This is a genomic window from Bacteroidales bacterium (assembly GCA_023228145.1).
In the GTDB taxonomy this organism is placed as follows: domain Bacteria; phylum Bacteroidota; class Bacteroidia; order Bacteroidales; family CAIWKO01; genus CAIWKO01.
This window is the reverse complement of the sequence record JALOBU010000013.1, coordinates 1-57671: the sequence shown is the minus strand read 5'-3', so window position 1 is coordinate 57671 and position 57671 is coordinate 1. Positions and strand designations below refer to the sequence as shown.

The 57671-nt window shown below is 37.9% G+C and carries 46 protein-coding genes, 1 tRNA gene and 1 other RNA gene (1 of these 48 running past the window's edge); 32 read left to right on the top strand and 16 right to left on the bottom strand.

Going from position 1 to position 57671, the window contains the following annotated elements; genetic code table 11:
* From M0R16_08060 to M0R16_08015, 10 genes are all read left to right on the top strand, one after another.
* Window positions 1-1858: the 3' end of a PEP-utilizing enzyme gene (locus M0R16_08060; protein ID MCK9612842.1), read on the top strand. Its footprint begins 2231 nt before the window's first position; the window shows 1858 of its 4089 coding nt (coding positions 2232-4089); the start codon falls outside the window, past its left edge; its stop codon occupies window positions 1856-1858.
* A gap of 113 nt (window positions 1859-1971) precedes the next feature.
* Entirely contained in the window at window positions 1972-3225 is a 1254-nt protein-coding gene (locus M0R16_08055; GenBank protein MCK9612841.1) for a DUF1659 domain-containing protein, read from the top strand.
* A gap of 42 nt (window positions 3226-3267) precedes the next feature.
* Window positions 3268-4533 (top strand): amidohydrolase family protein, encoded by a 1266-nt coding sequence (locus M0R16_08050; protein MCK9612840.1) that lies wholly within the window; start codon window positions 3268-3270, stop codon window positions 4531-4533.
* A gap of 19 nt (window positions 4534-4552) precedes the next feature.
* Complete coding sequence (gene hydA, locus M0R16_08045; protein MCK9612839.1) at window positions 4553-5923, top strand: dihydropyrimidinase; 1371 nt, start codon at window positions 4553-4555, stop codon at window positions 5921-5923.
* A gap of 187 nt (window positions 5924-6110) precedes the next feature.
* The gene (locus M0R16_08040) at window positions 6111-12311 is read left to right on the top strand and encodes an MG2 domain-containing protein (protein MCK9612838.1); all 6201 of its coding nucleotides are present in this window, start codon (window positions 6111-6113) and stop codon (window positions 12309-12311) included.
* 119 nt (window positions 12312-12430) lie between these two features.
* Window positions 12431-13018, top strand: a complete 588-nt coding sequence (locus tag M0R16_08035) for a hypothetical protein (GenBank protein MCK9612837.1) — start codon at window positions 12431-12433, stop codon at window positions 13016-13018.
* 10 nt (window positions 13019-13028) lie between these two features.
* Entirely contained in the window at window positions 13029-13709 is a 681-nt protein-coding gene (locus M0R16_08030) for a hypothetical protein (protein MCK9612836.1), read from the top strand.
* A 40-nt stretch (window positions 13710-13749) separates the two neighbouring features.
* On the top strand, window positions 13750-16542 hold the full coding sequence (locus tag M0R16_08025; protein MCK9612835.1) for a right-handed parallel beta-helix repeat-containing protein: 2793 nt from the start codon (window positions 13750-13752) through the stop codon (window positions 16540-16542).
* A gap of 11 nt (window positions 16543-16553) precedes the next feature.
* The gene (locus M0R16_08020) at window positions 16554-18614 is read left to right on the top strand and encodes a right-handed parallel beta-helix repeat-containing protein (protein ID MCK9612834.1); all 2061 of its coding nucleotides are present in this window, start codon (window positions 16554-16556) and stop codon (window positions 18612-18614) included.
* Between the two features lie 19 nt (window positions 18615-18633).
* Entirely contained in the window at window positions 18634-19173 is a 540-nt protein-coding gene (locus tag M0R16_08015; GenBank protein MCK9612833.1) for a hypothetical protein, read from the top strand.
* Window positions 19174-19229: 56 nt separating this feature from the next.
* Here the strand turns inward: M0R16_08015 and M0R16_08010 are convergent, their stop codons facing one another.
* From M0R16_08010 to M0R16_07980, 7 genes are all read right to left on the bottom strand, one after another.
* The gene (locus M0R16_08010; GenBank protein MCK9612832.1) at window positions 19230-19607 is read right to left on the bottom strand and encodes a 30S ribosomal protein THX; all 378 of its coding nucleotides are present in this window, start codon (window positions 19605-19607) and stop codon (window positions 19230-19232) included.
* Between the two features lie 76 nt (window positions 19608-19683).
* Complete coding sequence (locus M0R16_08005) at window positions 19684-20331, bottom strand: RNA methyltransferase (GenBank protein MCK9612831.1); 648 nt, start codon at window positions 20329-20331, stop codon at window positions 19684-19686.
* Between the two features lie 82 nt (window positions 20332-20413).
* The gene (locus M0R16_08000; GenBank protein ID MCK9612830.1) at window positions 20414-20686 is read right to left on the bottom strand and encodes an HU family DNA-binding protein; all 273 of its coding nucleotides are present in this window, start codon (window positions 20684-20686) and stop codon (window positions 20414-20416) included.
* Window positions 20687-20867: 181 nt separating this feature from the next.
* Complete coding sequence (gene fmt / locus M0R16_07995; protein ID MCK9612829.1) at window positions 20868-21833, bottom strand: methionyl-tRNA formyltransferase; 966 nt, start codon at window positions 21831-21833, stop codon at window positions 20868-20870.
* A 14-nt stretch (window positions 21834-21847) separates the two neighbouring features.
* The gene (ribH, locus tag M0R16_07990; GenBank protein ID MCK9612828.1) at window positions 21848-22387 is read right to left on the bottom strand and encodes a 6,7-dimethyl-8-ribityllumazine synthase; all 540 of its coding nucleotides are present in this window, start codon (window positions 22385-22387) and stop codon (window positions 21848-21850) included.
* Entirely contained in the window at window positions 22359-23051 is a 693-nt protein-coding gene (locus M0R16_07985; protein MCK9612827.1) for a tetratricopeptide repeat protein, read from the bottom strand. The genes ribH and M0R16_07985 overlap by 29 nt, the downstream gene beginning before the upstream one ends.
* Before the next feature lie 78 nt (window positions 23052-23129).
* Window positions 23130-23513, bottom strand: a complete 384-nt coding sequence (locus tag M0R16_07980; protein MCK9612826.1) for a DUF6265 family protein — start codon at window positions 23511-23513, stop codon at window positions 23130-23132.
* Between the two features lie 151 nt (window positions 23514-23664).
* Here M0R16_07980 and M0R16_07975 point away from each other — a divergent pair, with 151 nt between their 5' ends.
* Complete coding sequence (locus M0R16_07975) at window positions 23665-24138, top strand: PaaI family thioesterase (GenBank protein MCK9612825.1); 474 nt, start codon at window positions 23665-23667, stop codon at window positions 24136-24138.
* Window positions 24139-24209: 71 nt separating this feature from the next.
* Entirely contained in the window at window positions 24210-25322 is a 1113-nt protein-coding gene (locus M0R16_07970) for a hypothetical protein (GenBank protein ID MCK9612824.1), read from the top strand.
* Between the two features lie 17 nt (window positions 25323-25339).
* Here the strand turns inward: M0R16_07970 and M0R16_07965 are convergent, their stop codons facing one another.
* On the bottom strand, window positions 25340-26299 hold the full coding sequence (locus M0R16_07965; GenBank protein MCK9612823.1) for a glycosyltransferase family 2 protein: 960 nt from the start codon (window positions 26297-26299) through the stop codon (window positions 25340-25342).
* Between the two features lie 10 nt (window positions 26300-26309).
* Window positions 26310-26891 carry a DUF4199 domain-containing protein gene (locus tag M0R16_07960; GenBank protein ID MCK9612822.1) on the bottom strand — a complete coding sequence of 194 codons (582 nt, stop codon included), beginning with the start codon at window positions 26889-26891 and terminating at the stop codon, window positions 26310-26312.
* A 69-nt stretch (window positions 26892-26960) separates the two neighbouring features.
* On the opposite strand from M0R16_07960, the gene ffs reads away from it, so the two are divergent.
* The 7 genes from ffs (at window position 26961) to M0R16_07925 (ending at window position 35826) form a co-directional block, all read left to right on the top strand.
* Window positions 26961-27059: signal recognition particle sRNA small type (gene ffs, locus M0R16_07955), an RNA gene on the top strand.
* Between the two features lie 13 nt (window positions 27060-27072).
* Window positions 27073-27690: an L-threonylcarbamoyladenylate synthase gene (locus M0R16_07950; GenBank protein MCK9612821.1), complete on the top strand. Its 618-nt coding sequence runs from the start codon at window positions 27073-27075 to the stop codon at window positions 27688-27690.
* 7 nt (window positions 27691-27697) lie between these two features.
* The gene (locus tag M0R16_07945; GenBank protein MCK9612820.1) at window positions 27698-28027 is read left to right on the top strand and encodes a cupin domain-containing protein; all 330 of its coding nucleotides are present in this window, start codon (window positions 27698-27700) and stop codon (window positions 28025-28027) included.
* 155 nt (window positions 28028-28182) lie between these two features.
* On the top strand, window positions 28183-28965 hold the full coding sequence (tpiA, locus tag M0R16_07940) for a triose-phosphate isomerase (GenBank protein MCK9612819.1): 783 nt from the start codon (window positions 28183-28185) through the stop codon (window positions 28963-28965).
* Entirely contained in the window at window positions 28965-29795 is an 831-nt protein-coding gene (prmA, locus tag M0R16_07935; protein MCK9612818.1) for a 50S ribosomal protein L11 methyltransferase, read from the top strand. Before tpiA ends, prmA begins: the two co-directional genes overlap by 1 nt.
* Before the next feature lie 10 nt (window positions 29796-29805).
* Window positions 29806-34329: a hypothetical protein gene (locus tag M0R16_07930; GenBank protein MCK9612817.1), complete on the top strand. Its 4524-nt coding sequence runs from the start codon at window positions 29806-29808 to the stop codon at window positions 34327-34329.
* Window positions 34330-34356: 27 nt separating this feature from the next.
* Window positions 34357-35826 carry an aminotransferase class V-fold PLP-dependent enzyme gene (locus M0R16_07925; protein MCK9612816.1) on the top strand — a complete coding sequence of 490 codons (1470 nt, stop codon included), beginning with the start codon at window positions 34357-34359 and terminating at the stop codon, window positions 35824-35826.
* A 46-nt stretch (window positions 35827-35872) separates the two neighbouring features.
* On the opposite strand, the gene M0R16_07920 is transcribed toward M0R16_07925, so the two are convergent.
* Window positions 35873-37399: a DUF1846 domain-containing protein gene (locus tag M0R16_07920; GenBank protein ID MCK9612815.1), complete on the bottom strand. Its 1527-nt coding sequence runs from the start codon at window positions 37397-37399 to the stop codon at window positions 35873-35875.
* Between the two features lie 252 nt (window positions 37400-37651).
* Between M0R16_07920 and M0R16_07915 the strand changes: the two genes are divergently transcribed.
* From M0R16_07915 to M0R16_07880, 8 genes are all read left to right on the top strand, one after another.
* Complete coding sequence (locus M0R16_07915) at window positions 37652-39271, top strand: CTP synthase (GenBank protein ID MCK9612814.1); 1620 nt, start codon at window positions 37652-37654, stop codon at window positions 39269-39271.
* A gap of 4 nt (window positions 39272-39275) precedes the next feature.
* Window positions 39276-40295: a UDP-N-acetylmuramate dehydrogenase gene (gene murB / locus M0R16_07910; protein ID MCK9612813.1), complete on the top strand. Its 1020-nt coding sequence runs from the start codon at window positions 39276-39278 to the stop codon at window positions 40293-40295.
* Between the two features lie 49 nt (window positions 40296-40344).
* Window positions 40345-42480, top strand: a complete 2136-nt coding sequence (locus tag M0R16_07905) for a cation:proton antiporter (GenBank protein ID MCK9612812.1) — start codon at window positions 40345-40347, stop codon at window positions 42478-42480.
* Window positions 42481-42483: 3 nt separating this feature from the next.
* Entirely contained in the window at window positions 42484-43290 is an 807-nt protein-coding gene (locus tag M0R16_07900; protein ID MCK9612811.1) for an EI24 domain-containing protein, read from the top strand.
* Between the two features lie 127 nt (window positions 43291-43417).
* Window positions 43418-43780: a PUR family DNA/RNA-binding protein gene (locus M0R16_07895; GenBank protein MCK9612810.1), complete on the top strand. Its 363-nt coding sequence runs from the start codon at window positions 43418-43420 to the stop codon at window positions 43778-43780.
* A 149-nt stretch (window positions 43781-43929) separates the two neighbouring features.
* Window positions 43930-44742 (top strand): AAA family ATPase, encoded by an 813-nt coding sequence (locus tag M0R16_07890; GenBank protein ID MCK9612809.1) that lies wholly within the window; start codon window positions 43930-43932, stop codon window positions 44740-44742.
* Window positions 44732-45622 carry a ParB/RepB/Spo0J family partition protein gene (locus M0R16_07885; protein ID MCK9612808.1) on the top strand — a complete coding sequence of 297 codons (891 nt, stop codon included), beginning with the start codon at window positions 44732-44734 and terminating at the stop codon, window positions 45620-45622. Before M0R16_07890 ends, M0R16_07885 begins: the two co-directional genes overlap by 11 nt.
* 8 nt (window positions 45623-45630) lie before the next feature.
* The gene (locus tag M0R16_07880) at window positions 45631-46284 is read left to right on the top strand and encodes a DUF5683 domain-containing protein (protein MCK9612807.1); all 654 of its coding nucleotides are present in this window, start codon (window positions 45631-45633) and stop codon (window positions 46282-46284) included.
* Window positions 46285-46313: 29 nt separating this feature from the next.
* Here the strand turns inward: M0R16_07880 and M0R16_07875 are convergent, their stop codons facing one another.
* The 3 genes from M0R16_07875 to M0R16_07865 are packed head-to-tail and all read right to left on the bottom strand — an operon-like array spanning window position 46314 to window position 48838.
* Window positions 46314-46595, bottom strand: a complete 282-nt coding sequence (locus M0R16_07875) for a pyrimidine/purine nucleoside phosphorylase (GenBank protein ID MCK9612806.1) — start codon at window positions 46593-46595, stop codon at window positions 46314-46316.
* A gap of 54 nt (window positions 46596-46649) precedes the next feature.
* Window positions 46650-47834, bottom strand: a complete 1185-nt coding sequence (locus M0R16_07870; protein MCK9612805.1) for a tetratricopeptide repeat protein — start codon at window positions 47832-47834, stop codon at window positions 46650-46652.
* Window positions 47831-48838, bottom strand: coding sequence for a hypothetical protein (locus M0R16_07865; protein ID MCK9612804.1), 1008 nt, complete (start codon window positions 48836-48838; stop codon window positions 47831-47833). The genes M0R16_07870 and M0R16_07865 overlap by 4 nt, the downstream gene beginning before the upstream one ends.
* Window positions 48839-48992: 154 nt before the next feature.
* Here M0R16_07865 and M0R16_07860 point away from each other — a divergent pair, with 154 nt between their 5' ends.
* Window positions 48993-49433 carry a hypothetical protein gene (locus M0R16_07860; protein MCK9612803.1) on the top strand — a complete coding sequence of 147 codons (441 nt, stop codon included), beginning with the start codon at window positions 48993-48995 and terminating at the stop codon, window positions 49431-49433.
* Window positions 49434-49459: 26 nt separating this feature from the next.
* On the opposite strand, the gene M0R16_07855 is transcribed toward M0R16_07860, so the two are convergent.
* Window positions 49460-51853 (bottom strand): TonB-dependent receptor, encoded by a 2394-nt coding sequence (locus M0R16_07855; protein MCK9612802.1) that lies wholly within the window; start codon window positions 51851-51853, stop codon window positions 49460-49462.
* A gap of 136 nt (window positions 51854-51989) precedes the next feature.
* On the opposite strand from M0R16_07855, the gene M0R16_07850 reads away from it, so the two are divergent.
* Both M0R16_07850 and tatC read left to right on the top strand, forming a co-directional pair.
* The gene (locus M0R16_07850) at window positions 51990-52220 is read left to right on the top strand and encodes a twin-arginine translocase TatA/TatE family subunit (protein ID MCK9612801.1); all 231 of its coding nucleotides are present in this window, start codon (window positions 51990-51992) and stop codon (window positions 52218-52220) included.
* An 11-nt stretch (window positions 52221-52231) separates the two neighbouring features.
* A complete protein-coding gene (gene tatC / locus M0R16_07845) occupies window positions 52232-53059 on the top strand; it encodes a twin-arginine translocase subunit TatC (protein MCK9612800.1) in 828 nt (275 codons plus the stop codon).
* A gap of 4 nt (window positions 53060-53063) precedes the next feature.
* Here the strand turns inward: tatC and M0R16_07840 are convergent, their stop codons facing one another.
* Window positions 53064-54143, bottom strand: coding sequence for an EFR1 family ferrodoxin (locus tag M0R16_07840; GenBank protein ID MCK9612799.1), 1080 nt, complete (start codon window positions 54141-54143; stop codon window positions 53064-53066).
* Window positions 54144-54149: 6 nt separating this feature from the next.
* Complete coding sequence (locus M0R16_07835; protein ID MCK9612798.1) at window positions 54150-54599, bottom strand: CoA-binding protein; 450 nt, start codon at window positions 54597-54599, stop codon at window positions 54150-54152.
* A gap of 101 nt (window positions 54600-54700) precedes the next feature.
* Between M0R16_07835 and M0R16_07830 the strand changes: the two genes are divergently transcribed.
* Together M0R16_07830 and M0R16_07825 are read left to right on the top strand one after the other, a co-directional pair.
* Window positions 54701-54774 (top strand) — tRNA-Arg (locus tag M0R16_07830).
* Between the two features lie 322 nt (window positions 54775-55096).
* Window positions 55097-57466, top strand: a complete 2370-nt coding sequence (locus M0R16_07825) for a penicillin-binding protein (protein MCK9612797.1) — start codon at window positions 55097-55099, stop codon at window positions 57464-57466.
* The last annotated feature ends 205 nt before the right edge of the window (window positions 57467-57671 follow it).

Sequence of the window (57671 nt, the reverse complement as noted above, 5' to 3'; positions counted from 1 at the left end):
CAGTTACAGCCTAAAATCACAAAGTTTTTCACTCAGTCAGTATACCAATATTTTTGGTTTCATGGGAGATAACATACGTGAGATCATCAACAAATATTTTTTCAGGCCTTATGAAGAAGTCCTGAAAATGATAGTGCCACAAATGCGTGCTAACCATAACGATCCTGGCCCTGATGGACAGAATTTCCTTCATGCTCAATCGGAGGCTTTTTATCGGGATATGCTTTCATCCTCTTTTATGTTGCAGAGCCTGGACAATTTTATCGCAGCTGTGCTGACCTCTTTAAGAAATATGGTCGATAATTTCAGCATCGACAAGATCCGCGACATCATGTCATATAACCCCGACATGGTAATTAGTACACTATATGACCAATCTAAAAATATCGATAATCAGGTGTATATCGGATCTAAAGCCTATTATTTAAAGAAGCTATACTCTCTGGGTTATCCTGTTCCGCATGGTTTTGTTATTACCACAGAGGTATTTCGCAGAAAAGAGACTATTCTCCAGAATAAAATAATGAGCCGTGAGATTGATAATATGGTCTTGGCACAAATTAAAAAACTGGAAAAATTGACAAACAGAGAGTTCGGAAACCCTCTTAACCCACTGATGCTCTCCGTGCGATCGGGCACGGCTGTTTCCATGCCTGGGGCCATGAATACTTTTTTAAATGTGGGTATCAATGAGCAAATCATCGAATCACTCAGCAAACAGCCAAATTATGGATGGACATCCTGGGATTGTTATCGAAGGTTTCTTCAAAGCTGGGGAATGGCATCAGGATTATCACGTGATACTTTTGATCAGATCATGATTGATTTTAAAACTTTGTATAAAGTAAACCAAAAGGTTCAGTTCACCCCTGCACAGATGAAGGAGATTTCTTTTGCTTATCGCGAAGTTTTAAAACAAAACCACATACACATTGAGGAAGAAGTCTTTCCACAGGTTCGGCAGGCTATTCTTAATGTCTTTGATTCGTGGAACTCCGACCGCGCCAATGTGTATCGTAAACATTTGCAAATTGCTGATGAATGGGGCACGGCTGTCGTCATTCAAAAAATGGTTCTGGGAAACATCAATTATACTTCAGGTACGGGCGTGGTATTCACACATAATCCGCATTTAAATAAACCAGGAGTGCATTTGTATGGCGACTACTCGCTGGTCAGCCAGGGTGAAGATGTGGTTGGCGGACTGGTTCACGTACTTCCTATTTCGCGTAACCAGGCTCATGGCCCGGCAAAAGAAAAATCCCTTGAAGAAAATTTCCCACAGATTTACAAACGGATTTACGATATTGCTTGTCAGCTTACGGAAAAACATGGATTTGGCCACCAGGAGATCGAGTTTACCTTTGAATCAGAACGGATGGAAGATTTTTACATTCTTCAAACCCGCGACCAGGATGTGCGATCCAAAGACAAAGCGCAACAATTTGCACTTTCGGGAGCTAAAACCAAACTACTCGGACAAGGTATCGGAATTGGAGGCGGCGCCATGAATGGCATTCTGATTTTCGATACCGAGGATATGAAAAATTTGAGAAAGAAATACCCTGATAAAAAACTTATACTTGTCAGGCCGGACACTGTCCCCGACGATATCGGCATCATATTCGGATGCGACGGTTTATTAACAGCAAGGGGTGGAGCTACTTCACATGCTGCAGTGACAGCCGCCCGATTGGGAAAGATATGTATCGTCAATTGTACAGACCTTGTGGTGTACGAACGAGAGAAAAAATGTGTGATTAAAAAACAAGTGTTAAATGTAGGAGATGAGATCGCCATCGATGGAACATTTGGCAATATTTATAAGGGGCATTATCCTTTGATAATGCCGGAATGATAAGAAATAAAATACTTAGATACAGCAATGAGGATTAATTTCGTAATCTTAATAAATAATATAAATCTATAATAACTATTAAAAATATATAACTTCAAAAACATTACAATAACATGAAAACAGAAGTAAAAAGCAAGAATTATCTTGGCATCAACAGTCTTGGCCGTATTGGGAAATTAACACTGTGGAACCAGCTGGTCACGCGTCATTTTGAAGGAATTGTAATTAACCTTGGCCGCAAATCAGGTAAAAAAATTGAGGATATGGTTCAAGCTCTGGGGACAGATTCTACATACGGAGATCTGGGAAATTTTTTGTACGGACAAAAATCACGCAGAGATATTATTACAGTCGTTGACCCGGAACAATTTCTCTTTGATATTGATGGCATGCCTGTAAAAATCCTTACCGAAGAGCGTAACCCGGCATCAATACCCTGGAAGAAAGAACAGGTACAGATCGTTGTTGATTGTACCGGTCAGTTCGTAGACCCAACCGTTCCCGCCGATAATCCCAAAGGCAGCCTGCGTGGCCATCTGGTTGGAGGTGCGGAAAAAGTAATTGTAAGCGCTCCTTTTAAGATTAAAGAAGCCGGAAAAAAAATGCCTGAAGACAGCATCATGATGGTCTATGGGATCAACCACCTGGAATATGACCCACACAAGCACCATGTTATTTCTGCTGCCAGTTGCACTACTACAGGACTGTCACACATGATAAAACCATTGATGGAAGATCGTTTTACATCAAAGATTCTCACTGCATCCATGTCAACGGTGCATGCGGCCACCAAGACACAAAGCGTTCTGGACGCTTTACCCAAGGCAGGAGCCAGCGACCTCCGCAAAACCCGGTCAGTTTTTAACAACATAATCTTATCCACCACAGGTGCAGCAAAAGCACTGGAATCTATTATTCCACAGATACAGGAAATAGGTTTCATGGCTGATTCTGTGCGGATACCGACTTCCACGGTATCGCTGATCACTTTGAATATTACCTTCAATTCAGGCTTGGATGAAAAGGGCAATCCCATTATCAACCAGAAACACATCAACAATATATATAAAAATGCCGCAGAAGGCCCGCAGAAAGGCTTGCTGGTGTTTTCAGAAAAACAAAATGTCTCCACCGACCTCCTCGGATACAAAGCAGCAATTGTCATTGAAGGCCATGAAAGCCATACCCGTACGGGTTTCATCAGGCTTCCTGCCGACACAATGAAAACATTCGGCATCAAAAATCCGGTCGATGTCAACATCCCTGTCACACACGCCAAGATCTTCGGTTGGTACGACAATGAATTCGGAAGTTATGTCAACCTGCTTGAAAAACTGACGACCTATGTCGATCAATACCTTCGTTAGGGATTAACTAATAATAACAAACTTTGAAGCGATAAACAGCCTATGTCAATCCTGCTAACCAACGCAACGTACATCGATTACCAGACACTGGAATTCATTCCATGCAACATCCTTATCGAAAGCAGCCCTAAAGGCCGCCTCGTTTTCACGTCAAAACAGGATAATAACGTTGATATAAAGATCGACTGTACCGGAAAATATGTTACTCATGCTTTCGGTTGCGGGCACCACCATGTGTATTCAGCGCTTGCCACCGGTATGCACCCACCAAAAAAAATTCCGGAAAATTTTCTTGAAACCCTCCAATATATCTGGTGGACACTTGACGTATGCCTTGACAATGAAATGATAGAAGCCAGCGCACTCGCCACAGCAATTGCTTGTGCAAAAAACGGTGTCACCTTTGTAATCGACCATCACTCCTCGCCTGCCGCCATCAAGGGTTCGCAGGAAATTATCGCCAGAGCATTCGACCAAGTTGGCATTTCACATCTTTTGTGTTATGAAATTTCAGACCGCAATGGCGTCCAGGCTATAAGCCAATCATTTGAAGAAACAGAGGATTACCTTTCGAAGCGTCAGGGTCTGGTTGGGCTTCATGCTTCATTTACCTTATCAGACAGTACGCTGAAGCACGCAAAAAAAATAACTGATAAATACCATGCAGGTATACACATACATGTTGCCGAAGATCCGCTGGATCAACAGCAATGCCTTGAAGAACATAATAAAACTGTGGTAGAACGGCTTTACGATTTTGGCCTGCTGAGCCAGCAAAAAACCATACTCAGCCACTGCCTGCATATCAACGATTCTGAAAGAAAACTCATCAACCACTCCGGGGCCTGGATTGCACAAAATACGGATAGCAACTTAAACAATAAGGTTGGTTTTTTTAATTCCAGAGGTATTGAAAAGAATGTGATGCTCGGTACCGACGGCATGCACAGCGATATGCTCAAAAGTGCAAAAACAACTTTTTTTGTCGGGCAGAATTTCGACAAGATCGATTATTCTGAGACATACCAACGGTTCAGAAATGTTCACCGCTATATTAAGGAAAATGATTTCACAGGCGATGATGATAACAACCTGGTGGTGCTGGATTACAATCCGGTTACTGATTTTAACACCCGGAATTTTTATGGGCATTTTATTTTCAATATTGAAGCAAAACATGTGCAGCATGTGATATCCAACGGGCGGCTGATAGTGAAGGACAGAAAGGTGGTAACGGTGGATGAAAATGAAGTAACGAATCATACCAGGGAACTCAGTAAGAAGTTATGGAAAAAAATGACGGAATAAGCATTTACACTTTGTATAAATGAAAATCCTGGTTAAAAATCCAATCATTGTAAATGCTGACAGTACCGACAAGGCTGACATACTGATGAAAGGCGACAAAATTGCCGAAATAGCTCAAAATATTGAAATTCAGGAAAGTGTTCAAATAATTGACGCCACAGGTTTGTATGCTTTTCCCGGTGGCATTGACCCTCATGTCCACCTGGAATTGCCGACACCGGTAGGAAATTCTTCAGATGATTTTTACACAGGAAGTATGGCGGCATTGGCAGGAGGCACAACAACAATTATTGATTTCGTAACTCCTATACGCGGGCAATCTATCATCGAAGCCATAAAACAGCGAAAAAAAGAAGCGGAAAAATCACTTATTGATTACAGCCTACATTGTGGCATCACTTCTTTTAATGAAAATACTGCTGAAGAAATCAATCAATGTATTCATACCGAAGGCATCACTTCCTTTAAAGCTTACCTGGCATATCTCGACACTATCGGGATAAATTATGATGAGCTCAAAAAAATCATGCAGGTAATTGCCGGCAATGATGCAATACTTGCCATACATTGTGAAGACGGGGAAGAAATTTACCACTTGCAGCAAAAATTTTTATCTGAACAAAAAACATCTCCGGCTTACCACTCATTATCAAGGCCCGAAAATGCCGAATCTGATGCCGTGGCAAAAGTGATTAAAATAGCAGAAGAAACTGCATGTAAGACTTATATTGTGCATGTGTCATGTAAAAAAGCTATAGAAATCATTGCTAGATGTAAATCACATTTACACCTATATGCTGAAACCTGCCCTCACTATTTGTTACTGGATGAAACAGGGTATCATAAAAATTTCCCTGATGTTTTGAAATATATTCTTAGCCCCCCGCTCAGAAACAAAAAAAGTCAGGATGCCCTCTGGGAGCATATTGCTGACGGAACCATTGACGTAATTTCCACCGACCATTGTCCTTTCAATACGTTTGGGCAAAAAGATGCCGGAGCTGAAAACTTCACCAAAATTCCCAATGGTGCCGGTAGCATTGAATACCGCCTTCCGCTTTTATTTACTTATGGAGTTCTGAAAAATAAAATTTCGCTTAATCGTTTTGTGGAATTAACTTCTGCAAATGCCGCAAAAATATTTGGCTTATACCCTAAAAAAGGTGTAATAGCAGAAGGCTCCGATGCGGATATTGTGCTCTGGAATCCTGATGCCGAAAACATAATTTCTGTAAAAACTCAGTTTCAGAATTGCGATTCAAATATTTACGAAGGCTTTCCTGTTAAAGGTGTGCCGGAATATGTTATCCGGGGAAGCCATGTAGCTTTTGCACACGGGAAACATAATGTTGAGAACTTAAAAGGAAATTTTTTGAAAGGAATTAGGTAGCGCAACTGTCGGGGTGACTGACAAGAGCGCAAGCCTTGTGCACAGTCACCCCGACAGTTATTATCAATGCCGTTAGCGGTAGTACGGCTTAGAGCCGCGATACCGCTTATAGGGAAAAAATTTTCTCTGCCTTTATGGATTTTTTCCGATATTGCATCTATGAAAGCAAAATTTTAAAAACCAACTTATGAAAACTTTCAAAATCATTGCCCTGGCGCTCATTATTTCTGTGTCAGCCATTGCCGTTAAATCAATACTTCCGGCTTTTATACATCAGAAAACTATTGCCGAAACGATTTCGGTGAATGACGACTACAAAACACTATGGGCTAAAGCCGATTCTTTGGTGAATAAAGGCCTTACTCGCTCAGCTATTGAAGTGGTGGAAGTTATTTATCAGAAAGCCAAAGCGGAAAATCATACGGGCAACTTTGTAAAAGCAGTTACTTACAAGCTCCGGCTTGAGTCATACATAAGTGAGGATGACTATGTGAAAGAAATAAATGACCTGACTGCCGAAGTGGCAGAAGCAAAATTTCCAATAAAACCCGTCATTTATTCAATGATAGCTGAAGTGTACTGGAAATATTACCAGAATAACCGCTATAAATTTCTTAACCGAACGGAAACGGTGGATTTTGTTCCTGAAGACATAAGGACATGGGATTTGAGAAAAATTGTTGAACAATGTATAAAATATTATCAGCTATCGCTTGATGACAGCGAAAACCTAAAAAAAACCTCTATCGAGGTGTATGATGAAATACTTGTAAAACAAGGCAGCGACTCCAAAAATTTCAGACCTACATTATATGATTTCCTTGTGCATCGCGCCATTGATTTTTTTGCCAACGAAGAACCCGGTCTGGTGAGCCCGGTAAATCGTTTTGAAATTGATAAAGCAGAGTATTTTAATCCCTATGATAAATATTCAAATCTGAACATCGGCTCTGATGATAAATATTCATTAATATATTATGCGTCAAAATTATTTCAGGACCTTTTAAATTTTCACAAAAACGACTCCGACCCCAGGGCGCTCATTGATGACGACCTGAAACGTCTGAAATTTATCAGGCAGAAGTCAATACACCCCGACAAGGACACTTTGTTTATGCAGTCGCTTGAGGCGCTTTACAAAAAGTTTGAATCATTTCCATCTTCATCGGAAGTGATTTATGAAATAGCAAACTATTATTATATTGAAGGAAACAAATACAGTTCTACCAACGATGAAGCAGATAGATGGAAGCTGAAGAAAGCGTATGATATTTGTAATACGGCCATCAATAAATTTCCTGATGCTTTTGGAACCGCAAATTGCAAGTACCTTCAGGCGAAAATTAAAGAAAAGTCTCTTTCTTACACAACCGAAGATGTTAACATACCGGGAAAACCATTCAGGGGCCTTCTTAATTACCGTAACCTTAACAAAGTTCATATAAAAATATGCAAAGCAGATTATGAATGGTATGACAGGCTCACCTATCGTTATTATTATGATGAAAAAATTGTAAAACAACTCATCAAACTTAATCCATTAAAACAGTTCAGTATAGATTTAACAAACCCCGGAGATTATCAATCACACGCTACTGAAATAAAAATTCCCGAACTGGAATCAGGGTTTTATGTCGTACTTATTGGTACGGATATTAATTTTACTTATAACACCGAAGCATTATCCTATGCTACTTTCTGGGTGTCGAACCTTGCATATCTTAAACGTTCGTTGTTAAACGGAAATGTTCAGTTCATTGTAACCAACCGTGAGAACGGAACACCGCTAAAAGGCGTAACTGCTCAGGTTTATAACGAGATTTATAATTATACCACACGTGAATACGAATACCACAAGGGAAACAGGTACTATTCAAATGATGACGGTATGTTTGAAGTTGTTCCTGGTAATAACTATTATTATAACTCTTATGTAGAATTGTCATGGAATAGTGACAAACTAAAGTCTTCAACTTTTTATCAGTACAGAGCACATAAAAGTGAGAAAAAGAAATACTACAAGACAGTTTATTTTACTGACCGTATGATATACCGCCCCGGTCAGACAATCTATTTTAAAGGTATTCTGATGGAAACCGATGGAACAACTACAGAAATAAAACCAGGTGTTGAAACAAATGTTATTTTATACGATGTAAATTATCAAAAAATTTCGGAGGTTAAACTCACTAGCAATGAATACGGCACATTCAGCGGTTCGTTTGTGATACCAACCGGACTGCTTAACGGCCAGATGCATATTGCCGATGCATGGGGAAGTATTTATTTTTCTGTTGAAGAATATAAACGCCCGAAGTTTGAAGTGAAGTTTGAACCGGTGAAGGGTACCTATAAACTGGGAGAAAAAGTAACTGTGAAAGGCACTGCAAAAGCTTATGCAGGCGCAAATATTGATAATGCACAGGTGAAATATCGGGTAGTGCGTACAGCCCGTTTCCCTTATTGGTGGTATTATTGGTATGGATATTATCCAAACTCACCACAGATGGAAATAACCAACGGAACTACAACAACAAATGATTCGGGAGAGTTCACCGTTGAATTTACTGCTGTGCCGGATTACACAGTTAGTAAAAAATCAGACCCTACTTTTAATTACCTTATCAGTGCTGATGTAACTGACATTAATGGAGAAACACGTTCATCACAAACAAGCATGAATGCCGGATATAAAGCCCTGTTGGTGAATGTTGATTTGCCTGATGAAATTGAGAAAACGAGCAAAGACCCTTATGTCATTTCCACTACTAACCTGAGCGGCACTTATGAATATGCTAAAGGCAACATAATTATTTATAAGCTGAAACAGCCCGACAAAATATTTCGCAATAGACTGTGGAAAGAACCCGATATAAGGCAAATTTCAAAAAACGATTATTACCAATGGTTTCCTTATGATATGTATGAAAATGAAACCAACACATCAAAATGGGCAAAAGAAACCAAGGTGCTTGAATACAGTTATGATACAGAGCAGGATTCGTTGCTGAAAATCCCTAACCTTCAGGCATGGCCATCCGGGCAATATGTTCTGGAAATAAATTCTGTGGATAAGTTTGGCGAAAAAGTGCAGTCATATTCGTATTTTACTGTCTATTCCAACAATGACAAAACCATACCCCTTAATGATTTTGCATGGTTCTCAACTTTAAAATCCAAAGGCGAGCCTGGTGAAGAAGCCGCTTTTCTTATCGGAACAAAAGAGCAAAATGTGAGCGTGCTTAAAGAAGTTGAAGTGGGAAATGTTATAGTGCAGAAAGAATGGATAAAAATCAACAACGAACTTAAAAAAGTTACTGTCCCTATTAAGGAAGAATACCGTGGCAATTTTGCCGTTCATTTTACATTTATTTGCCAGAGCCGGGTTTTTCAGCACGATGTGAACATAGAGGTTCCCTATACAAACAAAGAACTTGACATTAGTTTTGAAACATTCAGAAACAAGCTTCAACCCGGGCAGACTGAAGAATGGAAAATAAAAATTAAAGGCAAAAACGGAGAAAAGGTCGCTGCAGAAATGCTGGCGGCAATGTATGATGCTTCGCTGGATGCATACAGAGCTAATTATTGGGCTTTGAATATTTACAACTATTATTATATGCAGCGCTCATGGGAAGCTTATCACGGGTTCTCTACTGTTGGCTCAAGAATATATTCTTTAAACTGGAACCCATATGTTTATTTCAAAAACAGGTATTACGATTATCTTAACTGGTATGGATACGATTATAATAACAGGTATAGCTACAATCGTTATTATGATTACACAACCATGGATGGAGATTACTATGAAGCTGACCAGTCTGTTGTTTTAGATGGCATTGTTACTGCAGCCCAAACTGTTACAAGAAACGGGAAAAAAGCTGCAAAACCTCAGGGTGCATTAGGGGGTAGCACAGGCGAGGATTATTTTGAAGAAAGCGAAAAAAATGATGAAGATAATAATATCCCAAAAGACAAATCAAAGGAATCTGGATGGGACAAGGGAGAAGGCCAGGATATTAATTTTGGTGAGATAAAAACACGTACTAACTTCAATGAAACTGCATTCTTTTATCCTCATTTGCTAACCAGTGAAAATGGAGAAATAGTAATTTCTTTTACTGTGCCGGAAGCACTTACCAAATGGAAATTCATGGGGCTGGCACATACTAAAGATTTAAAATTTTCGCAAATTCAGAAAGAAATACTGACACAAAAAGACCTGATGGTGGTCCCCAACCCGCCACGTTTCTTCCGAGAGAATGATAAGATTGTTTTTAATTCAAAAGTTACCAACCTTACCAATGATTCCCTGACAGTTTATGTTTCACTTATGCTGTTTAATGCAGAAACACAGAAGCCGATTAATGTAATTACCGGAAATATTGACCAGGTGAAGTGTGTGGGAGTACCTAAAGGACAAAGCATTGCTGTGGAATGGGAAATTAAAATACCAGAAGGAATACCTGCCATAACTTATAAAATAGTAGCAAAAGCAGGCAATTTCAGCGATGGAGAAGAAATGATTATTCCTGTGCTCACCAACAGGATGCTGGTTACCGAAACCATGCCCCTGCCTATAAGAGGAAACCAGATTAAGGAGTTCAATTTTGAGAAGCTGATAAATGCATACAAGTCAAACACGCTGGTTAATTATAAACTGACGCTTGAATTTACTTCCAATCCTGCCTGGTATGCTGTTCAGGCGTTGCCTTATTTGATTGAATATCCTTACGAATGCACCGAACAGATTTTTAGTCGTTTTTACGCAAACAGCATTGCGACATTTATTGCAAATTCTAACCCCAAAATAAAGGAAGTGTTTGAAAGCTGGAAGAACATCACACCAGATGCCTTATTATCAAACCTTGAAAAAAATCAGGATTTGAAATATGTTATGTTACAGGAAACCCCATGGGTTTTAGAAGCAAAAAATGAATCTCAGGCGAAACGCAACATCGGTGTCCTTTTTGAAATTAAACGTATGCAGAACGAAATTGACCGCGCTTTACGCAAACTGGAGAAACTGCAGGTATCAAACGGTGGATGGACATGGTTCCCCGGCATGCCGGATGACCGCTATATCACTCAGCATATTATTACAGGATTCTGTCATCTCGACAAACTTGGTGTGCGGGATGTTCGTGACCAGCAAAAAGTATGGAACATGGTTAAATGCGGTTCGCGTTATCTTGACGACCGCATCAGAGAAGATTACGAGTGGTTGCTGAAGTATGGCGCTGATATGGATAAAAATCATCTGGGAGGGATACAAATCCAATACCTTTATGCACGCAGCTATTTTATCAAAGAAATTGCTGTGGAAAGCAAAAATCAAAAAGCATTTGATTATTACTTTGGCCAGGCACAAAAATACTGGCTTGAAAATAATCGCTATCTGCAAGGAATGATAGCGCTTGCATTAAATAGAATGAATGATAAAATAACTGCTGCAGGTATTATTAAATCTTTGAAAGAAAATGCAATATTCAGCGAAGAAATGGGAATGTATTGGAAAAATATGGATTATGGCTATTACTGGTACCAGGCTCCAATAGAAACTCAGGCATTACTGATAGAATGTTTTGATGAAGTGGCCAACGACCAGAAATCTGTAGAAGAGATGAAGGTATGGCTTCTCAAACAAAAACAAACTCAGAACTGGAAAACTACTAAAGCCACAGCTGAAGCCTGTTATGCAATGTTATTACGAGGAACTGACTGGCTGGCGAAAGAGCCTGAAGTAAGCATCATGTTGGGAAGCATACTTGTTGACCCTAAAAAAACACCGGAAATAAAGGTTCAGGAAGGTACAGGTTATTTCCGCACTTCCTGGTTTGAAGAAGCTATCAAGCCGGAAATGGGAAAAGTGAAAGTTACAAAATCCGATGATGGCGTAGCATGGGGCGCCCTCTATTGGCAATATTTTGAACAGCTCGATAAAATTACTCCAGCCGAAACACCTCTCAAACTGGAAAAAAAGTTATTTGTTGAACGCAACTCGGAACACGGGCCGGTAATTACGCCAATAACTTCCGATACTAAATTGAAATTGGGTGATAAAATTAAAGTTCGTATTGAATTGCGCGTTGACCGCGACATGGAATATGTCCACATGAAAGATATGAGGGCTTCCGGCTTTGAACCCATTAATGTAATTTCAAAGTATAAGTATCAGGGTGGAATTGGCTATTACGAAAGCACCGGCGATGCAGCAACAAACTTTTTTATCTCTTATCTTAAAAAAGGAACCTATTTGTTTGAATACCCCTTGCGTGTAGCCCAGAAAGGAGATTTTTCAAACGGAATTACCTCGATACAATGTATGTATGCCCCCGAATTTTCGGCACATTCCGAAGGAATACGGGTGAAAGTTACCGGATAGGTAATTAAGAACTAACAGGTTTTAACTATAAATGATTACGAAAAATTTATGATGTAAACCTGTTAGGTGTTTGTTGAAATATTTACTATTTTAGTAGCTTAAAACCAAAACATTATAAAATGTTTGCATTTGGAAATAAACACCCGTATCACGAGGTTGTAATTTCAACACAGATTAAGAGCAGCAGCCCTGTGGCAATAGCTGTTCATGAACAAAGACCATATGTTGTAAATGCCTCAAAACTTTCTACTTTTTGTGGCAGCATGCGTTCGGGCGTGGGCATTCCATATGATATTACCACTAAATCAGGGAAGCCTCTGGCTGAAGATATGCTGGAAATTATTTTAACTGCTTTTTCAAAAGCAGGAGTTAAAGCTATCCCTGTTACCACTCGCTCAGGCCTTTCAAAACAAGCATTTGTTGATGAACTTAAAAAAGCTGAAGCTGCACGTTCAATTTATATCAGCATTCTGGAATGGAAAACCGATACTTATATGAATGCCAGTTTACATTGCTTATTACACCTTGAAATATTTGATAATACTGGAAAAACAATTGCTGAAAGCAGTGTTAAAGCAAGCGGTGAAAATTTCGGCGGCAGTTTCTGGAATCCGAAAAAAGCTGCCAAAAAGGGCTCACTCAAGGCGATGAAACTAAAGCTGGAAGCATTGCTGAATGTCCCTGCTGTTATAAATGCATTTGATTAAATTTCAGTGAGTGTACTTAATCCGTAAGTGTAAATATTGGATAACCCTTGTATTTTTTTTCTGCTTTGTAAAATTAGTAGCTCAGGAAAATGTAATTCCTGTAAAATGCGATAGCGTTTATTATGTTACATTACTTGATTCTCTGAAAAAGTCATTTTCTAATTGCATAAACATTCCTGAAGAATTTGAGTTGTCATTTTATACTGCTATCTCCCATTATCCTGAGCTTAAAGAGATTCATATTGATATGAAACTGAAACAAATGAATTTCAGTATGGCAGCCAGGCCCGCAAAGAAATTATTTGCAGAAAGAAAAAAACGGGGGTACAGAATATATGCAAATATAAAAAAGAATTTTAAGGGAATACTCCCTGTCAAACTCAGCTATAACCAAAAAGTGGGCATATTGGGGCATGAGTTAGCACATATACTTGATTATACTAATAAAAGCTTATGTCGTATGGTAGGAACAGGATTAGGGTATATGTTTATTCCATACCGAAGAAAACTTGAAGCTGCCACTGATTTAGAAGCCATAAAACATGGGTTGGGCTGGCAAATTTATGATTACGAAAATTATATTATGAATCTTTCAGAAGCATCTGAAAAATATAAAAACAAAAAAAGAAAAATTTACCTGAATGAAAAACAGATTAAAGAAATTATAATTAAATATTACCCCGAATACTAATAAAAAATCTCATATCTGTATACTGTAATAATATTGCAACATGAAAAAGTATCACACTCCCTGTAAGTTTTTAATATTAGTTTTCTTTTTTACATTATTTATCCAGGCATATTCCAACAATTATACAGTAGTAAATACATTAAATTCCGGGAACGGTTCACTGCGAGAAGCAATTACCAATGCAAACAGTCATGCCGGTGCCGACACAGTTGCATTCAATATTCCTGCTACCGATGCCGGATATAACAGTGCCACCGGGACATGGACAATCACACTTATTTCCTTGTTACCATATTTGGCAGATATGACCGGAGGGCTTATTTTTATTGACGGAAATACTCAAACTATCAATCAGGGCGATTCAAATATTTATGGTCCCGAAATAATAATACACAGCAATACTTCACTTTATTTTTGTTTTGCTTTGGCATCGCCTAACAGCACCATTCGTTCCCTAATAATTAATGGTTTTGCTAATGCAGTAGTGTTCAGTAACAGCACCTGTATCAACTCGACTTTAAGAGATATGTTTATTGGAACTAATTTTGATGGTTCATTAGCAATACCAAATAGCATTGGAGTTATTATTAATAATGGAGCATCAGCAAATAATATTCTTAACTGTTTAATTTCTGGCAATACTGATTATGGAATTGCAATTTCCGGAGCAAACAGTAATAATATTAAAGGAAACAAAATAGGTTCAGACCTTACAGGTTTAAAAAAATTATCAAACCAATATGGTGTTGTTATTGATACTTCTAAAAATAATGTTATTGGTGGTACAACAACACAGGACTTGAATCTTATATCGGGGAATTTGGTGGCAGGGATTGTTATCAATGGGACAACTTCTTCCGGGAATCAAATTAAAGGGAATTACATAGGCACTGATATCAACGGAACAGATAGCCTGCCTAATGCAAGCGGAATAATACTGGCCGGGGCGAATAATACTACTATCGGAGGAAATACCGCAGGCGCAAGAAATATTATTTCCGGTAATTATCAGGCGGGCATTGTGATGAATGGAAGCGGTACCCGTTTAAATAGCGTGAAAGGAAATTATATCGGCACTAATAAAGACGGGGATAACTTTATAAGCAATCATACCGGGCTTATACTCAAAAGCAACAGTAATAAGAACATTATTGGTGGCACTTCTGTCGGCGAGCGTAATATTATTTCCGGAAATATTGAAATAGGAGTTTATATAGAGGCCTCCGACAGCAATACAGTTCAGGGAAATTATCTGGGCCCTGACGTAAGTGGAAATAATACTTTTATGATGGGAGACAGTGCATTGCAAGGCAACGGAATTGAACTAAACACTGTTTCGAAATATAATACCATTGGGGGTACAACTGCTGCAGAAAGAAATGTTATTTCCGGAAACCGCGTTTATGGGCTCATTTATTACGGTAATAGTTCTTACAACAATACTTCCGGAAACTATATCGGGGTAAATGCCGGGGGAACAGAAAAATTGGCTAATGCAACAGGAATTTGTGTTGACGGTGGTTCTAACCATAACCAGATTAATAATAACGTTCTTTCGGGTAATAAAAGTTACGGTATTTTCTTCGTAACTACTGGAACTTATTATAATGAATTTAAAGGCAATAAAGTTGGAGTGAATGCAACAAATACTGACACCATTCCCAATTATATCGGTGTAATAATTGCAGCCGGAACTAAATACAATATTATCGGCGGGACTGAACCCGGAGAAGCTAATAATATTAGTGGCAATTATTATGATGGGATTGAAATAGTCGATTATGGAACTGATGACAACCAGATTATTGGGAACATTATCGGGGCGTCTGCACCCGGTGGTTTTGGTAATTATAATGGAATAGGCATTGCCACAAATACTCGTAATAATACTATTTCGTATAACACTATAAGCGGCAATAAATATATGGGTATTATTCTTTTCGAAAATGCAAATAATAATGTCATTTCATATAATAAAATTGGTGTTACCGGGATAAATAATGATGCCTGTGGAAATGGAGCTTCAGGAATAGTGATTTCAAAAGGCTCTTCTGATAATATGGTTGGCCCGGAGAACATTATTGCATGCAATGACACCGCAGGAATAATTATTAACGATGATAATTCTCTTTATAACACCATAACTCAAAATGCCATTTATAGAAATGGTGTTTCTCAAATTGATATATTTCCACCGGGACCTAACCCAAACGATCCGGGGGACTGGGACAATGGCCCCAATCTGCTAATGAATTATCCTGATATTTTTTCCACAGGATATGATGCAGGCAATGGCCTGACATTTATTACCGGGATCATGGATTATAACTACCAAAACCCTGCAGGGACGAGAATAGAACTGTTTTGCTCATATACTAATTCAAAGGGTATAGGACAATGTCTGAATTATCTGGGTTATACCTTTGTTGATTCTACAGCCAACTGGTTGTTTTTTGCAGAAGGGATAAACCCGGGTGATTCCATTGTAGCGACAGCGACAGATATTTATGGAAATACTTCAGAAATAAGTACAGATTTTTTTGTGATTGCAGGAATTGATGAAAGCCATCCCTCCTCTGCTTATGCAGAAATTTATCCTAATCCTGCAACAACAGGATTCAACATAAGCATAAAGCTTGATAAAACTGAAACGCTGAAATTGTGCCTGTTTGATATGAAAGGACAAAAACTTAAAGAACAAATATTGGGCATTACAAAACCTAGGGTAAGTAATTATTATATTGACATCAATGATTTTCACAATGGTTTGTATTTCGTTTCCCTTGAATCAGAAAGCGTAAAATTAGTGCGGAAGCTTTCAATCCTTAAGTAAAGAAGATGATTATGAGAAAGTTGTTATTAATATTTTTATTTGCTTGTTGTACAAAGGCATTTGCTGTAGATTTTATTGTTACAAACACTAACGACAACGGCACAGGCTCTTTAAGAAATGCTATAATTCAGGCCAATGCCAGTCCGAGCGGCTCCCATCAGATTTTATTCAACATCCCAACCTCTGATATTAATTTTAATTCCACACAAGGCACATGGACAATACTCCCATTATCCGCCATGCCTTATATTACCAAAGGAAATATTTCTATTGATGGCACATCACAAACAATTAATCAGGGGAACACAAATAGTAATGGACCTGAAATTATTTTGGATGGCAACAGAACCGTTGATTTTGCTTTTCATATTTTCAACGTTTCAAATGTTATTATTAAAGGATTTGTTATCTGCAATTTTACCTATGGCATTCAGATTTCACAAATGACCGCCAATGCTTCACAATATAATGTAATTAAAGGAAATTATATTGGCACTAATTATAATGCATCGGACACAGCAGGAAATTCAATAGGGATAGAAATTATCGGAGGCCCTCAATACAACACTATCGGGGGAACACAAATTGCTGACAGAAATATTGTTTCCGGGAATAACCATATAGGCATTCGGATTGTAAATGCTAATAACAATATCATTATAAACAATTATGTTGGAACTGACCGCACCGGAACTTATGCACTGCGCAATTATGATGGAATCAGTATTGAAGGGACTGCTAAATATAATGTTATTGGCGGCTATACCGTGGCTGAACGCAATCTGGTTTCAGGCAATGTAGCTTATGGAATTCCTGTTTTTGGCGCTGGATGTGATAACAATGTCATTATTGGAAATTATATAGGAAGCGATATAAGCGGAAGTTATAAAATACCCAATACTTATGGAGTCTTGTATGATGATGGGGCAAAATTCAATTTGCTTGGCGGAAAAAAACAGGGCGCTGGAAATTTAATTTCCGGGAATAGTGGTTACGGAGTTTTTATTTATAATAATTCGACAAATAGTGATACAGTAACAGGTAATTTAATTGGCACAACAGCAAATGGAATGGATTCGTTATCTAATACTATTGGAATTGTTATTGATGGAATACCACGTTATCATATTGTGGATAGTAATGTAATTTCCGGAAACCGCCAGAGCGGCATTGTGATTCATGCAACCGGAACGGATTATAATGTGATAACAAGAAATAAAATAGGAACCGCAATAGATGGTATTTCCCCTTTGCCAAATGAATTAGATGGTATCAGAATAGGAGAAGGTCCAAGAAAAAATATTATCGGTATGCCCGGAAAAGGAAATATTATTGCATTTAATAAAGGGAATGGAATTACCATTATGAATGATGGCGACTACTATAATAAGATTTCCGCAAATTCCATACATCACAATGCAGGATTAGGAATTGATCTTTATCCAATGGGAATAACAAATAATGATGCCAGCGATGCTGACATCGGACCAAATATGCTTATGAATTTTCCTGTGATAACATCTGCTGAATATAATGAAGCCTCCGGAAAATTTCTTATCGAAGGATATATTGATACTCAACTATCTCAATATACAACCATTGAATTATTTAAATCAGATGATGATGCCTCGGGTTTTGGAGAAGGTGAAATCTATCTCGCATCAGTTGTACCTGATAATACAGGAAATTTTTCTGTAGAAATAACATCAGGGATATGGGGAGGAACTAAAGTTACAGCTACTGCAACCGATTCATCTGGCAATACATCGGAATTTTCGGCATCAACCCATGTAAGTAAAGTTCCTGTTTTTATTTTTAATGAAGAAAAAATACATGTATTTCCAAACCCCGCAATAAACAATGTATACATAATTTTAACAAATTATATAGGGAATATTCAACTTAATATTCTTAATCTGCAAGGTGAAAAAATTTTTAATGAAAGTTTTCCCATAACATGTAGATATTTTGTTAGAAAAATTGATGTTAGTAATTTTGAAAGTGGAATATATTTTGTAGTTATACTTAATGACGAAGGAAATCATTCATTCATAATAGCTGTTCTGAAATAATACTTTAAAACCAATTTATATGCTTAGGTTCGAGTCAAGAAATTTTATTTTACTATCCTTTTTAATAATAATATTAAATCAATGCCCCGCACAGGAAATCCCCGATACCGTAATAATAAATAATTATAAAACTGCTGTGAAAACGCAGGCAGATTCTATGATTTTTTGGTTACAAACCAATCAATTTGAAAAATATATTCACGTACATCATCCAGGATTAATCAAAGCTCTGGGCGGTGAAAAAAACCTGCAAGCCGAATTAACAAAGAGCTTTGTTACAAGAGGAATGCAAGTTATCTCTTATGTAAATAACATACCTGAAAAATTTATTATCTCTGAATCAAATATACAATGTGTTTTTTCACAAATTCAATTAATGAAATTAAATTTTAAAAAAGTTGAAATCAGCTCGACAATTATAGCAATCTCTTATGATATTGGGAAAACCTGGTATTTTATTAATACAGGAGGAATGAGCAGGGAACTTCTGAAACAAATTTTGCCAGAAATAAATGACGGTCTGATAATCCCACCTCAGAAAACCGTTTCAAGAGAATAAAAAAAAGCATACTGCCTGTAATTGCAGTATGCTTTTCAAAATATGAATTGAAATTATTATTTTTTACTTTTTGTTGCTTTTTGAGCAGCAGGTTTATCAGCTTTAGCTTTTGCCTCCTTCTTTGCAGGAGCTTTTTTAATTTCTTTTTTTCCCTCCTTAGGCTTTGTTTCCTTAGCTTTTGGTTCTTTTACCTTCTCTGTTTTGGGCTCTTTAGTTTCTACAGTTTCTTTTTTTGCTTTAGGAGCTTTTTCTTTTTTTGGTTTTTCTTCAACAATTACAGGCTGTTCTATTACCTCTTCCACAATTTTTATTTTTTGAGGCTCCTTAGCTTCAACTACAGGAACAAATTTCTTTGTTTTTTTTCTTGGTCTTCTTACGCCATGGCTGCCAATCCAGATTTTACCCCTTCTTGATTTTTTATCACCTTTTCCCATATTATATTTTTATTTTTTTGTTTTGATTTGCAAAAGTATAAAAAATGTTAATTCAATGGATAATTTTATGAGTTATTCATTTTTTTTCGAATTCTCGCATAAGAAGTTCCGGATTTTTTAAAGTATTTTTTATCCATTGAATTTTTATGTTGGTTATTTCTTCCTCATTCAAATGCCATTTTATATTAGATTTCCTCAACCTTGAAGTAATACTGTATAGACAAAGTGCTACTGAGACAGAAATATTAAAACTCTCCGTGAAACCAAAAATTGGGATTTTTACAAAAAGGTCTGCATTATCCAGAACATCTTCGCTTAAGCCATCTTTTTCTGTTCCAAAGAACAAGGCTATCTTGTTGTTGAGGGGAAGTTCTTCAATTAGATAATCATTCTTGTGCGGTGAAGTTGCAGCAATGTTATATCCACTTTCTTTTAGTTTAGCAATGCAATCCTTGGTATTGTTAGCAGCCTGATTGTATTTTATTAGTGTCAACCACTTTGATGAACCCAGGGCAACATCAGGATTTACTTCATATTTGTTTTTATTCTCGATAATATGTACATCCTGAATTCCAAAGCAGTCGCAGGAACGTAATACAGCACTGGCATTATGCGGCTGATAAATGTCTTCCAATACAACACACACATGGCGAGTACGTTCACGAATGATTTCATTAAATCTTTCCATACGGGCTTCTGTCAGAAAACTACTGAGATAATTCATAAGTTGTATGTTGTATAATTTGTCAGGCATATAAAAAAAAAGTCCCGGACTACTCCGGGACTTTCTTAAGCATGAAGCAATGTTACTTAACTTTTGCAGCTAATTCATTACCAGCTTTGAATTTTACCACTTTCTTGGCAGCGATTTTAATTTCTTTGCCGGTCTGTGGGTTACGGCCTTTTCTTGCAGCTCTTTTAGTTACTGCAAAAGAACCAAATCCAACTAATGCAACTCTGTCACCTTTTTTTAAAGCTACGGATGTTGCTTTAACGAAAGCGTCTAAAGCTTTTTTTGCATCAGCTTTTGTCATTCTGGCTTCACCAGCCATTGCTTCGATTAATTCTGCTTTGTTCATGTTTGAATTTTTTTAATTAAATGTTTTTAATTTAATTAAGGTTAATAATGCTGCAAAGATACTTGTTTTTTTCGATTTGTCAAGTTTTTTTTTCTGAAAATGCTTATTTTGTTAATAAAACAGGACTTTTGTTGAAAACTTTCCTCTGTAAACAAGACTTTCAGCGTTTAAGCGTTTGATTTTATCTTATTTTCCAACTGTTATTAAGCTTAAAGCCTCTGAGAAGCATATCAGTACACAATATTTTTTTTCCGGAGAGCTGTAATTCCTTTATATCAATGTATCCATCAGCAGCATATACCTTAATGTATTGACTATTGTCAGTTTCCAGATGACCAACCTCGAAATTATGAGTACAAACAGTATATTCAGAATGATAAATTTTGAATACAAATATTTTTCCTTCGGGGGATAATAATTCACTGTAAGCCCCCGGTAAATAGGCCAAACCTCGAATATGATTAAATATTTGTTTGCATGAACTACTCCAATTAATGCGGCAATTTTCTTTATAAATTTTAGGTGCTTTTTTTAATTCATTAACACCAATATTTAGTTTTTGTTGTGTTACTGTTGTATAACTGCCATCGAATATTAGTTTTAGCGTACTCATTACAAGTTCGGCGCCATTCACTTTCATGATATCGTAAAGCTCAGATGCAATCATCCTTTCAGAAATTTCTATTTTTTTCTGAAGAATGATATCTCCGCAATCAATTTTGTTAGTAAGAAAGAATGTGGTAAGCCCGGTTTCGTTCTCTCCGTTGATGATGGCCCAATTAATAGGTGCTGCACCACGATATTGCGGAAGTAATGATGCGTGAAGATTAAATGCACCTGTTTTGGGGATATTCAGTAATTCATCGGGAATTTTGCGGAAAGCAACAACAATAAATATATCCGGGTCAAGTTCTTTGAGAGTATTAATAAATTCTGCATCACCGAGATTTACAGGTTGAAAAACAGTTATGTGGTTTTCTATTGCTATTTTTTTTACAGGAGATTCTTTTATTTGCAATCCTCTGCCTGCCGGTTTGTCGGGAGTTGTAACAACCGCAACTATATTTAATTTTTCAGTGAGCAGTCTCTTAAGGGAAACTGCTGCAATCTCTGGAGTCCCCATAAATATAATTCGGGTTTTATTCATTCTGCAGGTTGTTGCTAAATATGTTCTGATTCCAGCCGGTCTCTCAGAAGAAGCATTTTTATAGCGGCAGCAGCAGCTTCAACGCCCTTGTTCCCATATTTTCCGTCGGCTCTTTCAAGGGCTTGCTGATAATTATTTGTTGTCAGCACTCCAAAAATGACAGGTATGTTAAAATCAAGATTTAACTGAGATATCTGATTGCTTACTGCCTGACAAATAAATTCAAAATGCCTGGTCTCTCCCTGAATAATGCATCCCAGGCAAATCACCGCGTCAACTTTTGAGTTTTCAATAAGGTATTGCGCTCCTAAAGGCAATTCAAAACTTCCGGGAACATAATGTATCAGGATGTTAGATTTTTTAATTTTATGCTTTATAAGCGTATCAACAGTTCCTTTGCATAAAGCCTCAGTTATCTCGTTATTCCATTCTGAAACTATTATACCCATTAAGGTATTTTGTGATAGTTTCCCATATATTTCTCCGAAATCAGAAAGGTTTTTCTTTTTACGGCCGGCTTTGGTATTATTTATTTTCGGATTTGCCTTTGGCATAAGCAATGTATTTTTCCACATCTCTGGCTTCGTAGCTTTTATGATGCTCTTTTTTTATTATTTCGTAAAGTTCAAGGGCTTTGTCATATTTATTTTGAGTTTCATAAGCCCAGGCTGCTTTCATCATAAAAAAAGAAGTGGTAAAATCATTTTTATCTTTCTCAACCGCTTTCAGATAAAATTCTATGGCTTTATCGGTGTCACCGAGTTCCATATAAGCATCGCCTGTAGCACCGATGGCCATAGGAGCAACAATATGGTCGTCTGCATCAAAATCTTTCAGGTAATCAATAGCAGTTTTAAATTCCCCTTTTTTTAAATAGCAAATCCCTAAGTAATATTTTGCAAGGTTTCCCTGTTTTGTTGAGCCATAATCATCAAGGATTTGAAGGAATCCGGGATTGGTGCCGTCGCCATTGATTGCCAGATCAAGGGAATCTTTTTCAAAATACATTTCAGCATAAAAAGACACTGACTGTGCTTCACGTTCTTTAGGGGCCAGAATGAATTTATTGTAAAGGAAAATTCCTCCTACGACAACCAGTATGCCTAAAAGAATATAAAATAATAAATTTTTGTTTTTTTCAAAAAATTGTTCTCCCCTGCTGAGGGCTTCTTCTACAGCAACAATTTTATCTTCGGTTTTATCGGATTTTTTTGCCATAAACTCAAATTTAGAGGTGCAAAGATAAATTTTTTTTCTCTATGAATAAGCTTTTACATTTTTTTTACAATAAACACATCATTTTGTAAGTTTTCTCAAATCATAACTTTCAACCGACCTTTCTTTGCCTTCAATCAGAATATTCATTATCAGTGGCCCTTTCTGAAAATATGTAATGCTGCTTTGTTCTGTGTTTCCGGGATTTTCAAAAATTATTTTATCTTTTGATATTTTTGTGAGTTTGTAAATATTTAGTTTGCCATTGCTTGAAATTTTACTTTTACTGCTTAAAAAAATATAATTTTCCCCTGCCCTGATATTCATAATATCATACAGAACGGTATCCAGTGATATTCGCATAATGCTTTCGCCTGCGTACAATGTGTCGCTAACCTTTGTCCAGTTTTCTTCGTAAATATATGTAGATGACATGATTTTCCATTTACCGGTAAGCCATTCCATTTTTTTGAAGGTAGCTATTTTTTGTATTGCAAGCTTTTTGGGGGTATTGCACGAAATAAATATTAAGGCAAAAAATAATAAATAAATACGCTTCATAAGCAACTTAATTTATGGCATAAAATTAAATGATATTTTTGTAAAAAGAGTTTTTATGAGAAAGATTAAAAATCCTTATGTTAAATTACCCGGGTTTTTCTGCTTCGGCTGTTCTCCTGAAAATAATTCCGGATTGCAGATGGAATTTTATGAAGATGAAGATTTTATATGTTGTGAGTGGCAAGCCCATAACATTTTTCAGGGATATAACAATGTTTTACATGGCGGTATTCAAGCAACCCTGATTGATGAAATTGCCAGTTGGGTTGTTCAGGTAAAACTTGAAACGACAGGAGTAACGAGCAGAATGGATATTAAATACCTTTACCCCGTATATATTGACTCAGGCCCGGTTCTTGTAAAAGCCAAATTCACCAAAAGTGTAAAGAATTTTGCTAAAATTGATGTGAAGTTATATAATTCAAAAAATGAATTGTGTTCGACTGCAGAAGTTGTATATTATATATTTGACCCAAAAGAAGCCCAGCAGGATTATTTTTACCCGGGAGCTGAAAATTTTTTTGAATAACACATCAAACTTTTTGAATATTATTTCCTGTCCAGCTAATTATTCATTATTTTTGAAAAAATATTTTGATATTGAAACGTTTTTTTCATATGATGGCAGCCGTTCTGATTACACTGACACTTGTCAGCTGGGGATATACAGGCCATTATAAAATCAGTTATAATTCGTCTTTGTCATTTTATACTCAAATGTCTCAATTTTATAACTGGACTCAATACATTGCTGATCACGCATCTGATGCAGACGATAGAAAAGAAAATGACCCGACTGAGGCACCAAAACATTATATTGATATTGACAATTATTTTGAATTTACGACCACACAAACTATTCCACAAACATGGGATTCTGTAATTGTAGCGCGTGGAATATACTTTGTTATGAATCAGGGAATTTTGCCCTGGGCAACACTCGCAACTTATGATTCTTTGAAAAAAGCCATGCAAAGAAATGACTGGGAAGAAGCAGTGTTTTATGCTGCAGATCTAGGGCACTATGTTGCTGACGGACACATGCCACTGCATATTACAAAAAATTACAACGGACAATACAGTGGTAACGATGGAATACATTCAAGATACGAATCTACGACGATAAATTACAATAACTCACAGATTGTTTATACAGGTGATACTGTAAAGATAATTGCAAACATCAATCAATATGTGTTTGATTATCTTTATGAAAACTATAAGCTGGTTGATTCTATTATAATTGCCGATGACCACGCAACAAGCCTCTCATCAAATTATTATTCATCCACTTACAAGGCCGCTCTCTGGAACAAAACCAAAAACTTCACAATAAGATTATTTAAGAATGCTTCTCACGCTATTGCCGAACTCATTTATAATGCCTGGCTTGAGGCCGGGTGTCCTGCTGTTGGTGTTGCTGGGATACTGGCAAACTCAAAACCTGACAATAATATGTTATTGAATAATTACCCTAATCCATTTAACACATACACAGATATTAGTTTTTTTGTCCCATCAAACTCAGAACATATTTTTTTAGAAGTTTATAATAGTATCGGGCATAAAATTTCAACTATCTCTCAAGGGGTACTTACAGAAGGCAATCATATGATGAGATGGGAACCCGCAGGTGTCAAACAGGGCGTATTTTTTCTTGTTTTACGCAGCAGGAATTTTTTTGTATCTAAAAAAGTGGCACTAATATTTTAATTTGATAATGTATATTATCATGAAATATTCAAACGTTTTTCAATATGATATTTGTTGCGGTCGTGTGAGCTGCGGGCTACCATTTCGGCCAGAAAACCAGTTAAAAATAGCTGAGTTCCAAGTATCATTGCCACCAAGCCAATATAAAAATAGGGGCTGTCGGTTACCAAAGGGGCTTTTATCCCGGAGTTGAGGTAATAGATTTTCTGAATACCAATGCCAACTGCAGCAGCCATACCTAAAATAAACATGATGGTCCCGACGGTGCCAAAAAGATGCATGGGTTTTTTGCCGAATTTGGAAACAAACATGATAGACAAAAGGTCAAGCGGGCCGTTCATAAAGCGGTTCATTCCGAATTTTGAAGTGCCGTATTTACGTTTGCGGTGTTCCACCACTTTCTCTCCGATTTTTTTAAATCCTGCCCATTTGGCTATCACAGGAATATAGCGGTGCATTTCACCATAGACTTCGATAGTTTTCACAACATTCAAGCGGTATGCTTTCAGGCCGCAATTATGATCGTGTAACTTCACTCCCGACATACGACTGGTCATCCAGTTGTAAAATTTCGAGGGAATGTTTTTTGATAAAGATGGGTCATGGCGTACTTTTTTCCACCCCGAAACCATGTCGAAATTATCTTCAACAATCATCCTGTATAATCCGGGAATTTCTTCAGGGCTGTCCTGCAGGTCGGCGTCCATGGTAATTACAACATCGCCCTGTGCCGCTTCAAAACCTACATTTAGCGCTGCCGACTTGCCATAATTTCTGCGGAATTTAATCCCTTTAATATTGGTATTGATAGTAGAAAGTTTTTCTATTACATTCCATGAATCATCATTGCTTCCGTCATCAACCAGAATAATTTCGTATATATATTTCTGTTCCTCGGCAACACGGTTTATCCAACTGCAAAGCTCAGGCAAAGATTCTTCTTCGTTAAATAAGGGTACTATGATTGAAAGATTCATCACAATATGATTATAATACTTCGGTAATTTTTTCTTTTCTGCGCACAAATAAAGCAGAAATAGCTGCCAGAATAACTGATGTAATAGTGTTGTTTATTAAACTTCTGACCATTATATTTACCGGCTTTGTATTTTCCAGCATTTTTCCAATGATGTTTTCTTTTTCATCATCAGGAATATATTGATTCTCAGAAATGACTTCTATAGCTTTCTGTGCTTCATTTGTGGCACGTTCAGGGTCGAAAAAATAATAAAAAAGAAAATAATAAATTGTTAAAACAATAACCATAACGACTGCCATCGACAGGCAAAAAACAAAAGCCCTGGAGTAATTAATGTATCCGTTATGTAATTGATTTCTGTATTTCCTGCCGCCCCCTATAAAGAAGCTGAAATACAAAGCCAAAGAAACCAGTAAAACAAAAAAACCGAAAAACATTCCCAAGCCTGATAAATCAAAAATATACATAATTAAATCGAAAAGTATTAAAGAGCCGGCAAGCATCAACCCATGCTTAATGGCATATTTAAGTTTCTCTTTGTTTTTATTTACAGGCTGAAATTCTGTTCTGGTATTAATATTTTGTTCCATAGGTAAAAGTTTGTTAGAGCAAAAATAATAAAATTATACTGTTTGATGATTTTTTTTTACATTTGCAGCGGGTAAGTCTTATACGACCAGCTCCTGCAAACTCCCCCAGGACCGGAAGGTAGCAAGGGTAAGTGGTTGTAGCGGTGCGATGTAAGTAACTTACCCATTTTTATACAAACACATGTTACTAAAAATCTACCCTCAAAATCCATCCGAACGCTGTATCAGGACTGTGGTGGAATGTATTCAAAACGGAGGCATCATTATTTATCCTACCGATACCGTTTACGGGCTGGCATGTGATATCTACAAACCCAAAGCCATTGAGCGCATAGCGCGCCTTAAAGGCGTCAATCCTCAAAAAGCCAATTTTTCATTCATCTGTTATGACCTCAGTCACTTGTCGGAATATACTAAACCTATATCTACACCTGTTTATAAGCTTATGCGTAAAGCCCTGCCTGGGCCTTTCACCTTCATTCTTGAAGCCAACAACAAAGTCCCGAGTATTTTCCAAAGCAAAAAGAAAACCATAGGTATTCGTGTTCCGGATAACAATATTGCGAAAGAAATTGTACGAATACTCGGTAACCCTATCATGTCAACCTCCATACACGACGAAGACGAAATTATTGAATACACCACCGACCCCGAATTGATACACGAAAAATTCAGCAAACTGGTAGATATTGTTATTGACGGCGGCTATGGCGATAATGAAGCCTCTACGGTGGTTGACTGCACCACGGGTGAGCCTGTGCTTGTGCGACAGGGAAAAGGAATAATTGAAGAACTTTAATAAAAAAATGGAACTCCACGAAGGGAATATTTTCAAACATTCTTTAACCGAAAAAAAAGAAATCTTCAATACTCTTTTTTCAGGTAATAATATTAAAATAGAACAGATTATTTCTTCTGGTCAAACATCACCTGCCGATGGCTGGTTCGACCAGAAAGAAATCGAATGGGTGATCCTGCTTGAAGGTGCAGCAACGCTGGAATTTGAAAATAACAGCATCAAACATCTCCACAAAGGCGATTATTTATACATTCCTGCACATTGCAGGCACAAAGTTATTTACACTTCCGCTGAACCAAATTGTATTTGGCTTGCCGTGTTTTTTAATGATAAATAATATCTTTTTCGAATAATTTAAACAATTAAGTTTCAAATCCCCAAAGCAGAAATTTCAGTTATCCGTTAATAAAATTCTGATATTTTTTTTAATTTTCATAAAAATAGTAAGCTGTTAAACTGTATTTTTGCTAATACAGTTAAACATCCAAAATCATGCGAAAAAAAATTGTAGCCGGCAACTGGAAAATGAACAAAACATTACCGGAAGCACAACAGCTTATTGAAGAAATAACCTCCATGCTATCCGGCGCTGAAGAAAAGCGTTTTCATGAGAACATACTTATCATCCTGTCGCCGCCATTTCCGTATCTTGCTTTATGCAAAGAATTAACAAAAGGATATAAAGGAATATTCGTCGCCGCTCAAAACTGCCATACTGAAGAAAAAGGCGCTTATACCGGAGAAGTATCTGCCGCTATGATACAATCCACGGGGGCAAAATTTGTCATTATTGGCCATTCGGAACGAAGACAGTATTTTCATGAAAACAGTGCAACCTTACTTAAAAAAGTTGAAATAGCCTTAAAATATAATTTAGTTCCAATATTTTGCATAGGGGAAGTTATAGGAGAAAGAAAATCAAATAAATTTTTTGAAGTAGTGAGGCGGCAGCTCAACGAAACAGTGTTTAAATTAAATGAAAGTGATTTTCGCAGGATAATCATCGCCTATGAACCTGTGTGGGCTATCGGTACCGGCCTGAACGCTACACCTGAACAGGCACAGGAAATGCATTCGTTTATCAGGAGACTGATTGATGTTAAATTCGGGAGAAAAACAGCGCAAAATATGACATTACTTTATGGTGGCAGTTGCAATGCACAAAACGCACGGGAGCTTTTTGCAATGACAGATGTCGACGGAGGACTTATCGGCGGTGCATCTCTTAAAGCCGGGGATTTTATCAGCATCGTAAAATCATTACCGGTAGAATAATGAATTATACAGAAGTGTCATACACTGTTTTCCCTCAAAGGTACTCCGATATTGTTATGGCTGCTTTTGCAGACTATGGTTTTGAAAGCTTTGAGGAAAAAGAAAGTAACTTCTCGGCTTATATCCCTCAAGTTAATTTTAATAAAGATACTTTTAAAGAGCTTGATATCTTTCGAAACCCTGAAATAAAAATTGAATACGAGTTTAAAACCATACAATCGCAAAATTGGAATGCCTTATGGGAAAGTAATTTTGAACCTGTAGTTATTGAAGATATTTGTTATATAAGGGCTCCGTTTCATCCTGCTAAAAAAGGCATGACGTATGAAATTATTATTGAACCTAAAATGTCTTTTGGAACCGGGCATCACGAAACTACGACAATGATGGTTAAATTGCTGCTTGAACAAAATATCGCAGACAAAAACGTTCTTGACGTAGGATGCGGAACTGCCTTACTGGCAATACTTGCCTGTAAAATTGGAGCCGCTCATATCACTGCCATTGACAACGAAGAATGGGCATTTCAAAATGCAAAGGAAAATATTTTGCACAATAACACATCACAGATTGAAGTGCTGTATGGAAATATTTCCATGCTATTAAACCGGCATTATGATTTTATTCTTGCAAATATTAACCGTAATGTGCTTCTTGATGAAATACCTTCTTATAGTAATTGCCTGGACACAAACGGGCTTATTATCTTAAGCGGTTTTTACGAAACCGACCTTGGTATCATCAATAAAAAAGCTTCACAATTTGCTTTAAAATTTTTACGTTATATAAACACGAATAACTGGTGTGCTTCGGTTTATAAAAAAGAATAATTATGTTATTATGAAAAAATATATTCTCTCTGCACTTTTATTATTGACCTCATTACCTATGCTTGCACAGCCGGGAAAGAAATTCTCTGAAGAACCGGCAACATTTATTAAAGAGCTCACGGATATGTTTCAATCGGTTTCATCCAGCGAACTAAAAGATGCCGGAAAAACTCTTATGACAGAGTTTTCTGATTTGTGGCTGAACAACAAATTTGACAAGGAAGAAAAAGACTCTATTTACGAAATCTGCAATGTAATGCTGAAACGAAAAATGAAACCCTATCCTAACTTTCTGGAATATCTTCGGGCATGTATTAATTTTCACAACTCCAACCTGCCATCAGAAAGCTATCAGGAGTGGCAATACAGCTTACGTAAACTTGCAGGCATGACCAACAGCATCCGTTTTATGGCTGTACTTGATGCCACCAACCTGATGCTTAAAAAAAACTACCTTTATGAAACAAAACTTGTTTGCTGGAAAGCTAATACATCCGACTATATTTATAAATACGACTCCATTCCTTATTTTGAATTTCCATCCCTTGACCTCACCTGTGTCAAAAAAAATGACAGCACTTGCATCTATGGCACTCAGGGAAGATTCTATCCTACCCTAAACAAATGGATTGGAAAAAACGGAAATGTTTATTGGGACAGGGTTGGCATTGCATGGGAAGAAGTCCATGCTGAAATTCATAAGTCATACGAAATACAACTCACTAAGTCGGAATTTGATGTGGACACCGTTACTTTTTATAACACAATTTTTTTTCAGCGCCCGCTTATAGGAAGCCTTTCAGAAAAAGTTTTTGCCGATGTAAGTGAAGAACGTATTTCATACCCCCGTTTCACCTCTTTTGAAAACCGTCTTGAGCTTAAAGAAATCTTCAAGGATGTTGATTTTGAGGGCGGTTTTGCCATGCACGGTGAAAAGCTTATTGGGAAAGGTACTGCAGAACAAAACGCCTACATTTATATTAAGAAAGACAATAAGCGCTTTGTAAAATGCTCATCCAAAGGGTTCATAATGCGCAAAAACACTATAAATTCCGACCGTGCTGCTATAGTAATTTATATTGGTAACGACTCCATTTTTCACCCCGGACTTACAATGAAATTCAATAATGAAGAAAGAGAGTTAAGCATGATTCGTGACAATATTGGCATAACAAAAAGCCCTTACGTCAATACTTACCACAAGCTTGATATGTATTTCGAAGCGCTATACTGGAAACTTGACCAGCCTCTGATTGACTTTACACATATCAGGGGGGCTGAAAGTGAAAGCAATGCCGTTTTTGAATCCGACAATTATTATAATGAGCTCAGATGGGAAAAACTCAGGGGTATGGATGAAGTGCACCCCCTGGTTTTGCTGAAACAAATTGCTGACCAGAAAGGGACAAAAACTTTTACCGAAGCCGATGTGGTAAGAAAGATGAAAATCAACAAAGAACAGGTGCAGGTGATGCTTTATAACTTTGCGGAAAAGGGATTTATTGTTTATAATTTCGAAGAAGGAATTGTTGCTTTAAAAGACCGTATCTATAATTATATTAATGCCAAAGCCGGAAAAACAGATTACGACGTAATACAATTTAACTCCATCATATCATCCAAAAGTAATGGCACTCTTAACCTGCTTAATAATGAACTGAAACTTCGGGGAGTGGCACGTATTTACCTTAGTGATTCTCAATTTGTGTACGTTGACCCTTACGAACAGGAAGTCATACTCAGGAAAAACAGAGATTTCACCTTTGATGGAAGGGTACATGCCGGACTGTTTGATTTCTATGGAAAAAAATTCCAGTTCAGTTATGATAAATTTAAGTTCGACATGGACATGATTGACTCTATGAGCTTTAAGGTTCAAGACCGGTCAAAACCTACTGACATCTACGGACACCACCCCCTTGTAAAAGTTAGAACAGTGATAGAAAACCTTACCGGAGAAATCCTTATAGACCATCCCAACAACAAATCCGGTTTGAAACCTTTTGCCGATTATCCATCGTTCATTAGCAAAAAAGATGCTTATGTTTATTATGACAAACCATTCATTTTCAACAAAGTCTATTCCCGTGATCGTTTTTACTACCGTTTGCTGCCGTTCCGTATTGACACTCTTGATAATTATGAAAGCGAAAGAAAGCAATTTAAGGGATACCTCGTCTCTGCAGGTATTTTTCCCGATATAACAGAACCATTAAAAGTTCAACCTGATTATTCACTGGGCTTTGTGATTACCACGCCGAAAGAAGGATTCAAAGCATACAGCGGGAAAGGCACTTATGACTCAATAATTGACCTTAGCTATAAAGGATTCCTTGGGAAAGGCACCCTGAAATACCTCACTTCAGTAACACGTTCAAACGATATCATCTTTTTCCCCGACTCAATGCTTGCTAATGCTTATCAATATACCATTGCCGAAAAAAACACTCCGGTTGAGTATCCAGCGGTATATGCTGAAGATGTAAAAGTAAGATGGCACCCCTATTATGATGTTATGAATGTTTATCAAAGTTCAAAACCTATTGACCTTTTTGCCAATAACACCATACTTAAAGGAGGGTTATCATTATCTCCCAAAGGTTTATCAGCTAATGGAATCATGATTTTTGGAAAAGTGGAAATGCAATCGAAGAATTATAAATTAAGGCACCATGCTTTTAATTCCGATACAACAAATGTTAAATTTAAAACACCGGATTTAAACGAATTGGTGCTAAAAACCGATAACTTCAATGTAGATATTGATTTCGACAAACAACTGGGAAAATTCAAATCAAATGATGAAAACTCAAAAATTACTTTTCCTTTTAACAACTATGCTTGCTTTATGTATAACTTCGACTGGTATATGGATAAAGACAAACTGATGTTACAAAGCAGCCTGAAAAATGACTATTCCTACTTAAAAAATAAAACACTGATGGAACTTGCTGACGAAGAATTTACAGAATCTTATTTTGTTTCTGAATACCCGACACAGGATTCTCTTAATTTTTATGCGCCGACAGCTTATTATCACCTCACGGAAAATATCATTTATACAAATGATGTCCCGGTAATTCATGTTGCTGACGCTGCTATTTTCCCTGATTCTGGCAAAGTAACCATACTGAAAAGAGCTGAAATGCTGACTTTAAAAAACGCAAAAATTATTGCCAATACCGATTTGAAATATTACTACCTCTATGATGTTACGGCAGATATTCTTTCACGAAAAATTTATAAAGGTTCCGGGTATCTTGATTATGTTGACGAACTGAAGGAAAATCAAAAAATATTTATGCACGCCATCGAAGTGGATAAATCGGGACAAAGCGTTGCTTATGGCGACATAAAAGAAGAAACCGGTTTTACCCTTAGTCCATACTTTACTTTTGCAGGTAAAGTTACCATGAGTGCGGGGAATGACTTTCTGAATTTCGATGGAGGGGCCGGAATAAAACACGATTGTGATACTATGCCGCGCCGCCTGTTGCGCTTTACAAGTGATATTGACCCCGAAAATGTAGCTATACCTATTGGTGAAAAACCTAAAGAATACGTCAAAGGAACAACAGGAAATGAATTGGGCATGGGTTTATATATTGGAGATGATTCAACAATGGTTTATGCGGCATTCCAGCAATATAAAAATCGTTTTAACGATGGAGAAGTAATTACTGCCTCAGGACAAATAACCTATGACAAAGAAACACAAAGATATTATGTAGGGCCGTTAATTGATTCCTCAGCCAAATACATTCCGGCAGCCAACTATATTTATCTTGACCGTAAAAACTGTGAAATATTCGGAGAAGGGAAAGTGAATCTCGGAGCCAACCTCGGCAGGGTTAATCTGGAGTCTTATGGCACAGTAAAAAATAACCTGATTGACAAAAACACCTTTTTTGACTTGACCCTGAATCTTGATTTTTTCTTTGAAAAAGACGCCTGGCAAATGTTTGCTTCTGAAATAATCAATGATGGGAACCTCGAACCCGCTGACCCGTCAGAAGATAAATTTTATAATGCCATGCGCTTTATGGTTGGACCAAAAAAAGCCGACGACCTTATCAGTCAACTCAGTTTAGCAGGAAGATTTAAAAATATTCCCGATGAAATGAAGCACACCCTGGTGATTTCAGATATTAAATTTAAATGGAACCCCAAGTCGCGCTCCCTTGTATCCGAAGGCTCAATCGGCATAACCATGATGAACGAAAATCAGGTTAACAAATATGTTGATGGTTCTATCGAAATTTCCCGCAAAAGAAGCGGGAGCATTATCAATATGTATTTTGAAGTGGAGAACGACTGGTATTATTTCAACTACGCACAGAATAAATTCCAATCATATTCTTCCAAAAAAACTTATAACGACCTTTTGAAAGAAGCGATGAGCAAGAATAAAAATATTCTCAAAGCAGAAGACAAAATGCCACAGTATGCTTTTATAATCTCCACCGAAAAACGTAAAAAAGATTTTCTAAAAAAAATCGGTGCAGATGAAGAAAAAGAAAATGATGATGAGTAAATTGTAACATTAATATTTAATCTTTAAATGACCTCTCTTGAAAAACATTTTGCTGCTTTCAAAAAAAACATCATTGGAAACGATTTGATTTTTGAAACGCCTTACGGGAAAGTTAAAATGATATATGCCGACTGGATTGCCAGCGGTAGGCTGTATCAACCTATTGAAAAAAAAATTACACACAATTTCGGGCCTTATGTAGGAAACACGCACACGGAAACTACTAAAACAGGCACCCTGATGACTCTTTCATACCATCTGGCACATCATAAGATAAAAGAACACGTAAATGCCTCCTCCAACGATGTTATTATCACTGCAGGCTTTGGTATGACAGCCGTTGTCAATAAACTACAGCGCATTCTTGGTTTACGCAGCTGCGGGATGATAAACAAAAGCAAATGCATTCAACAAAGGGAAAAACCGGTGGTGTTTATTACCCACATGGAACATCATTCCAACCATACATCATGGTATGAAACGAATGCGGATGTCATTTTGGTAAGCCCTGGCAAAGACTTGCTTGTGGACCTGAATCAATTGGAAAAAGAACTTAAAAAGTACAAAAACCGTAAATTCAAGATAGGTTCCTTCACAGCGTGTTCAAATGTAACAGGAATAACAACTCCTTATCATGCAATGGCAAAACTTATGCATCAATATGGCGGAGTTTGCTTTGTTGATTTTGCTGCTTCGGCACCTTACTGCGACATCAATATGCATCCCGCCGACCCTTTTGAAAAACTCGATGCCATATATTTTTCACCACATAAATTTCTTGGTGGCCCCGGCAGTTCAGGGGTACTGATTTTTGATTCATCATTATACCCTAACTATGCGCCCGACCAACCCGGGGGCGGCACCGTTGACTGGACTAACCCCTGGGGGCAATACAAATACATTGACGATATTGAAGCCCGTGAAGACGGAGGAACTCCTGGATTTATACAGGCTATCCGGACAGCATTATGTATTGAGCTGAAAAATAAAATGGGCACTCTAAATATGATGAAACGCGAAGAAGAATTGCTTAAAATAGCTTTTTCCAAACTTCCGAAAATTCCCGGCATTCATATCCTCGCTGATAATATCAGGCATAGGCTTGGTGTAATTTCTTTTTATATTGACGGGTTACATTATAACCTTGCTGTAAAACTGCTTAACGACCGTTTTGGAATTCAAGTGCGAGGCGGCTGTGCCTGTGCAGGAACTTATGGGCATTTTCTGCTTGATGTCAGTTACCAGAAATCCAAACATATAACTTCCAAAATCACTCATGGCGACCTTTCTGAAAAGCCCGGGTGGATCCGCCTGTCCTTACACCCAACCATGTCCAACACAGAACTATATTTTATAATTGATGCGATTAATAAAGTAGCGAAAAACTTTAAAAAATGGTCAGAAAACTATAAATACTTCCCAAAAACAAATGAGTTTAAGTGCATTAATACATTTGAAAATGACAATGTTTTACTTCAAAAATGGTTCAACATTTAAGTCATAATAAATCGAACAGATGGTTTAAACACAACTACCAATAAATTCATTCGCTTATAAATAGGCTTTTGCTTGAATATTCAGGGTCGCAGGTCAGGTTTACTTTCAATTTTCTCAGTCCCGCTTCATCGCCAAGAGTTGGGATGTGAGTCAGGTGAACTTCACAATAACGCAGATGCTTTAGTTTTTCCATTGCCATCTGTGCGGCAGGATTTGATATAGCGCTTATCCCAAGCGCTATAAGCGTTTCATCCAAATTCAGGCTGACCATTTTACCATTTAAAATATCTTTTTTAAGATAAGTTACCGAGTCAATAATGTTCTGGGGTATGAGGCACATACTATCGGGCAGGCCCGCAAGATATTTTGAGGCGTTTAATATCAAGCTTGAAGAGGCATGGAGAAGCGGAGAATTTTTACCGGTTATAATGGTGCCGTCATTTAATTCAATAGAAGCTCCGCAAAATAAACCTGCATTTCCTTTTCCACTTTCCATTGCACTTTTTGCAGCTTCCCTTGCAGGGAGCACAACCTTCCTGTCTTCAACATGTGCACCAACTTTTTTCATTATATTGTTGATATGCTCAAGAGTGTCTTTATCTATAAGGCCTAAAGCATACTCCACAGCGCACCTGAAATATCTGCGAATAACTTCCTGATGAGCAGCTTCGGAAATAACATCTTCATTAACAATCCCAGAGCTTGCCCGGTTAACACCCATATCCGTGGGAGATTTATACATGGATTCTCCTCCCGTTATTTTTTCAAGTATCCTTTTCAGAAGATGAAACGCTTCAATATCACGGTTATAGTTAACGACTTCAACATTATAAGCTTTCAGATGGTGTGTATCAATCATGTTAACATCTTTCAGATCTGCTGTTGCAGCTTCATAAGCAACATTAACCTTATGTTGTAATGGCAAGTCCCAGATTGGAAATGTTTCAAATTTTGCATACCCGGCTTTGACTCCTTTTTTATATTCATGGTACAGGTTGCACAGGCATGTTCCAAGTTTGCCACTGCCAGGACCGGGACCAGTTACAATCACAATGGGATGTGTTGTGCAGATGTATTCATTAGCACCATATCCCTGGTCACTTACTATCAGGTCAACATCTGTTGGATACCCTTTTGTAGGGTAATGTAAATATACCTTTACCCCTCTTAACTCTAATTTGTTTTTAAAGGATCTTGCAGTAGGCTGGTTCTGATAGCGGGTAATAACCACAGCCGTAACATCCAAGCCCCATTCCCTGAAATCATCTATGGTTTTCAGTGCATCCACATCATAAGTAATTCCGAAGTCTGCCCTTATTTTTTTTCTCTCAATATCTCCTGCATGAATACACATGATTACATCAATTTTGTCTTTTAAAAGTTGAAGTAATCTCATTTTTACATTGGGGTCAAATCCCGGTAATACTCTTGCTGCATGATAATCATAAAGAATTTTACCTCCGAATTCCAAATATAATTTATCGTCAAAGCGGCTTACCCGTTCAAGAATAGCTGTAGTTTGTTCCTTAAGGTATTCCTCATTATCAAAACCAATGTGTTTAATTCTATCCATTATCTTATCAAAAATAAATTGTCATCAGACAGCAATATTAATAAAAATTTAAATCAGGGTTCAATACAATCAGGCAAAAAAACCAACAATTATTTAACAAATTACCTTTAATAACTCTAAAAATTTCTTACAATCAGAACATAATGAGCAAAAGCATTTGCTATAAGGTGTATTATGCTGTTAATAAAATAATGAATATGGTCTTTCACGATATTTCTTTTATGTTTTAATTTGTTTCTTAATAATACAACTATGCAACAGACAAAATACATCTTTGTCACAGGTGGAGTTGTTTCATCTCTTGGAAAGGGTATTATTTCCGCTTCTCTGGCAAAACTACTTCAGGCACGTGGTTATTCGGTAACCATTCAAAAATTTGACCCCTATATTAATATTGACCCCGGCACCCTTAATCCTTACGAACACGGAGAATGTTTTGTAACAAATGACGGTGCTGAAACCGACCTGGACCTTGGGCATTACGAACGTTTTCTCAATGTTTCCACATCACAGGCTAACAATATCACTACAGGGAGAATTTATCAGGCTGTTATCGAAAAAGAAAGACGCGGTGATTATCTGGGCGACACCGTTCAGGTAATTCCCCATATCACCGACGAGATAAAATACCGTATCCGTTTGCTGGCTAAAGAAGGCAAATGGGATTTTATTATTACTGAAATTGGAGGCACAGTCGGTGATATAGAATCACTGCCTTTTATTGAAGCTGTACGACAGATGAAATGGGAACTCGGAGAAAATAACTGCGTGGTCATTCACCTGACATTAGTGCCTTTCCTGGCTGCTGCCGGAGAATTAAAATCAAAACCGACACAACATTCTGTTAAAACTCTTTTAGAACTGGGAGTTCAGCCCGACATACTTGTATGCCGTTCCGAAAAACCTCTCAGTGATGGGCTGAAATATAAAATCGCACTGTTTTGTAATGTTTCCCCGCGTTCCGTCATCGAATCCATAGACACGGAAACGATATATAATGTACCTTTGCTTATGCACAAAGAAATGCTTGATGTGGAAGTACTTGAGAAAACAAGAATGCCTTACGACAAAGAGCCTGACCTGGATAAATGGAATAAATTCCTGTGTAAATTAAAAAACCCTCATTCACAGGTAAACATTGCCCTGGTTGGAAAATATGTTGAGCTGAAAGATGCCTACAAATCCATTCTCGAATCTTTTGTCCATGGAGGAACATCATTGCAGTGCAAAGTGAATTTGAAACTGGTACATTCAGAACATATCACTCCGGAAAACGTTCCTCAACAACTTGAGGGCATGAATGGGATATTAGTGGCTCCCGGCTTCGGAGAACGAGGCATTGAAGGAAAAATCACATCCATACGCTATGCCAGGGAAAAGAACATTCCATTTTTGGGAATCTGTCTTGGCATGCAATGCGCTGTTGTGGAATTTGCCCGTAATGTTTTATATATGAATGACGCTCATTCCACAGAAATGAATCCTGCTACTTCTCATCCCGTAATAGACATCATGGAAGAGCAAAAAAAAGTTTCAAACAAAGGCGGCACGATGCGTCTCGGAGCATACGAATGTAGCATTAAGGAAGGCACTAAAACATACAGCATTTACAAAATATCAGAAATAGCAGAGCGTCACCGTCATCGCTATGAATTTAACAATTATTACCTTGAACAGTTTGAGAAAGAAGGAATGATAGCTGCAGGAATAAACGAAAAAAATCAACTGGTTGAAATAATGGAATACACTAAACACCCCTGGTTTATTGGAGTGCAGTTTCATCCGGAATACCGAAGTACTGTCCTGAATCCACATCCCCTTTTCTCAGCTTTTATAGAGGCCGCCTGTAAGCATAACAATACAAAAAGATAATCGGATGCTACAGTTTCAGGAAAACATATCGCTAAAGCCATACAATACTTTTGGTATTGACGTAAAAGCCCGGAATTTTATAGAAATTAAAAACGACAATGATTTCATTGAACTTTTAGGTTCAGACATAATAAATAAGATGCCTCTTTTGCTCCTGGGCGGAGGTAGCAACATCCTTTTTACGAAAGATTTTGAAGGATTAGTGGCACATATTGCCAACAAAGGGATTATTAGAGTTGATGAAAATACTGATACCATTACTTTGGAAGCCGCTGCAGGGGAATTATGGGAAGACTTGATGACATATTGTGTTGCCAATGGATATTATGGGCTTGAAAACCTAACGGGGGTACCCGGGCAGGTAGGAAGTTGCCCCATACAAAATATTGGTGCTTATGGTACCGAAGTGAAAGATAGCATTTTGGAAGTAAAATGTCTTGACCTGAAAAACAAGCAAAAAATAAGCCTCGCAAAAAAAGATTGCCGTTTTGGATATCGGGATAGCATTTTCAAACATGAGTTAAAAGGAAAAGTAGTGATAACATCAATAGTTTTCACTTTATCAAAAAAATCATCTTATAACCTTACTTATAGCGGAGTAAGAGAAGAAGTTAAACGAATCTCTCCTGAAGGAATTACATTGCAAGCTGTCAGTAAAGCTATTCAAAACATCCGCGAAAGGAAAATACCCTGTACTAAAAAACTTGGTTCTGCAGGTAGTTTTTTCAAGAACCCTGTCATTACTAAAAAATTATTTAACCAACTTCAGCAGGAACACCCAAATATTGTTTTTTACAAGACCGGTGAAGAGAGTTACAAAGTTTCGGCAGCCTGGCTTATCGAACAATGCGGTTGGAAAGGATACAGAAAAGTCGAAACTGGGGTTTATGAGAAACAGCCGCTTATTCTGATTAATTATGGCAAAGCCTCAGGGAAAGATGTACTTGAACTTGCTCAGGAAATACAAAAAAGCATTCTTTCACAATTTAATTTAGAACTTACACCTGAAGTTAATATTCTGTAGAATACAGGAATTTTATTAATATTTTTAGTACTTTTACGAAAAATTTGTCGTGGAATTTTTAGAAAAAATTCAATTCCCTATCACCGACTCCATCCTTATTTTTTTACTGGTTTTTATCATCATTTTTCTTGCGCCGCGTTTGCTTAAGAAACTTCATATCCCTGGCATCGTGGGTTTTATCATTGCAGGGGTTCTTCTTGGCCCTCACGGGTTCAATATCATTGCACCCGAAAACGGTATGGGGATGTTTGCCGCCTTCGGCCTGTTATACATCATGTTTCTTATTGGGCTTGAGATAGACCTTGTTGACTTTAAAAAGCACCGTTCACGCAGCATTGTTTTCGGCATATTAACATTTATTATTCCGCTGGTGCTGGGCTTTTTTGTTTGTTATTATTTTTTAAAACTCAGTATCCTGGCTTCACTTCTGCTTTCAAGCATGTTTTCGACACATACACTGGTTTCTTATCCTATTGCAAGCAAACTTGGCATTACAAAGAACCGCGTAATGAGCACTGTGATTGGGGGCACTATTATTACCGATACTGCCGTATTGCTGCTTCTGGCAATTATCAGCAGGGTTTATACAGGAGAAATGGACTTGATGTTTTGGATTGTTTTAATAGGTATGTTAACAGTATTTATGCTGATCATGCTTTTGATAGTTCCTCTTATTAGCAGATGGTTTTTTAAGAAAATTGCTGGAGATAGCAGCGGTCAATATATTTATGTTTTGTGTGTATTATTCGGATCGGCTTTTTTAGCGGAAATAGCAGGAATTGAACCGATGATCGGCGCATTTATGGCAGGACTGGCTTTAAACTCTTTGATACCTTCATCCTCCGTGCTCATGAACCGGACAATTTTCATCGGCAATACCATATTTATTCCCTTTTTCCTGATTAGCGTTGGCATGATCGTTGACCTTAAGGTACTCCTTAATGGATATGATGCGCTGATTATTGCAGGAATACTTATTATTACCGCTGAAATTACGAAATACCTTGCTGCTTTTACTACACAAAAGATCTACGGGTTTTCTGGTACCGAGCGCAATGTTCTTTTCGGATTAAGCAGTTCTCATGCAGCCGCAACCATTGCCCTTATTCTCGTAGGCTATAACTTAGGATTACTGGATATCAGCATATTAAATGGAACTGTGCTTGTTATATTTATCAGTTGCCTGATAAGTTCGTTTGTTACAGAAAATTCCGGGAGAAAGCTGGCAAAAACTGAAAAAAGCATAATCAGGGATGATGTAAGCAGCCCTCAGAGAATACTTGTTGCCGTTTCAAACCCAAACACCATTGAAACACTCATGAACTTTGCCATCCTCATAAAAAACAGGCATTCTAAAGAGCCAATATACCCGCTGAATGTTGTTTTAGGCAACATTGATTCACCGGAAGCACGTTATGATATTCTTGTAAAAAGCAGAAGGATAGAAGAAATTGCCCGGCAGGCAGTCACCGAAGAACAAACCATACAAATGGTATCACATATTGATGTTACTGTTGCTAACGGCATCAACCGGGCTATTAGTGAGCTTACTATTACTAAGGTTGTGCTGGGATGGAACGGTCAGACTTCCACATCTCAAAGCATTTTCGGTGGAATTCTGGAAAATGTCCTGCCACGAAATAACCAAATGATGTTTGTTGTAAAAGCTTTACACCCTTATGGTTATTTCAAACGCCTGGTAATATTTGTTCCACCTAATGCCGAATTTGAACCGGGTTACAAAAAGTGGATGCGGCAAATTGCTATATTGGCAAAAGAGCTTTCGGCAAAAGTTTTAGTTTTTGTATCGGGCGACACTCTTTTGCAGTTAAAACAAGATCTTGACTATTCAAAAATACCTGCTACAAACTTTGTTGATTTCAGCGACTATGAAAATCTTGAGGGACTTACCAATCACTTAAACTATACGGATTTGCTCATCTGGATATCTGCACGTGAAAATACGATATCACATACAAGTTATTTATCTTCCCTGCCAAAAATACTTTCTAAAAGCTTTATTAAATTTAGTTTTATTATCATTTATCCTGAGCAACACTCCTATCAGCATGATACTTCGGTTATGAACCTGGGAGGATTGACAAAATCTCCTATACAGGAAAATATCGAACGTATCTCAAAAATAAGTAAAAATGTAAAAAAAGCCTTTAAAGGCAAATCATAACTTATGGCGCTTTTCCCAAACTTCCGTATAGGGTTTAATACATACTCCGATGCCCACAAACTTATCATAAAACACAAATTGTGGGGATATGTTCTTCTGCCAGCTATCATTAATGTAAGCCTGCTTATAATACTTGTTTTTTTTGGGTGGCACTATTTCAATCAGTTCACGGAGTGGTTGCAGGATGTAACGGGTCTATCATCAACTTCCTCAAGGTTCTGGAAATATTTAGTCGTTTTTTTTAAATGGGCAATTAAAATAATTCTTTATGTGATTTTATTCTTTTTATATTTTTCTATTTACCGTTACATAGTACTGATGCTCATCTCTCCTGTCCTTGCAATATTGTCTGAAAAAACAGACAAACTGCTCACAGGCATCAATTACCCTTTCCGCATGAAACAATTTTTAACAGACATTCGACGCGGAATTCTCATTGCAATAAGAAACCTTCTGATAGAAACAAGTTTTACTATCTTATTCTTTTTTATTGCGTTTATTCCTATCATCAGATGGCTGGCCCCTGTTTTTATTTTCTTTATTACGTGTTATTTTTACGGTTTTTCTATGATAGACTATTCAAATGAAAGAGCAAGGATGAATATTGGGGAAAGCATCAGATATATGCGCAAAAACAGGGGAATGGCCATATCCAACGGCATGGTTTTTTATTTCGTTTTTTTCTTCATTCCGGTTGTAGGTTTTATATTTGCCCCCGCCTATTCAGTAATAGCAGCAACAATTGCTGTAAATAAGGCCAAAAAAAACATTTCTGTGCCCCAGAAAGCTCCAACCATTATTTTACCATAAAAAATATTTTCCCGGCATCAGAAAATGATAAAATCAATTTTCTGACAACCTTTTTACATAAAAATTTGTCCTTTCTTAATATAATTAAGATTTTTTTTATTTTTGTAACAACCAAAAACGAATTAAAATGGAAGAGAAAGAATTTAAAGAAAGAAATGACCGTGGGGATATTTTCTCTAAAGCAGTAAGGGCAGGGAAAAGAACCTATTTTTTCGATGTAAAATCTACCCGTAACGAAGACTTTTACCTCACCATTACCGAAAGTAAAAGACGTTTCAACAATGAATCGGGGAAGTTTTTTTACGAAAAACACAAAATATTTCTGTACAGTGAAGATTTTGAAAAATTTTTAAAAGGACTTAACGATACCATAACTTTTATCAATACGGGAGAAAAACCGGCTCCCGAACCCGAAGAAGAGATGCTGACCAGTGAAGAAATGCCGGATGTTAACTTTGATATAGCTGGCGAAACGGAACCAGACAAGTAAGCCACTCCTTCCATATAATGAGTTTTCTCTTTACGGATAAGCCAGCATACTGTCCGTTGAGAATATTGTGCATTACTTTTGAAAAACATTATTTCACTATTAAACAAAAGAGATTATTTTTGTAAAAAGAATACTAATTTTTACTTTGTATGGGAAAAGTAATCGCAATTGCCAATCAGAAAGGTGGAGTCGGCAAAACAACCACGGCAATCAACCTCAGCGCCAGCCTTGCAGTTCTCGAGCATAAAACATTGCTGATAGATGCTGACCCACAGGCAAATGCTACTTCTGGAGTAGGTTTTGATCCAAAAAACATAAAAACCAGCATTTATGAATGCATCATCGAAGATGTGGAACCAAAAAATATCATTCTTAATACCAAAACCCCTTACCTTGATTTACTTCCCGCCCATATTGACTTGGTAGGTGCCGAGATAGAACTTATAAACCAGCCTTACCGCGAGAAAATGATGCGGAAAGTAATCGCAAAAATCAAAGACTGCTATGACTTTATAATTATTGACTGTTCCCCCTCACTTGGGCTCATTGTAATTAATTCTCTTACCGCCGCTGATTCTGTTATCATTCCAGTGCAATGCGAATATTTTGCCCTTGAAGGCCTGGGTAAACTACTTAACACTATCAAAATAGTACAGTCGCACATGAATCCCGAGCTTGACATTGAAGGCATATTGCTTACCATGTACGACCAGCGTTTACGCCTATCAAACCAAGTTGTTGAAGAAGTAAAAACCCATTTCCAGCAAATGGTGTTCGACACCATCATACAACGAAACACCAAACTCGGTGAAGCTCCCAGTTTTGGTGAAACTATCATCATGTACGACGCTGAAAGCAAAGGCGCAATAAATTACCTCAACCTTGCAAGAGAAATTTTACAAAAAAACGATTTAACAAGATACAAACAAAGCGATAAAATAATCAATCCTGATGTCAACTAAAAAAAGAAACAGCGTTATAGGCAGAGGGCTAAGTTCCCTGCTTGAAAATCCTGAAACGGATATCACAAGTAAGAGTGATGTGATGGGAAAATATGTTGCCGGCGCTGTAACCAGTATTAAATTATCACAGATAGAAGCTAACCCTTTTCAACCCCGTGACGTGTTTGATCAAACCGAGCTGCAAGAGCTTGCCGAATCACTCAAAATTCACGGCATGATTCAACCTGTTACACTTCGCAAGCTGGGTTTTGACAAATACCAACTCATTACCGGCGAAAGGCGATTTAAAGCAGCACAAATAGCAGGTATGGAAGAAATTCCGGCCTACATCAGAATTGCCGATGACGAACAAATGCTCGAATGGGCGTTGATAGAAAACATACATCGCAAAGACTTAAACCCTATGGAAATCGCTTTCTCTTACCAGCGTCTGGTAGAAGAATGCAACCTTACTCAGGAACAACTCAGCCAGAAAGTGAACTCCAAACGCAGTACCGTAACAAATTACCTTCGGCTGCTCAAGCTTCCTGAAGTAATTCAAAAAGCACTGAAAGAAGAAAAATTAACTATGGGACATGCAAGAGCTATTGCTGCCATGGATGACTACAAACTCCAAATGCAGATATTCAGGATGATCATTGAAAAAGAGCTGTCTGTAAGAAGTGTTGAAAAAATGGTTAAGGATTCTTCAGAGAAAAAACACCAAAAGCACGAAACTGCAAATGAAATTCCCCAGAAAATCCATGATGCAAAAAAAATACTTTCCGAAAAACTTCATTCCCCTGTGGATGTAAAATACAATAATAAAGGTAAAGGAAAAATCGTTATTTCATTCAACTCCGATGATGAACTAAACAACATCATTGAGAAGTTGAAATAAACGATACTATGTTGTTTCGCTTTTTAAAATATTTACTACCCTTTATTCTTACTGTACTAACGTGTGAAGCTTACTCACAGGGAGTCATCGTAGATACTACCAAAGCCGATACCCTCATAGAAAAGAATATCGTCATTAAGGAAGTTGACAGAGAAACCATAAAGCAAAAAGTAGCGGCTGCTAAAGACACCATAAAACCCAAACTGCACTCCCCGCGAAAAGCAGCATGGATGTCGGCGGCTTTACCGGGGCTTGGCCAAATCTATAACAAAAAATACTGGAAATTACCTATCATTTATGTAGGCTTTGGGGTGATTGGCTACCTGGGTTATGATTATTATACAAAGTTTAATAAATATAAAGAAACCTATGTATTTCGAACAGGGCTTGACAGTACGGCTACTGATTATTTCCCGGGTATCTCTTCAAAAGAGCTGCTTTATGACAACTGGAATTATTACCGGCGTAACTTTGAATTAACCTGTATTTTCGGCAGCCTTTTATACATACTCAACATTGTTGATGCCGCTGTTGACGGGCACCTTTACAAATTCGACATCTCAAACGACCTGAGTATGCGCATTGAACCCACCATGAACTCGACAGCTTACAACCATATTAAAAATTTATCAGGAGGGGTAAAACTTACCCTGAAATTTTAACAGGGTTGTTCACTGCTTTACCTGTCTTACTATCTGTACAGGCAACGATATGCTGTATCGCCCTTAACTTTCATCTTAAATTTTACGTCTTTCGCTACAATAAAAGTATCAAACTCTTTGTATTCTTTCCATTCCGTTTCACCCGGAAGCAAGGCATGCATAACACCGGAAATTACGGTCATGTGCTCAACGGTTGATGTGCCGAATTCGTATTCCCCTTCAGCAATAACGCCAACTGTAGCTTTTCCTTCGGGAGTTTCAAAAGAAAGAGATGTTACTTTGCCCCCGAAATATTCATTTACTTTAAACATAACATTTTTTTTTGTTTTGCTGCAAAAATAAAATAATAAGTTCATACAGGCACATTAATTATTCTCAAGCATAAAGCTGAGGTAATCGAGCATCAGTTGAATTTCTTCCTTAGGAATGTTGTATCTTATTAAGTGCTGAGAATCGGCATTCAGGCTGTTGGTAAATCTACTGAAGTTGTTTCCCATGCTGTCGAGGCTTTTCAAATAATATACCGATGCTTCTTCTCTTTGGCCTTTTGCCCAGAGAACATGCCCGTAGTTCATATAATCATAAGGATTGGCCAAGGAATATTCGATGAGTTTCAGAAAATATTCCTCTGATTTTTTTAAATCGCCAAGAACAAAAAGACACCATGCTATTGGCCTGTATATGCCGGTGTTTTCCTTAAATGAAAATTCAATTTTATAATAATAATTAAGCGCTTTTTTATAATCTTCCAGGTTGAGATAACAATTGGCAATATTCATAATGACCTGCGGATTGTCTTCTTCTAATCGTGAAGCTTCATTATAATATTCCAGAGCTTTGTTATAATTGCGTAAGCATTGGTAACAATAAGCTATTTTTTTAATAAGCCAGGGCACCCCGGAACCGAATAATTCAGCTTTCAGGTAGTATTCAAGAGCCTCCTGGTATTTTTTATTCCGCTGCATGCAGTACCCTGCTTTTTGCAGTATATCCATATCAGGTTTTTCTGTTTTTAAATAAAGCTGAAAAACCTCAAGGGCTTCTGTATAATTTTCGGTTTTAAAATAAAAATCAGCAATTTTTAATATGAATTTGGGCTCGCGGCAAATAGCATTGATGAAATTTTTGTTATAAAAATCAAGCTTTGTTAAAAAAATGTCTTCAAAATCTCCTTTATTATGATATAATTTAAAAAAGCGGTAAATGTCCTGTATATATTGAATAATAATCGTATTGTTTTTTACCGACATATTGAGCATTTCATCCTCTCTTGCCAGTTCATCCATGCCCTCCAGTTCTGCATTGAACATGTTCAGTAACATGCTTTTTTGCTGTTGGGGCATCAGCTTCAGGTTAAGTAAAAAAGAATATTTATCAGAATTGCACATATAAGTGGATTTTTCAAGTAAATCAAGAAAAGCATTGCCCGATAAATTATCTTCGTTCTGAAGCATGTTGTCAACATCAGGGTTTGTTTTCCAGAAAGGAAGGAACCAATTTGATATACTACCAAAAAATTCAAAATTTTTCAACATAGAAAATGCACTCATAAAAACATCATTCCTTCAAGCTGCATTTTGGAAAGTTCTTCCATTTTATTCAGGAGTTCCGGGGCATCTTCGAGTATGGATTCCCAGTCGGGATTTTTGTCAGCAGAAAAATCCTCGGATAGTATATTTTTCAAATCAAGCTTATCTTCAATACGCGGAGTAAGTTTTTGAATGTCAGGAATTATCTCTTCCCTCATTTTACGTGTGATACGCTCTGTATCTTTTGCCTTCAGAAATTGAATAATAACACTTAACAAATCCTGTTCGGGTATTTCGTTTTCTGCATATATTTTGTTGATTTTGTCATTCAAGCCTTTATACAAGTTTACTCTTTCATCATAAACATAAAATAATAATACCATCCCTACAAGTGCACGTTGCGAAACCTGTGAAATGCCGGTTTTATAATATTTAAAAACCATATCCATCTTTGACACATCAAAGTACCTCAGCATACTTATAGTAAGTGCACTGACAATATTGCAGAGGTAATACCATTCATTAGCCAGCTCTTTTGATATTCTGTTAATAAAAATGATGTCCGAATCACTGAGTTTATCTGTATAAACAATGTATTCAAATAAATCTTTATAAAATAATTTATTCTCGATAGTAGCTTTATCTTGCAAAACTTTTTTACTTTCAATTAGCCCGCTGAATTGATTTTTTAGTTGTTCGGCACTGTTGTTTTTTTTCTTCTTCATGGTATAAAGAGCCGGATTATTCTTTTCAAGATAATATTCCTTTATCTTGTCAGCCAGCTCGAACAGCATAATTACCAATGAATTGAGAACAAGCATACGCTTGGGGTCGTCAACGCCCTTCATGGTGTATTTCAAAACATTGAAATAAGTTTCCCTGCAATACAGCAGTTCGTTATGAAATTCATCCACTGTTACATTTTCAAGTGTTTTTTGCAGTTCATACAATGCATCGAAGATTTTCATTCCTGCAGCTTTTCTGCAAATACTTTTATGCCGGCCTATAATTTCTGCTGAAGTCATGTGATAATTTTAGCATTTATATCAAAAATAATGCTTTTATGCGAAAACAGCAAACTTGACAGGTTTTATTAAGAATTCTGACAAATAAATGATATTGTTTATTTTATATGTTTTATTTTATATCTTTGTTAAACTGCCACAAAATCACATCAAAATGAAAAGTTTTTATTTTCCTTTTTTTATCATGGCCATCCTCAGTGTGATGGCGACTTCATGCGAAAAATCTGTCTTGACGCCTAATATGCCCTCAGAATATGAAGGACGTCCGGTGGTGGATCAGGGAACTATTTATGTTACCGGTAAAAACATCACGATTTGGCTTTGGGATAGCGGAGAAATTGACGGCGATGTGGTTACTTTAGTCTTAAATGATAAAATAATACTGGACAGCTACACGCTGGAAGCCACTAAAAAAGAACTCCAGGTAGAACTGCCAAATCTGGGTTACAATTATCTTTTGCTCTTTGTGAACAGCGAAGGCCTTCTCTCACAAAACACAGCAGCGCTGGCTATTGATGACGGTACCGGCGAACAGAGCCTTATCATACAATCCTCCCTGCAATCTTCCGGAGCTGTTAGTATCTACGTTCAGTAAGTTCTTTACAGCTTTTCTTTTCTAAACTAGAACTCTATAATCAGCCCGAGAGTTGGCAATATGGAACCACTTGGGTTTTCAATATATTGCGCCTTATATTTTCCGGGGTCTATAGGGTCAATCACAGGCTCCCCATTTTCATCCCTGACGATATCAATTATAGGTGCCTGGTCGCTTTTAAAATTATAAACATTTTGTATGTCAACATAGATACTCAAAGCAAGAACTTTCCAGAAAAACTTTTTATCCACCCGGATATCAAGGCTGTGAAAAGGTTTGGCACGCATGCTGTTTAACTTGTCATAATCGGGTATTCCCCTGTAACTGACATTCCAGTTAGCAATGGTGCGGGTGGCCTCAAAATCATAAGGTGTATAAGGCGAGCCCATTGAAAACCTCCATTTCACACCTACATCCCAATAATGCTTAAACGACTTGCCCAGCGTAATATTCACAATATGTTCATTATCCCAGGAAGAAGATACGTATTGGTTGTTTTTATCTTTAAATTCACTTTTGACAAAAGTATATGTTACGATGCCATAAAATCCTTTATATAGCTTCTGTTGAGCCATCACTTCAATACCCATGCTGCGGCCTTTGGATGTTGACACCACTTCGTCGTTGCCGATTATACCAAAATCACTGCCCAGGTTGGCCAGCGAAATAGAATCACGCACCAGGAAAGGATATTTGCTGTATACCTTATAAAATCCTTCTGCATTGATTTTCATGTTAAACTTTGTGAGGTATTCAACCCCTGCCACCAAATGATACACATTAATATAAGAAACATTGTTATTACGATTAACCATTTCATAATTTACATCCCTGTATCCTAAAACAGTATATGGCGGTAATTGATAGTACCATCCTGCATTTGTAACCAGAGTCAGGTCATCTGTTAAACGAACGGTAAAAGACACCCTGGGTGATATCTGGTGCAGAGGGTTCTTCATGGACTCATCATAATCGTTGCCGTCCATTCTTAATCCCAGCGATAAGGCAAACCTGTCCCTGAAAAGTAAAAAACTTGCCTGTCCGAATACACCATAGCGCCACATATCAAATTCCGATTTAAAATCTATGGTATCCACCCCGAAAGGTGTGGCAATTTTGTTGAAAGTGGAATTATTGTATTTATCATATTCCACATTCAGTCCGAAATTAATTTTGATAGCTTTGTTAAGACGTGCTGTATGCTCTATCCTGAATTTATTTTCAACTTCCTGAGAACGGTAATCCTGAAGCAGGTTTTCCTGCTCCTCAACATTGTTTTGATACTTGTTCGATTTGTTGTTAAGAAAATTCCTGCTTAATACAGCGGTCAGATAGCTTTCTTTAAAAAAATGCACATACTTGGCACCTATCATATAGTTCCACTGATTGGTTACAGGCAGATACCTTAAAAGATATTTTTGCTGGTCGGTGCCGCTCTCCTGTAATTTTGTATTCAGCTTAAAACGGTCAATGGCTCCCAATCCGAGCACTGTGATTTCATTTTTATTATTCGGCTTCCATTTGTATTTAAGCTGAAAATCATTATAAGTTGGCAAAAACGGCAACTTCAGCAAACCAAACAATAATTTAAGATATGACTGCCTTGCCGACAATATAAACGACGAATTTTTATGCAGTGGCCCTTCAAGAGAGAGCCCAATATCACTGGCTCCAATGGTAAATTTTCCGCCAACTTTATCCGTATTTCCATCTCTCAGATAAAACTCCATGATGGAACTCATAACATTGCCTCTGTTTGCAGGAAATGCACTCGAAGAAAACTCCACTTCCCTGATAAAATCAATATTCAGCATGCCTGCCGGCCCACCCGAGGAGCCCTGCGTGGCAAAATGGTTGATGTTAGGCACTTCAATACCGTCAAGATAAAACCTGTTTTCGTTGGGAGCGCCACCGCGGATAATAATGTCATTTCGATAGGCAACCGTAGCTGCTACACCCGGAAAGGATTGAATCACTTTGGAAATATCACGGTTGCCTCCCGGATATCGCGACAATTCATTGGCGCTGATGGTGCGCATGGAAATAGGGCTTTCTTCCTTCTTTACAAAAGGCGATGCTTTAATTTCAACACCGCTGAGGTCTTCAACCGTTTGCTCCATCAATATGTTCACAACTGCAGCCGAAACAGAATTCACATCAATTTCATACATGATCTTGTTTTTATAGCCCACAAAAGTGGCAATGATTGTATAGGTGCCGGGTTTCAGGTTTTTTATTTCGTATTTGCCGTCAATATCTGTAGAAGTTCCTGTAGCTGTGCCCTGTATAACAATATTGACAAAAGGCAGGGCTTCGTTGTTCACAGCATCGAGCACACGACCTTTGATGCTTCCCTGCTGGGCATGCAGCAGTATGGAAGGCATCATTAAAATCCAGAGAAAAAATATTTTTGGTTTCATTTTTTTTTATTGGGCTACAAAATTACTACGATTTTTTGTTATTTAAACAAATTCTAAATAATTTTTTTTACATTTTTAATAATTCATTGAAAATCCGTAAAAAAAGTGTAAGTTTGTAATATCAAAAACAATTTTTATGTCTTTGCAAACTGTTTTACTTGGTATCATTGGTGGGCAGGAAATCATTATCATTGCCATCATCATACTGGTACTGTTCGGCGGAAAAAAAATCCCCGAACTGATGCGTGGCCTGGGCAGGGGTGTTGGCGAATTTAAAAAAGGGAAAAGCGAAATAATGGACGAATTGGATGAAGTGAGTGGTAAAAACGATACATCAACATCCGACAGAGGCAATGAGCCTAAATAATCTCTACCTTTATGTTTAAGTTCCTGTTGAGCCAGCTTGCCGGCAAAAAGGAAGATGCCTCTTTCTGGGAACATGCGGAAGTCGTACGTGCATTCGTTATCCGATCATTAATAGCTTTTTTTGTTTTATCAATAGCAGCGTTCTTTTTTAAGGATTTTATTTTCAATACTATTATTCTTAATCCAAAAGACAAGGATTTTATTACTTACCGGCTGTTATGCAGGCTGGGCTCACTGGTGAATACCGATTCGCTTTGCATAGAAAGTTTTGATTTCAGGCTGATAAACCTTACCATAGCAGGGCAATTCCGCTGGCATATGGTCATATCGTTTTTAACTGGTTTTATTTTAGCGTTTCCTTACATACTTTGGTGCTTATGGCGCTTTGTACGCCCTGCCCTGTCTGCTGATGAGATAAAACACTCGGGACGTATCGTTTTTTACATCCTGATTTTATTTTTTCTCGGGCTGGTGTTCGGGTATTTCGTCATTTTGCCTTTAAGCATCTATTTTCTGGCCAACTATGAGCTGAGTTCGCAGATCACCAACCATATTACGATAGGCTCATATATCTCCACCATAGCTGTCATCCCCTTTTCAACAGGCATCATCTTTGAATTGCCCGCGCTTATCTATTTTCTTGCTAAAATCGGACTGATCAGCGCCGGATTTCTGAAGAAATACCGGAAACATTCATTTGTAGTAATACTGATCATCGCAGCCATCATCACGCCATCCACGGATGCGTTTACCCTTGCGCTGGTAACCATTCCGCTGTACCTGTTATACGAAATCAGCATACAGATCGCAGCGAGGATCGAAAAGAAAAATCAAATCTGAGTTTTTATTTTTTTTTGCTGCCGGGCATTTTGTAATCGCCGGCCTTAACACCGGGAGCTTTGTATTTTCGCCAATACCGGGTCAGGGAGGTATATTCAAATAACAGATTAAAAATTTTGAATTTCAGAAGAAAAAACACTACTAAGTAAATTAAGATATACATAAGCAATGTAACACCCCAATTCAGCAAACTTTCGGTAATTTTAAAAGCAGTATCCGGCAAAGTGCCAAAAAACCTGAAAATCAAAGCATATATCGGCAGCGCTGAAACTGTAATAAAGATCATCGCTAAGAGCAGATGCGAAACCTGTATGGCTTTCTCAGGACAAAGATTGATGCAGCGCATGCAGCTTTCGCAGTGAAGCGTCCAGTATGGCCTTGCGCCGTACATCCTGATAGCATTTGCAGGACATTTTTCATAACAGATACCACAGGCATTGCATTTGTCGGTGGCAATAAAAAGCTTTGCCAGAAAGAACCGCCCGTATAACTGATACGCGAAAGTGATCGGAATTATAGCGATATCAATCGGCAGCATGACAAATACCCAGTAATGAAAAAAACTTTTTCCATCGGTTACCCGGTCAGCAAAGCGCTTAACAATGCCTTCGCAACGCTGGAACATCGAAGCAATGACTTTTTTCCTGTATCCCGGGTGTATGCTGATCCAGTTTGAAGGCAGGTCGATAGGCAGCATTCCTTTTATTCTGTACCCTTTCAGCAATAACAATAAAAAAGGCACCCACATGGCTACACCGCTAAGGCCGGGCAAAAACAGCTTACTCATCTTCGAACCGGCACGGGTGCTGCTTAAGAATACATGCGCATTTTTTATCCTGGGAAACCTCCAGAAAAACTTCAGTATCAGCCAAGGAGTGCCAAACCCATGTGTGGGATAACAAAACCCCACCAAAGCCTTTCCTTTGACATCAGGTTTTTCGATAAACTTTTGTCGGTCGACGGGCATCAACTGAACAGCCAAGCCCTTTTCCTCAGCTTTTTCAGCCATCCAGCGGCTCGAGGTCAAAGCATTTCCGGTACCGCTCAGGTAATAAATAATAAGTTCCTGGTATGGCTTTTCCATAGAAAATTATTTTGGCAACCTGCCAAAAAACTTCATCACAGAGCGGTGAAATTTATGCATGCCGGCCGGCTGAGAAAACATCATGATACATTTGCCGTGGATCATGTTTATATTATTTTTGCCGGCATAGTCCAGCACTTCTTTGGTGTGCGACCCTTGCTGTACCCAGATATTTGTTATCCCCTTGCCTGTACATTGCTGCACAGCTTCCAGTGTTTTTGGTTTGGGGGTAAGGATAACAGCAGCTTTTATCTCCTGCGGCAGGGCTGCAATTTCTTTGAAGCACTTCTCCCCTTCTATATTGTAGGTATTGGGGTTTACCGGAACCACGCTAATGCCTTTTTTCCGGAGTTCATCGTACACCGTGCGGCCGAATTTTCTTTTATTTCTTGATACGCCTATAATGGCAATGGTTCCTTGTTTATAGAAATCATCAATTTGTGCTTTTGTGATCATGGTTATATATTTTGTAAGCAAAGTTACATTCTTTCCATGGAGAATCAAAACAAATAAACATCAGGATAATTCCTTGATAATTATTATTTTTGCAAGCGATTGGCTCCGTAGTTCAATTGGATAGAATAGCAGATTCCGGTTCTGTCGGTTGGGGGTTCGAGTCCCCCCGGAGTCACAGTTTTAACGACCTAAACGATTGATAATTAAATGATTAAATCCTAATTTTCGACAAAGGGTAAAACATAGGTAAAACATTTTTGTAAAGAATTAATTATCGGTCAATGAAAAAAACTACAACCTAATACTACAGAAGTTTAGATTTTAAATTAAAAATTATTTTACTACACATCATAAGCTAATTCACTCCCTGATTTGAATCTTATAATAACTTAAAGAGGCGCAACATTGTATCAGTTGATATTTCATATCAATATTTCTAAACGTATCGTAATCTATTATAAATTATATCTGCTCACATTTTCGTACCTTTGCAAACTATGCTGAAGGACATCTTTGCACGGATAAAACTCAAAGCCATACTATTAAGAGCAAAACTATGGAACATCTTATCTCAGTTTAAACAATGGCGGCAGGCAAGGAAAGAAATAAATAAAAAGCGCCGCTTGTACATCAGGGTGTTGCGCACCGTGGCGTTTGCCTTCATTTTTTTCCTGCTTTTTCTTTTACTTATGAACATCAATTTCCTGTGGTTGTTCGGCAGGTCGCCGCGCATATCCGATATCAGGAACCCGCAACAGAGCGTCGCCTCTGAGGTATTCAGCGCCGATGGGAAGATGATAGGCAGGTTTTTCAAGGAGAACCGCACGCCCGTTGATTTCAGCGAGCTGTCGCCCATGCTGGTCAAAACTCTGATAGCCACAGAAGACCAGCATTTTTATTCGCACTTCGGCATCGACTTCAAAGGGCTGCTCTCGGCTTTCCGCGACTGGTTCAAAGGGAATTACCGGGGCGCCAGCACCATCTCCCAGCAACTGATTAAAAACATGTACAAATCGCGCACTGCATATTCCAAAGGATTGCTGGAGTACATCCCTTACGTCAGGGTTGTGGTCATGAAAATGAAAGAATGGATAGGCGCTTTTAAAATAGAAGTGTTTTACTCCAAAGAAGAAATACTGGCCATGTACCTCAACACCGTTGATTTCAGCAACAATACTTTTGGAATAAAGACTGCAGCAAGGGTATATTTCGGAACCACCCCATCCAAACTAAAGCCGGAACATATCGCTATGCTGGTGGGCATGCTCAAGGCGCCAACTACTTACAACCCGTTACGTAAGCCCGAAAAATGCACTAAACGCAGGAACGTGGTGCTTAAGGTCATGCAAAGAGAAAAACTTATAACGGAAAAGGAATGTGATTCTCTTTCCGCTTTGCCGCTGGGTATCAATTACAGTGACGAAGACCTGTCATACGGTCAGGCGCCGTATTTCAGAATGGCAGTGGCCAACGCTATAGAGAACTGGTGCAAGGACAACAAACTCGATATCTACACTTCGGGATTGAAAATTTATACCACCATTGATACCCGCATGCAGAAGTATGCCGAAGAAGCTGTAAAAAATCAAATGGACTTCTTACAACGGGAATTCAACAGACATTGGGGCAACGAGAATCCATGGCGCGATGCCAGTTACCGTGAGATACCAAACTTCATCCGCAGCAATGCCATGGAAAGCGGGAGGTACAAGGCTCTCAGAAAAATAACCGGCAGCCAGGATTCCGCCCTTGCACTGATGACGAAGCCTATACAAATGAAATTATACCACAGCAGGAAAGGAGTTGCCGATACTTTACTCAGCCCCATGGATTCCATACGTTATTGCATGCGCCTGCTGCGAGTTGGCTTTGTTGCCATTGAGCCAGACAATCGTTATATAAGGGCATGGGTGGGCGACATTGATTACAGATTCTTCAGGTACGACCATGTGTCACAGTCGGAGCGGCAGCCGGGCTCCACGTTCAAACTGTTTGATTATGCCGCTGCTTTTGCTTCCGGACTGGGACCATGCGACATGCGCAGAGACCAGTACATTGATTGGAAGTACAAGGAAAACGGCAAGGATATGGTTTGGCGGCCACATAATGTCAACGGGTTTTTCTACAATATCCCTGTAAGCCTGCGCTCAGCCTTCACCAATTCAATCAACAGCATTGCCGTAACGCTTGCAAGAGAAGTCGGCATCAATAAAGTTATTGAATATGCCTACCGGCTTGGCATCAGAACAAAACTGGACGAAGTACCTTCGATAAGCCTCGGTTCCGGCGAAGTAACGCTGCTGGATTTGGTGAATTCATATGCCTCTGTTATTGCCGATGGGATGTACGAAGCCCCAGTACTGGTAACACGCATCGAAGACCGCAACGGTAAAGTTTTGTGGAAATACGAACCTCAAAAGTACCAGGCCGTAGATTATGAAACCGCATTTCTGTTGCAGGAGATGCTTAAAGCCGGACTGAAAGAACGAGGCTCCACAGTACAGAACCTCTGGAGCTACAACATTTTCAAAGACGGAACGGAATACGGCGGTAAGACAGGCACGTCGTCAAACCACAGCGACTGTTGGTTTGTGGGTGTGTCTCCGAAACTTGTGAGCGGTGCATGGATCGGTGGTGAAAAGCGCTGCATACATTTCCGTCCGGGCAACAAACTGGGCGAAGGAGGCCATGCAGCTTTACCGATATTTGGACACTTTATGGAAAAAGTTATGAAAGATAATTCCCTTAAAGCATACAGGGGGAAATTCCCTGAACCCAAACAGAAAATCACAAAGAACTACAATTGTTATACTTCCATCCCTGATTCGATACTGAACATTGTTGACTCCATTAGGGGCGCTGAATAGATGCCATTCCGCGCAAGATAAAAAACATTACTACGCTTTTTCTGTTTGTTTTCTTGTTTGCCTAAACCGTTTTATTACATTGAGTATTCTAAGTTAAAAACAAATTTTTTTTAAAGTTTTTTTTTAACAAATTTAAACCCCAATTACACAGCCATTCTGACAAAAGGTTCATCACGTTTAACAACAGCAAAAACTCTATAAACCA

Coding starts and splice junctions, on each gene's coding strand:
- M0R16_07860 (MCK9612803.1), top strand. CDS start 48,993: ATGAAAAGTTTTTATTTTCCTTTTTTTATCATGGCCATCCTCAGTGTG.
- M0R16_07930 (MCK9612817.1), top strand. CDS start 29,806: ATGAAAAAATATATTCTCTCTGCACTTTTATTATTGACCTCATTACCT.
- M0R16_08025 (MCK9612835.1), top strand. CDS start 13,750: ATGAAAAAGTATCACACTCCCTGTAAGTTTTTAATATTAGTTTTCTTT.
- M0R16_07985 (MCK9612827.1), bottom strand. CDS start 23,051: ATGGCAAAAAAATCCGATAAAACCGAAGATAAAATTGTTGCTGTAGAA.
- M0R16_07850 (MCK9612801.1), top strand. CDS start 51,990: ATGTCTTTGCAAACTGTTTTACTTGGTATCATTGGTGGGCAGGAAATC.
- M0R16_08050 (MCK9612840.1), top strand. CDS start 3,268: ATGTCAATCCTGCTAACCAACGCAACGTACATCGATTACCAGACACTG.
- M0R16_07975 (MCK9612825.1), top strand. CDS start 23,665: ATGAGAAAGATTAAAAATCCTTATGTTAAATTACCCGGGTTTTTCTGC.
- M0R16_08015 (MCK9612833.1), top strand. CDS start 18,634: ATGCTTAGGTTCGAGTCAAGAAATTTTATTTTACTATCCTTTTTAATA.
- M0R16_08005 (MCK9612831.1), bottom strand. CDS start 20,331: ATGAATTATCTCAGTAGTTTTCTGACAGAAGCCCGTATGGAAAGATTT.
- tpiA (MCK9612819.1), top strand. CDS start 28,183: ATGCGAAAAAAAATTGTAGCCGGCAACTGGAAAATGAACAAAACATTA.
- hydA (MCK9612839.1), top strand. CDS start 4,553: ATGAAAATCCTGGTTAAAAATCCAATCATTGTAAATGCTGACAGTACC.
- M0R16_08010 (MCK9612832.1), bottom strand. CDS start 19,607: ATGGGAAAAGGTGATAAAAAATCAAGAAGGGGTAAAATCTGGATTGGC.
- M0R16_07965 (MCK9612823.1), bottom strand. CDS start 26,299: ATGAATCTTTCAATCATAGTACCCTTATTTAACGAAGAAGAATCTTTG.
- M0R16_08035 (MCK9612837.1), top strand. CDS start 12,431: ATGTTTGCATTTGGAAATAAACACCCGTATCACGAGGTTGTAATTTCA.
- M0R16_07900 (MCK9612811.1), top strand. CDS start 42,484: ATGGCGCTTTTCCCAAACTTCCGTATAGGGTTTAATACATACTCCGAT.
- M0R16_07950 (MCK9612821.1), top strand. CDS start 27,073: ATGTTACTAAAAATCTACCCTCAAAATCCATCCGAACGCTGTATCAGG.
- M0R16_07925 (MCK9612816.1), top strand. CDS start 34,357: ATGACCTCTCTTGAAAAACATTTTGCTGCTTTCAAAAAAAACATCATT.
- M0R16_07865 (MCK9612804.1), bottom strand. CDS start 48,838: ATGACTTCAGCAGAAATTATAGGCCGGCATAAAAGTATTTGCAGAAAA.
- prmA (MCK9612818.1), top strand. CDS start 28,965: ATGAATTATACAGAAGTGTCATACACTGTTTTCCCTCAAAGGTACTCC.
- M0R16_07890 (MCK9612809.1), top strand. CDS start 43,930: ATGGGAAAAGTAATCGCAATTGCCAATCAGAAAGGTGGAGTCGGCAAA.
- murB (MCK9612813.1), top strand. CDS start 39,276: ATGCTACAGTTTCAGGAAAACATATCGCTAAAGCCATACAATACTTTT.
- M0R16_07840 (MCK9612799.1), bottom strand. CDS start 54,143: ATGGAAAAGCCATACCAGGAACTTATTATTTATTACCTGAGCGGTACC.
- M0R16_08055 (MCK9612841.1), top strand. CDS start 1,972: ATGAAAACAGAAGTAAAAAGCAAGAATTATCTTGGCATCAACAGTCTT.
- M0R16_07960 (MCK9612822.1), bottom strand. CDS start 26,891: ATGGAACAAAATATTAATACCAGAACAGAATTTCAGCCTGTAAATAAA.
- M0R16_07825 (MCK9612797.1), top strand. CDS start 55,097: ATGCTGAAGGACATCTTTGCACGGATAAAACTCAAAGCCATACTATTA.
- M0R16_07880 (MCK9612807.1), top strand. CDS start 45,631: ATGTTGTTTCGCTTTTTAAAATATTTACTACCCTTTATTCTTACTGTA.
- M0R16_08000 (MCK9612830.1), bottom strand. CDS start 20,686: ATGAACAAAGCAGAATTAATCGAAGCAATGGCTGGTGAAGCCAGAATG.
- ribH (MCK9612828.1), bottom strand. CDS start 22,387: ATGCCAAAGGCAAATCCGAAAATAAATAATACCAAAGCCGGCCGTAAA.
- M0R16_07870 (MCK9612805.1), bottom strand. CDS start 47,834: ATGAGTGCATTTTCTATGTTGAAAAATTTTGAATTTTTTGGTAGTATA.
- M0R16_08040 (MCK9612838.1), top strand. CDS start 6,111: ATGAAAACTTTCAAAATCATTGCCCTGGCGCTCATTATTTCTGTGTCA.
- M0R16_07875 (MCK9612806.1), bottom strand. CDS start 46,595: ATGTTTAAAGTAAATGAATATTTCGGGGGCAAAGTAACATCTCTTTCT.
- M0R16_07915 (MCK9612814.1), top strand. CDS start 37,652: ATGCAACAGACAAAATACATCTTTGTCACAGGTGGAGTTGTTTCATCT.
- M0R16_07920 (MCK9612815.1), bottom strand. CDS start 37,399: ATGGATAGAATTAAACACATTGGTTTTGATAATGAGGAATACCTTAAG.
- fmt (MCK9612829.1), bottom strand. CDS start 21,833: ATGAATAAAACCCGAATTATATTTATGGGGACTCCAGAGATTGCAGCA.
- M0R16_07885 (MCK9612808.1), top strand. CDS start 44,732: ATGTCAACTAAAAAAAGAAACAGCGTTATAGGCAGAGGGCTAAGTTCC.
- M0R16_07855 (MCK9612802.1), bottom strand. CDS start 51,853: ATGAAACCAAAAATATTTTTTCTCTGGATTTTAATGATGCCTTCCATA.
- M0R16_07980 (MCK9612826.1), bottom strand. CDS start 23,513: ATGGAATGGCTTACCGGTAAATGGAAAATCATGTCATCTACATATATT.
- M0R16_07835 (MCK9612798.1), bottom strand. CDS start 54,599: ATGATCACAAAAGCACAAATTGATGATTTCTATAAACAAGGAACCATT.
- M0R16_08020 (MCK9612834.1), top strand. CDS start 16,554: ATGAGAAAGTTGTTATTAATATTTTTATTTGCTTGTTGTACAAAGGCA.
- M0R16_07945 (MCK9612820.1), top strand. CDS start 27,698: ATGGAACTCCACGAAGGGAATATTTTCAAACATTCTTTAACCGAAAAA.
- tatC (MCK9612800.1), top strand. CDS start 52,232: ATGTTTAAGTTCCTGTTGAGCCAGCTTGCCGGCAAAAAGGAAGATGCC.
- M0R16_07895 (MCK9612810.1), top strand. CDS start 43,418: ATGGAAGAGAAAGAATTTAAAGAAAGAAATGACCGTGGGGATATTTTC.